This is a genomic window from Collimonas arenae, assembly GCF_001584165.1.
Lineage (GTDB): Bacteria > Pseudomonadota > Gammaproteobacteria > Burkholderiales > Burkholderiaceae_D > Collimonas > Collimonas arenae.
Window position 1 is genome coordinate 3,277,381 of record NZ_CP013233.1, and the last position, 57,671, is coordinate 3,335,051.

Sequence of the window (57,671 nt, forward strand, 5' to 3'; positions counted from 1 at the left end):
AACGTCGAACGCCGCGCTTTCAAGCAGGCCGCTTACGCTGTCCGCAAGGACGAATCTGCCCTGGATATAGTTCAGGACGCCATGATCAAGCTGGCAGAAAAATACGGCGACAAACCTGCGGCAGAACTGCCGATGCTGTTCCAGCGCATCCTGCAGAACACCATCCACGACTATTTCCGCCGAGAAAAAGTTCGAAATACCTGGGTCAGCCTGTTCTCCAGCATGGGGCGCAACAACGCCAGCGATGAGGACTATGACGTACTGGAAACCTTCGAGTCGGAAGAGGATTCGCAAGCTACCGAATCCAGCGCAAACAAGCTGGAACGTGAGCAAATTCTCAACATGATCGATCAGGAAATACAGAAGCTGCCGGCACGTCAACGAGAAGCCTTCCTTATGCGTTATTGGGAGGACATGGATGTTGCCGAGACCGCGGCCGCAATGGGATGCTCGGAAGGCAGCGTTAAAACGCACTGCTCTCGCGCAACGCACACTCTGGCTCAGTCGCTCAAGGCCAAAGGAATCAGTTTATGAACAGCAAAGAAATCAATTACGCTTTCAAAGTGCGGCATGCACTCAATGAAAACCTCGACAATTTGCCCGCCCCGACCGTCGATCGCCTGGCTGCAGCGCGAAAGGCTGCCTTGGCACGCAAGAAAAAAGACGCCCCAACCCGGGTTCTCGCACGCCAAGGCGTGCTGGCAGGGCATGCCGGCAATTTCTTCAGCGATCCGCTATCCTGGCTGATGCGTGTCGGCGTTGCCGCGCCGATCCTGGCCGGCATGGTGCTGCTGTCCGGGCTGTATCAATATGAACAACAGCATCGGATTGCCGCTGCCGCCGACATTGACGCCGCAGTGCTCTCGGACGAGCTGCCGCCTTCTGCCTATCTGGATCGCGGCTTTAGCGCTTACCTCGCTCAGCAGCAAGACCAATGACGTCGACCTCGCCATCCAATCAAAGTGACCGGCAGGCGCTCAGTAGGCGCACCAAACGCCTGATCGGCGCGGCCTTTGCCCTGCTCGTCACGGGTGCAGCGCTGGCGGTGCTGGGCCCGGTGATTCCGACTCACGCTGCAGGCAGGCCGGTCGCCGCCGACATCGCATCGCCAGTCGTCGCCACGCCACCCAAGATGACCAAGGTGGTAAGCAATGCGACTCCGACCTGGAAGGAATTGAGCGCGGTCCAGCAACACATATTGGCGCCGCTTGCTCCCGATTGGGACAAACTGAAGCCGACTACCCGCAGGAAATGGCTGGAAATCAGCGGCCGCTACGCCAGCATGACACCCGCCGAGCAGGAAAGATTGCAAGCCAGGATGCGCGGCTGGGTGACACTGACGCCAGAACAGCGCGGCATTGCGCGTGAAAATTATGCGCGCGCCAACAAACTGGATACGGAACAGCGGGCGCTACGCTGGCAGCAGTACCAGCAGTTGTCGGAACAGCAAAAGAAGGAGTTGGCCGAACAGGCGACGCCACGCCACAAGCGGGTAACGACAATGCCGCCGGCGACACTCAACAAAAACAAACCGGCGATACCAGCCCAGTTGGCGCCGCCAGCACAGGTCCCGGCATCGGCGCCTGCAGAACAGGCCACCGCTGCCACAGTTCCGCCATCAACACCTGTACCGGCGCCGAGCATCGTTCCGGCAGTTAAATAATCACCTTGGATCGCTCCGCGCCATCCCCCGCCAGCCAGGCAATGACCGAGCCGCAGACGCCTTCATTAAAACGTCGCTTCGGCAGCATCTTGTATGAGTCGATGCTGCTGTTCGGCATCTTGTTCATTTCCGGCTGGATCTTCTCCACCCTGCTGCAACAGCGTAACGCGCTCTATCTGCGGCATGCCCAGCAAGTGTGGCTCTTCATCGTACTGACGCTGTATTTCGTCTGGTGCTGGAGCCACGGTGGACAGACGCTGGCCATGAAAACCTGGCGCATCCAACTGGTCAACCGGGACGGCAGTCCAGTCAACGCGGTCCGCGCTACCGTTCGCTTCCTGTTGAGCTGGTGTTGGTTCCTACCCGGATTGGCACTGGCTTGGGCACTCGATGCACACACCTGGATGCTGATATTGATCCCGGCAGCAAATTTCATTCTCTGGGCCTTTGCCATATACCTCGATCCGCAGAGGCAGTTCCTGCACGACCGCATCGCAGGCACCAAACTGGTCGACATGGCGGAAATCGCCAAGCCGGTAGGCAAGCGGAAGTGGTATCACTAAGCTTCCCCCAAGCACCCTTCTGAGGGGGCTTTTCATGTGCGCACTACATCTGTTGCAGCAACGCCTGCAATTCCTGTTCGGAAAACCCGGCCGCCTTCTCGCCACCAGATTGAACGGACCGCGCAGCACCGGCGCCCGATGCTGCGCGGCCAGTGTGGCGAACGTCTCCAACGGCTCCAGCTGGCGCGCCCGGCACAACCAACCGTACCAGCGATTGCCAATTGCCACGTGGCCGATCTCGTCGCGCAGGATGATGTCTATGATGGCTGCGGCCTCGTGGTCGCCTGCCTGCGCCAGCTTGGCGCTGGTGCGTGGCGATGCATCCAGACCACGTGCCTCCATCATGCGCGGCACCAGCGCCATCCTGGCCAAAATGTCATGGCTGGTTTTTTCGGTCAATTCCCACAGGCTGTCATGGGCGGAAAAGTCACCGTATGCAAAACCCAGCGTCAGTAAATGCCTAGCGAGCAAACTGAAGTGATAAGCCTCTTCCTTAGCTACCCGCAGCCAGTCGACGTAGTATTCTTCGGGCATCCCACGAAAGCGCCAGATTGCATCTAGCGCCAGGTTGATTGCGTTGAATTCAATGTGCGCCAGCGCGTGAATCATGGCGGCGCGCCCCTCGACTGTAGCCATTGAGCGATGCTTCACCTCGCGCGGCGGCACCAGTTGCGGCCTGGCTGGGCGCCCAGGTATGCCCAAATTGGCAATTAGTGCGCGCCCGCTGTCCAGCGTCAGGCAGCGATCGCGCCAGGCAAGCGCCAGCGCCTCAACGCCAGCCACCTTGGCCGCAACATCGGCTTCACATAGCCAATGCAGGGTCGCCTCACGCAATTCCGTGGCGGGCGAAGGCGCCGGATTTGAAGAGACAAGGCAAGAATCGGCGAAATTGTTCATGGCGACAGCGGTAAAATGACGGCAAGGTTGAAAAACCCAATAATGGACGCAGATACAGGGATTGAATAATCTGCAGCCTACACGCCTCGAAACCAGCATTCTACGGAAACTTATGGCCATCTACCAATTGGGTGAACACGCCCCCGACATCGATCCATCTGCCTACATCGCTCCAACCGCCAACCTGATCGGCAAGGTCAAGGTAGAAGCCGATGCCAGCATCTGGTTCGGCGTCACGATTCGCGGCGACAATGAATTGATTACCATTGGGCAAGGCAGCAATGTGCAGGAAAGCAGTACGCTGCATACCGATATGGGATTTCCATTGACGCTGGGTAAAAACGTGACTGTTGGTCATCAGGCAATGTTGCATGGCTGCACAATCGGCGACGGCGCCCTGATCGGCATCCAGGCTGTCGTGCTGAATGGCGCAAAAATCGGCAAGAACTGCCTCGTCGGCGCTGGCGCACTGGTCACTGAAGGCAAGGAATTCCCGGACAACTCGCTCATCATCGGCTCACCGGCAAAGGTGGTCCGGACTCTCAGCGAACAAGACATTGCGGGACTCGCGGGCAATGCCCGGCACTATGTCGAGCGCGGTGCGGAATACAAGACCAGCTTAAAAATCATCAGCGAATAAATAAAGAAGTGGAAAAGAATATGGACGTAACGAAAATGACGGATATCGACAGCCAACATGGCGACTCCCTGCAGAAATTCATGGTGGAAAATGCTTCGGTGCGCGGCGAACTGGTAGAGCTGTCGACCACCTGGCAGCAGGTCCTGACCCACCATCATTATCCGCAACCAGTAACGACGCTGCTGGGCGAGATGATGGCAGCCGCGGCCTTGATGTCCGCCAACCTCAAATTCAATGGTGTCATCGTCATGCAGATTCACGGCGACGGCCCAGTGCGCCTGCTGGTCGCCGAGTGCGATTCGCAGCTGCACATGCGCGCCACCGCTAAGCTGGCGCCGGATGCCGTGATCGACGACGATGCGAGCATGTCGCAACTGGTCAACCTGAACGGCCAGGGACGCTTCGTTATTACGCTCGACCCACAAGACAAGATGCCTGGCCAAAAACCTTACCAGGGCATCGTCCCGCTAGACGGCGACAGCATCGCCACCGTCATCGAAAACTACATGCTGCGCTCGGAGCAACTCGATACCAAACTGTGGCTGGCTGCAGACGACAAGGTGGCGCGTGGCCTGCTACTGCAGAAATTGCCAAACCACGGCGGCATTGATGCACCAGTCAACGACGACCTGGAAACATGGAACCGCTTCATGGCGCTGGGCGGCACCCTGCAGCCGAAAGAGATGCTGACAACCGATATCCAGACCCTGATGCGGCGCTTGTTCTGGGAAGAAAATATCCGCGTGTTCGAGCCGCAGTTACCTAGTTTCCAGTGCAACTGTTCGCGCGAAAAAGTAGGCAACATGCTGAAAATGCTGGGCGAGCCTGAAATCGAAGAAGCCCTCGCGGATTTGGGCAAACTGGCGGTGGATTGCGACTTCTGCGGCCACCACTATGAATTCGACAAAGTAGACTGCGCCCACCTGTTCGCCACCGAAGCACCGGTCGAGACATTGCTGCCGACCGGCAGCAGCAAGCACTAAAATAAAACGGGTGCTGCACGATGGATCGTGCAGCACCCGAATGACAGGCAGCCCAAGCAAGCTACCTGCGGAAATTAGGAGTCAATCGTTTCGGTTCAAGGCCGCGGTTTTTTAGCCCGCTCATCCGGTACAGCCACCGCCACGGTCTTTTCTACCGCAGTCAATTCGGCATTAGGCGGCGCCGGCGCATCAGCCGGATTGCCGTTCGGATCGAGGATCTGCACAAAAATCTCGTCTTGCTTGATCATCCCGAGTTCACTGCGGGCCCGCTCTTCGACCGCACCAGTACCCTCTTTTAAATCATGCACTTCCGAATCCAGCTTGGCATTACGGGCTTTTAATTCGTCGATCTTGTCGTGCGCGGCATGCACCTGCTGATCCATATCCCAGACGCGCAACCAACCGCCCTTGCCTAGCCACAGTGGGTACTGGACCAGTATCAGCAGAGCAGTCAGGAAGATGGCAATCAGGCGCATGGAAAATAAACAGTCCTTAGTTGGCTCAAACTTCTCGCCTGGTCAGTTGGGGACAGAGTCGCACAGATCGTGTAACTCAACGCACGGCGGCGTCTTATCAACTCTGTCCCGCAATCACTATAATTACTTAAGATTATAAAACGCGCCACGACCAGGATAGCTGGCGATATCGCCCAGGTCTTCTTCAATACGCAGCAACTGATTGTACTTGGCCATGCGATCCGAACGCGACATCGAGCCGGTCTTGATCTGCAAGGCGTTCATGCCAACTGCGATATCTGCAATGGTCGAATCCTCAGTCTCGCCCGAACGATGCGAGATCACTGCGGTGTAGCCGGCGCGCTTGGCCATTTCGATCGCGGCGAAGGTTTCGGTCAGGGTACCGATCTGGTTGATCTTGATCAGGATCGAATTGGCGATGTCCTTGTCGATGCCTTCTTTCAGGATCTTGGTGTTGGTGACGAACAGGTCGTCGCCCACCAGCTGGATCTTCTTGCCGAGGGTTTCAGTCAGCAGCTTCCAGCCGTCCCAGTCGTTTTCCGCCATGCCGTCTTCGATGCTGATGATCGGGTATTTGTCGCACCACGATGCCAGCAGGCCGGTGAATTGCGCACCGGTCAAGGTCATGTTTTCGCCGGCCAGAACATAACTGCCGTCTTTGTAGAATTCACTTGCGGCGCAATCCAGGCCGAGCGCAATTTGCGTACCTGGCTCGTAGCCGGCGGCTTCAATTGCCTGAATAATCAGCTTCAGCGCTTCTTCGTGGCTGGACAGGTTCGGCGCAAAGCCACCTTCGTCACCAACGGAAGTCGACAAGCCCTTGTCGTGCAGGATTTTCTTCAGCGCGTGGAACACTTCTGCGCCGTAACGCAGCGCTTCGCGGAAGCTCGGTGCGCCGACCGGAATGATCATGAATTCCTGGATGTCCAGGTTGTTGTCGGCATGTTCGCCACCGTTGATGACGTTCATCATCGGCACCGGCATCTGCATCGCGCCGCTGCCGCCGAAATAGCGGTATAGCGGCAGGCCGGCTTCTTCAGCGGCAGCCTTGGCCACCGCCATCGATACCGCCAGCATGGCGTTAGCGCCAAGGCGACCCTTGTTTTCAGTGCCGTCGAGATCGATCAGGGTGCGATCCAGGAACGCTTGTTCGCTGGCGTCTAGGCCCATGATGGCTTCGGAAATTTCAGTATTGATATGCTCACAGGCTTTCAGGACGCCCTTGCCGCCGTAACGACTCTTGTCGCCGTCGCGCAGTTCGATCGCTTCGCGCGAACCGGTGGAGGCGCCAGACGGTACCGCTGCGCGGCCCATGACGCCGGATTCCAGCAGAACGTCGCACTCTACAGTCGGATTACCGCGCGAATCAATAATTTCGCGGCCAATGATGTCAACGATTGCACTCATGTATTTCCCTATCAAATAAAAATATTCGCGATATTAAAACCATTTGCGGGGACAAGGTTCAAGCTTCACCACTTACTTGTATAGCGGCTGCTATATAGTCCCTTATCATCCCCGCAAGCAATCAACCGAAATTGCTTTCGATAAAGCCATTCTTTTTGACGACCCGGTCCAGGTCTATCATGGTCGACAACAATTCTTTCATACGGCCCAGCGGCACCGCATTCGGGCCATCTGATTTAGCTTCCGCCGGATTCGGGTGGGTTTCCATGAATACGCCGGAAACGCCCACTGCTATCGCAGCACGCGCCAGCACCGGCACGAACTCGCGCTGGCCGCCGGAAGTGCTGCCCTGGCCGCCCGGCAACTGCACCGAGTGAGTGGCATCAAACACAACCGGGCAACCGGTTTCACGCATGATCGCCAGCGAGCGCATGTCGGACACCAGGTTGTTATAACCGAACGAAGCACCACGCTCACACGCCATGAAGTTATCTTCCGGCAGGCCGGCTTCGCGCGCTGCGGCGCGGGCTTTGGCGATCACATTGATCATGTCGTGCGGGGCCAGGAACTGGCCTTTCTTGATATTCACCGGCTTGCCGGATTGTGCGCAAGCGTTGATGAAATCAGTCTGGCGGCACAGGAAAGCCGGTGTCTGCAAGACATCTACCACAGCCGCCACCGGCTTGATCTCATCGATTTCGTGGATATCAGTCAGCACCGGCACGCCGATTTGCGCCTTGACTTCAGCCAGGATCTCCAGCCCTTTTTCCATGCCAAGGCCGCGGAACGACGATCCGGACGAGCGGTTTGCCTTGTCGAACGACGATTTGTAAATGAAGTTGATGCCCAGCGCGCTGGTAATCTCTTTCAATTGTCCGGCGGTATCGAGGGCCATCTGGCGCGACTCGATCACGCAAGGGCCGGCGATCAGGAAAAACGGCTGATCCAGGCCGATGTCAAAGCCACAAAGTTTCATGTCAATTCCTTATGCTGCGGTGTTGGCTTGCTTGTGCGCCAACGCAGCCTTGATGAACGAAATAAACAACGGATGGCCATCACGCGGAGTCGACTTGAATTCCGGGTGATACTGGACGCCGACATACCAAGGATGAGCGTTGTCGCCGGTACGTGGCAATTCCATGATTTCACACAGATCTTCAGTCGGCGTACGGGCCGACACCACCAAGCCGGCAGCTTCGATGCGGTCCAGGTAATGGTTGTTGGCTTCGTAGCGATGACGATGACGTTCGGTTACGGTCGGACCGTAGATTTCCGCGGCCAGGGTATTTGGCTTGACGTCGCAGGTCTGCGCGCCCAAGCGCATGGTGCCGCCCAGATCGGAATTGACGTCACGCAGTTCCACCTTGCCGTCGTGATTCTGCCATTCGGTGATCAGAGCCACCACCGGCTGGTCGGTTTGCGCATCGAATTCCGTCGAGTTGGCGTGCGACAAGCCAGCCTTGTTGCGTGCATATTCGAGCAGCGCGACTTGCATGCCGAGGCAAATGCCGAGGTAAGGAATCTTGTTTTCGCGAGCGAAACGCGCCGCGGCAATCTTGCCTTCGACACCACGCTTGCCGAAGCCGCCTGGCACCAGGATTGCATCGTACTTGGCCAGAGCGCCGGTGCCGTTGGCTTCAATTTCTTCCGAATCCAGGTATTCGATGTTGACCCGGCTGCCGGTATGGATGCCGGCGTGACGCAAGGCTTCCGTCAACGACTTGTACGATTCGGTCAGGTCGACATATTTACCGACCATGCCAATAGTGACTTCGTAGGTCGGATTTTCCAGCGCATGCACCAGCTTGGTCCAGACCGACAGGTCGGCCGGCTTCGGCGACAGGCCGAGCTTTTCGCAAACAATCGCGTCAAGGCCCTGATCGTGCAGCATTTGTGGAATCTTGTAGATGGTGTCGGCATCCCATACCGAGATCACGGCGTCGCCCTGGACGTTCGAGAACAGGGAAATCTTGGCGCGTTCGTCGTCGGGAATCGGACGGTCGGCACGGCACAGCAACGCATCCGGCGAAATACCGATTTCGCGCAATTTTTGCACACTGTGCTGGGTCGGCTTGGTTTTCAGTTCACCGGCGGAGACCAGATACGGCACCAATGTCAGATGAACAAAGGCGGCCGCTTTGCGGCCTGCGCGCAAGCTCAACTGACGTGCGGCTTCGAGGAAAGGCAGGGACTCGATATCGCCGACGGTGCCGCCGATTTCCACCAGCGCAACGTCGAAACCTTCGGCGCCGCGGTAGATGTAATCCTGGATTTCGTTGGTGATGTGCGGAATAACCTGCACCGTCTTGCCCAGATACTCGCCGCGGCGTTCCTTGCGGATAACCGATTCGTAAATCTGGCCGGTGGTGAAATTATTGACCTTCTTCATCTTCGCCGTAATGAAGCGCTCATAGTGACCGAGATCGAGATCGGTCTCTGCGCCATCATCGGTCACAAACACTTCGCCGTGCTGGAACGGGCTCATGGTGCCTGGATCGACGTTGATGTACGGATCGAGTTTAAGAAGGGTGACTTTAAGGCCGCGCGATTCCAAGATCGCTGCGAGAGAGGCTGCTGCAATCCCTTTACCAAGGGATGAGACAACGCCGCCGGTAACAAATACAAACTTAGTCATTACAGAAGGTGCCGAACGGCACATGCGGGAAATTCGAATTATACATCAAACAGCCGCTCCGACTGCCTCCAGTAATCCGAAAAATAGTATCGATTGTTGGATTGCCGTCGCAGCCGCCGGTCCATCCGCCTGCGGAAAATTGCGCTTCATGTAATAATTCCCGGCTTCCGCCCCGGCCCATCAACGCTTTCCCTATCATCCTCCTGAACGTGCCTATCTCGCCACTGCTCCGATCACGTGTTGCGCCAAAGCCGCAGTACTTCACAACCTGGTGCCTGGCTTCATGAGCCGGCTGTTCGGTGACCTCGAGGGCGATGACGGCCTGCCCGGAGCAGTCCGGCGGGTAGCGATTATTGTCATGATCCTTGGCACCAGCATGACCGTGCTGGACGGCTCCATCGTCAATGTTGCGCTGCCCATGATCGCGCGCAGCCTGAGTGTCGACCCCGCCGCAGCGGTCTGGATCGCCAATGCCTATATTCTTGCCGGCGCCATGACCATGGTAGCCTTCGCTTCGATCGGCGAAGTGTTTGGATTTCGGCGGCTATATATGTGTGGCATCCTGGTATTTACGCTGGCGTCACTGGGCTGCGCATTGTCGCCATCGCTGCCGGTCCTCAACGGCATGCGATTTTTGCAAGGCCTTGGCGGCGCCGCCGCCATGAGCATCGGGCCGGCGCTGTACCGCTATATTTTCCCGACCCGCCTGCTGGGCACGGCGCTCGGCATCAACGCGCTGGTGGTGGCCTCATCCACCGCCGCCGGGCCAGCAATCGGCGGCCTGATGTTGTCGGTGCTCAGCTGGCCATGGCTGTTCGCCGTCAACGTGCCGATCGGCATCGTAACCCTGCTGCTGGCGCGACGCGTGCTGCCGCGCAACCCTGGTCGCGGCGGCAAATTCGATGCTACCGGTGCCCTGCTGTCGGCGATCGCCCTGGGCAGCTTCGTCATGGCGGTAGACGGTCTGTCACGCCACGATAGCTGGACCCAGGAGTTACTGCTGGGCGGCGTCGCTCTGATCTCGACTGTTTTATTTATTATTCGACAACGAAAATATTCTGCGCCGCTACTACCTCTTGATATTTTTGCATCACAACGCTTTTCGATGGCGGTCGCAACCTCACTCTGCTCATTCGTCGGCCAGGGAATCGCCTTTATCGCGCTGCCATTCCTGTTCCAGGGCGCCTACGGCTTCAGTCCATTGCTGTCAGCCGCCCTGTTCACGCCTTGGCCGGTGGCGATTGCCCTCACCGCGCCGATTGCCGGCCGCCTGGCAGACCGTTATCCGGCGGCATTGCTATCGACCTGCGGCCTGCTGGTACTGACGCTTGGCCTGATACTGCTGGCCTGTCTCGGCGAACACGCTTCCGTAGCGGATATCCTGTGGCGCGCCTTCATCTGCGGCCTTGGCTTCGGCTTCTTCCAAAGCCCGAATAATCGCGAAATGCTGAGCAACGCACCACGCTCACGCAGTGGCACCGCCTCCGGCGTGCTGGCGATTGCCCGCACTTTCGGCCAATCCGTAGGCGCGGCGCTAGTTGCGGTGGTGCTCGCGGCCACCAGCGTTGCCCAAGCCAGCGCCAATACCGCCCAACTTGACGCCAGCGCAGTGCATTTATCGCTTTGGCTTGCCTCCAGTGCAACTTTGCTTGCCACTATCATCAGCGCGCTGCGTATCCGGCATGGACGCGCGCCTGAGCTGACCGCATAAGCCTCCTTCGCAATACGGCAAACGAAACTGACAGAATTGTCATATTAGCGACAGCGTCAGGTACCGCTGCAAGATTTAGAGTGTTCTCAAATAGTGTCCGAAACTGCGCGCGGTGCGAATGTTTATTCTCACCTGTGCTGTTCGGACATTTCCATACGATGTTCCGAACGTCAGCCCAACCAGACTCATGAATTTCTCCTCTCCTCCAAGACATCTTTCGACAACCGTTGTGGTTGCCGCGATTGCGCTAGCACTGGCCGGGTGTGCCGTCGGCCCCGACTATGTACGCCCTTCAATGGACGTTCCCGCCAGCTACAAAGAGAACGGCCCGTGGAAGCAGGCGGAACCGAAGCAAATCGACAGCAACCACAACTGGTGGCAAGTGTATGGCGACAGCACGCTGGACGCGCTGGTGCAGCAAGCCAACCAGGCCAATCAGAATATTGCCCAGGCGGAAGCCCAATATCGCGAGGCACGCGCAGCAGCCGATGCTGCACGCTCCGGCTTCTGGCCGACGGCCGGCATCGATGCAGGAGTCGGCCGCTCGCTAAGCACCAGCAATGGCATCCGGCTCGGCAACAACTACTCGGCCGGCGTCCAGGGCAGCTGGGAACCGGATGTCTGGGGCAGCGTGCGGCGTGCAGTGGAGGCTGGCGATGCCAGCACCCAAGCCAGCATCGCCAGCTTGGCAGCGGCCCGCCTCAGCATCCAAGCGACGCTGACGCAAGATTATCTGCAGTTGCGCATCACCGACCTGCTGATCGACCTGTATGCGCGCACCACTACCGCCTATGCCCGCTCGCTGAAGCTGACGCAGAGCCAATACGCAGTCGGCGTCGCCCTGCGTTCGGATGTAGCGCTGGCGGAAAGCCAGTTGAAAACTGCGGAGGCGCAAGCCATCGACCTGCAAGCGCAACGCAGCCAACTGGAACATGCCATCGCCATCCTGACCGGCAAGGCTCCTTCGCAATTCACGCTGACCGCACTGCCTGCCGATTCGCAGATGCTAGCAAAAATGCAAGCCAACTTGCCGCCGATCCCTTCCGGCCTGCCATCCGATCTACTTGAACGCCGCCCGATATCTCCACCGCTGAACGTAATGTCGCCGTTGCCAACGCCAATATCGGCGTTGCCAAGGCGGCATATTTCCCGGCGCTGACATTGAGCGCCAGCGGCGGCTTCAACGCCAGTAGCCTGGCACAGTGGTTTGATACGCCAAGCCGGGTCTGGTCGCTCGGCGCAGCATTGGCCGAAACAATATTCGATGGCGGGCTGCGGCGCGCACACACCGCGCAAGCGGTTGCTGTCTACGACGCCGCTGTCGCGCAGTACAAGCAAACCGTGCTTGGCGGCTTCCAGGAAGTGGAAGACAACCTGGCTACCCTGAACGTCCTCGACCGTGAAACGGTGGCCCAGAGTCAAGCAGTGAAGGCTTCGCAACTGGCGGAACAGCTGGCGCTAAGCCAATACCGCGCCGGCACCGCGACCTACCTGGCCGTGGTCACCGCACAAACGCTTTCATTGAGCAATGAACGCACCCTTGTGCAATTGCTAGGTCGCCAGCTGATTGCCAGCGTTGCGCTGATCAAGGCTGTCGGCGGCGGCTGGGACGCCTCCCAGTTGAACACTGCCGACGTCGCACAAGCAAAAAACAACAGTACTGCCAATTAATTCTGCGAGCCGATAACATGACCACCACACTCTCCAAACCACGTTCGACGCTGCTGATCACCGCCGCGATACTGGTCCTGATCGGCGCCGCCGGCTGGGCCCTGACCAATCACAAGGCCGGCGCTGCGGCACCGCCGAGCACCGTTGCCAATGCCGTCTCGGTAAGCACGACGACAGTCAAACAGGAAGATGTTCCGATGTATCTGTCGGGCGTTGGCACTGTCACCTCGAATGCCAGCGTCACGGTCAAAGCACGCATCGACGGCCAGCTCGACAAGGTCGGCTTTGTCGAAGGGCAGGATGTCAAAGCCGGGCAACTGCTGGCGCAACTCGATCCGCGTACCTTGCAGGCACAACTGCAGCAGGCCATCGCGCAAAAGGCAAAAGACGCTGCGCAACTAGCCAACGCCAAGCTCGACCTGCAACGCTATACCACGCTGGTGCAGCAAGATGCTGCGACCCAGCAAACGCTGGATGCGCAACGGGCGCAAGTCACCCAGTTGCAAGCTGCGGTGCAATCCGATGAGGCCCAGATCAATTACGCCAAGGTGCAGCTCAGCTTCACCAGCATCCTGGCGCCGATCAGCGGCCGCGTTGGCGCGCGCCTGGTCGACCCGGGCAATATCGTCCATGCCGCCGACACCAACGGCCTGGTGGTGATCAATCAGATCGATCCGATCGCCGTGGTGTTCACGCTGCCGGAAGAAAGCTTCCAGAGCATCAACACCGCCTTGCACAGCAGCCAGAAGCCACTCAGCGTGCACGCCTATGCGCGCAACAGCAGCACCATGCTGTCCCAGGGTAATCTGACTCTGCTGAACAACCAGATCGACACTACTTCCGGCACGGTGCAACTGAAGGGGATATTCCAGAATCCATCGCACGTGCTGTGGCCGGGCCAATACGTCAATGTCAGGCTGGTCCTGGGCGACCGCAAGCAGGCGCTGACAGTGCCGGCTGCAGTGGTGCAGCGCAGCCAGGACGGCACCTATGCTTACGTTGTCAACACCGACAGCACGGTACAGATCCAACCGATCCAAGTGGCCAATATCCAGGACGGCATCGCCGTCATCGATAAGGGTTTGAATCCGGGACAAAGAGTCGTGGTCGACGGCCAATACAAATTAAAACCTGGCATTAAAGTCGTGGAGGATGCGGCGGCGATCGGTACCGGCAACTCTTCCAGCGCAGCCGCCAAAGGAACAGCTGCGGGGGCAAGCAAGTGAGCATTTCCGCCGCATTCATCAAACGCCCTATCGGCACCACGCTGCTCGCCATCGCGATTTTCCTGGTGGGCGCTGCGGTGTGGCCCTTGCTACCAGTAGCACCGTTGCCGCAAGTGGATTTCCCCACCATCCAGGTTTCCGCCAACTTGCCTGGCGGTAGCCCGGAAACCATGGCGTCGAGCGTTGCGCAACCGCTGGAACGACAATTTTCACTGATTGCAGGTTTGTCGCAGATGACCTCAAGCAGTTCGCTCGGCTCTTCGCAAATTACGCTGCAGTTTGACCTCAATCGCAACATTGATGCCGCCGCGCTCGACGTCCAGGCTGCGATCACCGCTGCCAGCGGCCAGTTGCCGGCTAATTTGCCAAGCCCGCCGACCTTCCGCAAGGTCAATCCGGCCGACTCCCCCATCATGGTGATGTCGGTGCAATCGGATGCCTTGCCGCTGATCCAGGTAAATGATTTTGCCGATAATATTCTGGCCCAGCAGATTTCGCAGATTCCTGGTGTTGGCCTGGTCTTTATCGGTGGCGTGCAAAAGCCGGCGGTACGGATCCAGGTTGATCCGACCAAACTGACCGCGGTGGGCATGAGCCTTGAAGATATCCGTGGCGTCATCGCAAATACCACGGTCAACCAGCCAAAGGGAACCATCGACGGCCAAAAGCAAAGTTTCACTGTCTACACAAATGATCAACTGCTGAGCGCTGAACCATGGAACGATATGGTGCTGGCATACAAGAACGGCGCCCGATCCGCGTACGCGACATCGGTGTTGCAGTCGATGCGCCGGAGAACGTCAAGGTCGCCGGCTGGGCGTTTGCTGGTGCAGCAGCGCCGGCCGACAACACGATCATCAACGGCCGCTCGATCGTGCTGGCCATCACCAAGCAGCCTGGCGCCAATGTGATCGAAACCGTGGATCGCATCAAGGCCGCCTTGCCGCGACTGCAGGCAGCCATTCCGCCTACCGTACATATCAACACCCTGATCGACCGCACCCAGACCATCCGCGCTTCAGTGGCTGATGTCGAATTCACGCTGGTACTGACCATTGCTTTGGTGGTCCTGGTGATTTTCCTGTTCTTGCGTAATATCCCAGCCACCCTGATTCCAGCGTCACCGTGCCGCTGGCAATCCTCGGCACCGCCGGCGTCATGTACCTGCTGGGATTCAGCCTGGACAACCTGTCGCTGATGGCACTGACTATCGCGGTCGGCTTCGTGGTCGACGATGCGATCGTCATGCTGGAAAATATCTATCGCTATGTCGAAGAAGGCATGTCGCCGATGGAAGCGGCTTACAAGGGCGCCGGTGAAATCGGCTTTACGATCATCTCGATTTCGGTCTCGCTGGTCGCCGTGTTTATTCCGCTGCTGCTGATGGGTGGCATCGTTGGCCGCCTGTTCCGTGAATTTGCCATTACTGTCACGCTGACGATTGCCGTGTCGGTCGTGATTTCGTTGACGCTGACGCCGATGCTCTGCTCACGCTTCCTGAAACCACATTCGGCCGAATCACATGGCCGCATGTATCAGTTGTTTGAACGTGGCTTCGATGCAATGCTGAATGCCTACAAGCGTGGCCTGCATGTCGTGCTGCGCCATCAGTTCATCACCTTGATGGTGTTCTTCGCCACCATGGCAGCCACCGTCATCCTGTTCATGGTGATTCCGAAGGGCTTCTTCCCGCAGCAGGATACCGGCTTCGTTTTCGGCTTTGCCGAATCAGCGCAGGATTCCTCGTTCGCTTCGATGAACAAACGCATGCTGCAACTGGCAGATATCGTCCGCAAGGATCCGGATGTCACCGGCTTCGGCATGAGCGGCGGCCAGAACACCTTCAACACCGGCAATTTCTATATCAGCCTGAAGCCGAAGGATGAAGGACGCACCGCCAGCGCCGACGAAGTCATCACCCGCCTGCGGCCGCAATTGGCCAAGGTGCAAGGAGTTAACCTGTTCCTGCAGGCGGGCCAGGATATCAACGTCGGTGGTCGTCTATCACGCACCCAATACCAGTACACCCTGACCGACTCCAACCTGAATGAACTGAACGTGTGGGCGCCGAAACTGGTCAATCGTTTCCGCCAACTGCCGCAATTGACCGACGTCGCGTCCGATCAGCAGAACGCCGCGGCATCCGCCAACCTGACCATCGACCGCGCACGCGCCTCCAGCTTTGGCATTACGCCGGCACTGATCGATGCGACGATTTACGATGCGATCGGCCAGCGCCAGGTGACCCAGTATTTCACGCAGATCAACAGCTACCACGTGATCCTGGAAGTCACACCGAAGCTGCAGCAAGATCCGGACTTGTTTCAAAAGCTGTACGTAACATCTCCCGTCACCGGGCAACAAGTGCCGCTATCGACTTTCGTCAGTATCGACACCAGCCAGACGTCGTATTTGTCGATCAGCCATCAGGGCAATTTCCGGCGGTGACCATTTCGTTCAACCTGGCACCGAATGTCGCGCTTGGCCAAGCGGTCGACGCCATCCAGAAAGCACAACAAGAGATGGGGATCCCGCCAACCTTGACTGGCGCTTTCCAGGGCACCGCCAAGGCCTTTGGCGACTCTCTGTCGTCGCAGCCGTACCTGATTGCTGCCGCCCTGGTTGCCGTCTACATTGTGCTGGGCCTGCTGTATGAAAGCTATATCCATCCGCTGACTATCTTGTCGACCTTGCCGTCGGCCGGCGTCGGTGCGCTGCTGATCCTGATGGCCGGCGGTTATGACCTGACCGTGATCGCCCTGATCGGCATCATCCTGCTGATCGGCATCGTCAAGAAAAACGGCATCATGATGATCGACTTTGCGCTGACGGCGGAACGAGAGCATGGCATGAAACCGGAAGAAGCGATTTACCAGGCATGCCTGCTGCGCTTCCGCCCGATCATGATGACCACCATGTGCGCACTGTTGAGCGGCCTGCCGCTGATGTTGGGCCACGGCGCCGGTTCCGAGCTGCGCCGTCCACTGGGTTATGCGATGGTAGGCGGCCTGGTCCTGTCACAGGCGTTGACCTTGTTCACCACGCCGGTTGTGTATCTCTATCTGGACCGCGCCCACTATTGGTATATGCGCCGTAAGGAAGCGCGTCAGGCACGCAAGGCGGCGCGTAAAACAGGAACCGCCACCGCGACAGCAAAAACGACTGAAAACCCATCGCTCATGGTAGATTCGGAATAATAAAATTGGTCATTGCGCCGTCCTGCATGCCTGCGTATCGCTAGCATGCAGGACGGCACATTAGCTCAGGAGACAGGCAATACATGAAAATCCTGATCGTCGAAGATGAATTGAAGACGGCAGACTACCTTTGCAAAGGCTTGACCGAGCAAGGTTGCGTGGTCGATGTCGCGCATGACGGGATAGATGGCCAACACCTGGCGTTGCAGCACGATTACGATGTCATTGTGCTCGACGTCATGCTACCCGGCATGGATGGTTTTTCGGTCTTGCACGGACTGCGCGCAATCAAGCAAACCCCGGTCATCATGCTGACCGCGCGCGACCGCGTCGAAGATCGGATCAAGGGCTTGCAAGGCGGCGCCGACGATTACCTGGTCAAACCGTTTTCTTTCCTCGAATTGCTGGCACGCTTGCAGGCGCTGACGCGGCGTGGCCGTGCGATGGAGCCGGCTCAGTTGCGCATCGCCGATCTGCAGATCGACCTGATCAGCCGTAAGGCCTATCGCGCCAATGTCCGCATCGACCTGACCGCCAAGGAATTTTCACTATTGGCGGTGCTGGCCCGACGGCAAGGCGAAATCCTGTCGAAAACAGCGATCGCCGAACTGGTGTGGGACATGAATTTCGACAGTAATACCAACGTCGTTGAAGTTGCCATCAAACGCTTGCGCGCCAAAATCGACACACCGTTCAGCCCCAAGCTGCTGCATACGATCCGCGGTATGGGCTATGTGCTGGAACCGCGTAGCCTGGAGACGCACGAATGAAACGGTCGATCACGGTACGCCTGGTCGCCATGTTTGCGCTGGCGGCACTACTGATCTTTTCCCTGATCGGCAGTGCGCTGTATGGGGTGCTGCGACGAGAGCTGGCACGCCATCAGCAAGACGAGCTGAATACCCGCTTCCAGGACACCCAATACATGATCGGCCACAACGGCGACCCCAGCCGCTGGCCGCGCGTACAGGCCAAGCTGGATACCCTGAGTCCCGCCGACGGCAGCATCCGCTACTGGGTGCTGGGTGATGATCCACGCTTCCAGTACGGCAAGGGACTGGCCGAAATCGACCAACTGGACCGCAATCCGAACGGCATGAGCACCATGCAGCTGCGCGGCCGCGAATATCCACTGCATGCGATGACCGGCACCATTCCCCCATTTATGGATAGGCCAGCGGTGCGCTTGATTGTTGCCGTCGACGCCGCGCCATACATGCATACCATGCACGCTTTCCTGCTGGCGTTGGTCGGCCTGTCGCTGGTCGGCGTGCTGCTAGTGATGCTGCTGGGCTACTGGATCGCCCAGGTAGGCTTGCGGCCGCTCAAGCAACTGTCCAGTGAAGCGCAGGCGCTCGGTCCGCGCAACTTGTCACAACGCCTGAAGATTTCGCCATTGCCGGATGAGCTCTCGGACCTGACGATTGCCTTCAACGGCGCGCTGGAACGCATGGAAGGTGCATACAACCAGTTGGAGGCCTTTAATGCCGACGTCGCCCATGAATTGCGCACGCCGCTAGCCAACCTGATCGGCGAGACCCAGGTAGCACTGTCACGCCAGCGCACTGCCCCGCACTTCGAAGAAGTCCTGCAATCGAACCTGGAAGAATTGGAACGACTGCGCTCAATCATCAACGACATGCTGTTCCTGGCCCGGGCCGACCAGGGCGAAGCCGCCACCAGCCTGGTGCACGCGTCGATTGCGCAAGAGATCAACAAGACCGTGGAATTCTTTGAGTTTGTACTGGACGAGTCTAAAATGACGGTCAATGTCGACGGCGACATCGGTGCGGAAGCGTCGATTGAAACCTCGCTGTTCCGGCGCGCAATGAGCAACCTGTTGCACAACGCAATCCAGCATTCCAAGCCCGGCGCCGGCATCGTCGTGCGCATCACGCAGCAGCCGGCGGCAATCCAGATTGCCGTATCAAATCCCGGCCAGCCGATTGCAGGCACGCATCTGCCACGGCTATTCGATCGTTTTTATCGCGTCGACGCAGCCCGCAATGACCGTGACCCAAGCCAGTTGCATGGCCACGGACTTGGCTTGGCGATCGTCAAGGCGATTGCCAAGATGCACGGTGGTAGCGTGTTTGCGAATAGCGTCGCAGGACTGACGACAATAGGTTTCAGCATCCCTGCCGGCGACGATACGCTTCAACAAATAAACTGACAGACAGCAGAAAATATATTGCCGACAACCATTGCTGAGCATTAACAGCACGTCGGCAGGACTTCAAAATGATGGGATTTCGGCGTACGAAGAATATCGACACCAAGGAAAGAGGCGAGCCTTGTCTGCGGCACTTGCAGGAAATGGCTGTGGCTGCTTCGTTCCCGACCTGACCAGGTTGACCATGCCACAATGCGCAGGGGCCCGCCGGGGTGAATTGTACCGCATCGCGTCATAACTGGCAGCGCTTTTTTGCATGTGCGCCGCCATTTTCCCCAGAATTCCAGCTCCCGGCAGCGCCAGGAGCACGCTCAGACAGCTATAAGCCCAACTCTTGCCAGATCTGATCGACCCGCGCCTTGACATCGTCAGACATGCTGATGGTACGTCCCCATTCACGGCTGGTTTCACCCGGCCACTTGTTGGTCGCATCGATGCCCATCTTGCTCCCCAGGCCGCTGACCGGCGAAGCAAAATCAAGATAATCGATCGGCGTGTTGTCCACCAAGGTGGTGTCGCGGATCGGATCGACGCGCGTGGTGATCGCCCAGATCACTTCATTCCAGTCGCGAATGTTGACATCCTCATCGACCACGACGATGAACTTGGTATACATGAACTGACGCAGAAAGCTCCAGACTCCGAACATCACCCGCTTGGCATGCCCGGCGTATGCCTTCTTCATCTGCACCACCGCCATGCGATAGCTGCAGCCTTCCGGCGGCAGGTAAAAATCGGTGATTTCGGAAAACTGCTTTTGCAACAATGGGATGAACACCTCGTTCAGCGCCACGCCGAGCACAGCCGGTTCATCCGGCGGTTTACCTGTATACGTAGAGTGATAGATGGGCGACTCCCGCATCGTGATGCGGTCGATGGTGAACACCGGAAACCAGTCCTGCTCATTGTAATAGCCGGTGTGATCGCCGTATGGTCCTTCGAGTGCCATCTCATAGCCGGACGGATGCGACGGATCGGGATTGATATGCCCTTCCAAGACAATCTCGGCCGAAGCCGGCACCCGCAGTTCACTGCCGATAGCCTTGACCAGCTCGGTGCGGCTACCACGCAGCAGGCCTGCGAACTGATATTCCGACAAGCTGTCCGGCACCGGCGTCACCGCACCTAATATAGTAGCGGGATCGGCACCCAGCGCCACCGCCACCGGATAAGGCTTGCCGCCGGTCGCCAGCGCGTGTTCGCGGAAATCCAGCGCGCCGCCGCGATGCGCCAGCCAGCGCATGATCACCTTATTACGCCCCAATACCTGCTGCCGATAAATGCCAAGATTTTGGCGCTTCTTGTGCGGTCCCTTAGTAATTACCAAACCCCAGGTAATCAACGGTGCGACATCTCCCGGCCAGCAGTGCTGGATCGGCAGTTTAGCCAGGTCGACGTCATTGCCCTCCCATACGATGTCTTGACAAGGCGCCGAGCGATGCTCCTTCGGCGCCATGTCCCACAATGATTTCACCAACGTGCCAAGACCAAGAATGTCTTTAAATCCTTTTGGTGGTTCCGGTTCTTTCAGCATCGCCAGCACATGGCCGATGCGGCGCAATTCGCTGACGTCGTCGGCGCCCATGCCAAGCGCAACGCGACGCGGCGTCCCAAATAAATTCCCCAAGACAGGCATTGAATGGCCAACAGGATTTTCAAAAAGGAGCGCCGGGCCGCCCGCCCGCAAAGTGCGATCACAGACCTCCGTCATCTCCAAATAGGGTGAAATCGGTGTCGAAATGCGTTTTAGCTCGCCAATTCGTTCCAATTTGATAATAAAATCACGTAAATCTGAATATTTCATAGGTTTTACATTGTTTCTGAATGTGAAATCAAAATTTGAAGCTTTTGGGCGAAGTGCTTGATTTTATTGGCTTACAGCCCGGATAGACCAGAATCATTAGACACAAAAGTTATTGAATTTTGCTTCTATAGTATTGACTTGATATAAACAGCCCCCTACAATGCGCCCAGCTTGATGAAGTCGCATCGCCCACAAAGCGCATTTTAAGTCGACTCTCAATACTCACGGGATCGGGGTCCCACATGACATTTTAAGGAGTGTTTTCAAAAGGCGTCAGCCTTCTCCCCCGAACAAGTTGTTTGCCTCTGGCACGGCGCTATATACAGCAGCCGGTAGCAGCCATATAAGCGCAAACAACAACGACGTTTGGCATCACGCACATGCAACAGGCATGCGGTGCCGGACGATATTGATTACGGTGCACGCAGCTTAGTATTTTCGCTCCCGCTTTTTTCCTGGAGCCTGCATGCGCCGCGACGATTCAGGAGGTTCAATTGTTAGCAAGATCTACCAGAGCACTATCAAGCTTGGCTGTGCTCGACCGTATCAAGAGTTTCAGCAGTCCCGTCGCCAAAGGCGTAACTTATGCCCGCGACACCATCGGCGGCGTCATCGCCACCACACGCATCACAGTACTGTTTAGTGGCTTGCTGGCCGTTATCGCTGCAACCACCCTGATGATCAAGCCGGAACTGGCCTACACGATTCAAAGCCTGCCTTTGTTTGCCGACCAGTCGCAACAGAAAATTGCTCCGCAAGCAGCGCCGCAAATTGCAAGTCAGCCAAGTACCGATGTCAAGAGCACGACAAGCCTGACCGTACCGGCCCCAGTTGTGGCCAGCACCAATCATTTGGTGCATATGGACAGTCTGGTCAACAAATCGATCAAGCCGGTCGACAGTTCGCGCCAGCAGCAATGGGTGACTAATTGGTTATCCAAGCGCTATCGCGTGGCTGGCGACGCCACCAACATGTTTGTGACGACCGCCTACAAAACAGCGCGTGAAACCAAACTGGATCCGCTGCTGATCTTGGCGGTGATGGCGATCGAGTCCGGCCTGAATCCATTTGCCGAAAGCCCGGTCGGCGCACAAGGCCTGATGCAAGTCATGTCGAAAGTGCATGAAGACAAATTCGAGAGCCTGGGTGGCATCAAGGCAGCACTGAATCCAACCGCCAATATCAAGGTTGGTTCGATGATCCTGAGGGATTATGTAGTTCAAGGCGGCTCGGTTGAAGCTGGTCTGAAACGTTACGTCGGCGCAGCTGCGTTTGCCAATGATGGCGGCTACGGCTACAAGGTATTGGCTGAATATCGCCGCCTGCAGGACGTCGCTACCGGCAAGAACGTGCCTTCATCCGGCTCTTCGGCGCCAATCGCTACGCCCAAGCCGCGTCCGATTCAAGCTGTAGCCCCGGTTGACGCCAGTGCGACGCCGCCCGAGGCGGCACTGAGCGTACCTGATGCCATTGACCATTCGGTCCAGCAATCAAGCAACAAGCAATTCAACGCGCAACCAATGACCTGAATTGAATGACAGTAAAAGAAAAAAGAGCCGGTATGCCGGCTCTTTTTTTTCATCTGCCTTACGAACCAGCGGTTTCCGCGATAGTACAAGGCATCAACAAATGTTCTGCCGCAAAGAAGACGCGTCGGGTAGCCACCCAAGAAAGCTCGTCCTGACGTAACAACAGGAGCACAAGGCTCCTGTTCTGTTACAACGCTCAGACAATACCAGCTGCTGGCTACTCGCCCAAGTAAGCTGCCTTGACCTTCGGATCATTCAGCATGTCCTTGGCGTTACCGCTCATCGTCAACAGGCCGGAATCCATCACGTAGGCACGGTGCGCAGCTTCCAATGCCAGCTTGGCGTTCTGCTCGACCAGCAGGATCGTGATGCCCTGGGCCGATACACTACGGATTACCTCGAAGATCTTTTCCACCATGATCGGCGACAAGCCCATCGACGGCTCATCCAGCAACAGCAGCTTTGGATGGCTCATCAAGGCCCTGGCCATGGCCAACATCTGCTGTTCGCCACCGGACAGGGTGCCGGCCATTTGAGCGGCCCGTTCCTTCAGGCGTGGAAACACACCAAACCACTTGTCGACATCCGCCGCGATGCCGGCCTTGTCATTGCGTGTGTAGGCGCCCATCAGCAGGTTTTCCATGATGCTCATGCGCGTAAACACGCCGCGCCTTCCGGCACCATGGCCAGCTTTTGCTTGACCAGGCTGAACGAGGTGTGCCCCTTGGTGTGCTCCCCCATATAGTGCATCTCGCCTTCGACTTTGCATTGCGGCAAAGTACCGGTGATAGCTTTCAGCGTGGTGGTCTTGCCGGCGCCGTTGGCGCCGATCAACGTGACCAACTCGCCGTCATTGACTTCCAGGCTAACGCCCTTGACCGCCTGAATGCCGCCGTAAGCGACTTTCAGGTTGCTGATTTTCAGGATATTGGTTGCCATCAGTGACCACCTCCCAGATAGGCTTCAATCACAGCCGGATTCTTCTGGATTTCGGCAGGCAGCCCTTCCGCAATCGGCTTGCCATAATCAAGTACGGTCAGGCGATCGCACAAGCCCATCATCAGCTTGACATCGTGTTCGATCAGCAAAATGGTTTTTCCTTCATTCTTGATTTTGACCAACAGCTCGCGCAGGGCCAGTTTTTCGGTTGCGTTCATGCCAGCCGCAGGTTCGTCCAACGCCAGCAACTGCGGCTCGGTCGCCAGTGCACGGGCGATTTCCAGGCGCCGCTGATCACCGTATGACAGATGGCGCGCAGTGCGATCGCCAAAACGGCCAATGCCGACGAAATCCAGCAGCTCCTGGGAACGCCTGCGAATCGCTGCCTCTTCCGCGCGCGCCGCCTTATGGCGGAACACCGCGCCGAACACGCCCTGACGGGTACGCACGTGGCAACCGACCATGACGTTTTCCAGTACGGTCATCTCGCCGAACAGGCGGATGTTCTGGAATGTGCGAGCGATTCCCGCTTTCGCCACTTCATGCGGCGCCGAGGGCGAATACGGTTTACCGGCCAGTTCGAAAGTGCCAGTATCGGCCTGATACAGACCCGTGATTACGTTGAAAAAAGTCGTCTTGCCAGCCCCGTTCGGCCCGATCAGGCCGTAGATCTGCCCTTTCAGGATCTGGATGTTGACTTCCGACAGGGCCTGCAAGCCGCCAAATCGCTTATTGACGCCGGAGATGCTCAGAATTGTAGGTGCGCTCATGTGATCTCCTTATGCCTCTACCACGCCGGTTGCCAGCGCAGGTTTATCGATATCGGCATCCGGCCGATCCTCGTGCTTGGGCGCAGGCCACAAACCAGCAGGGCGAGTCAGCATGATGACCACCATCGCCAGGCCGTACAGCAACTGGCGCAACACTTCCGCATCGATCAGCACCTTGCCGAACATCGCCATCTGCATCGGCTCCACGGTATGGCGCAACACTTCCGGCAATGCCGCCAGCAGGATGCCGCCCAGCACGACGCCTGGGATATGCCCCATGCCGCCCAGCACCACCATCGCCAACACCGCGATCGATTCGGTCAGCGAAAACGATTCCGGCGACACAAAGCCCTGGAACGATGCAAACATCGCGCCGGCGATACCGCCGAACGAAGCGCCCATGGAAAACGCCAGCAACTTCATGTTGCGGGTATTGATGCCCATCGCCTTGGCAGCGATTTCATCTTCGCGGATCGCCACCCAGGCGCGGCCCAGTCGTGAATTCTGCAAGCGGATCGAGATGAAGATGATCGCTATGCACAGCACCAGGAACAGGAAGTAGTAGGCGTTCACCGAAGGCATGCCGAAGCCGCCGAAATACACGGTTGCATTGGAGCCGCGCTCACCGGCCAGCGAAACGCCGAAGATGCGGATCGGATCGATCAGGTTGATCCCTTGCGGACCGTTGGTGATATTCACCGGCGCGTTCAGGTTGTTCATGAAGATCCGGATGATTTCACCGAAGCCCAGGGTCACGATAGCCAGGTAGTCGCCGCGCAGCTTGAGCGTAGGAGCACCGAGGATGGCCCCGAACATGCCAGCTAACGCCGCACCCAGCGGTACGATGACCCACAATGACAAGTGGATGCCGTTCTGCACAATTTCCGGGCCACAGATCATGACAAGGAAATTACCGATAGCGGGATAAGTATTGACGAAAGATTCCAGCACTGAGGCAAACTGCGGCGATGCCAGCAAGCCAGTCATGTAGGCGCCGATTGCATAGAAAGCGATGTAGCCCAGATCCAGCAGGCCGGCGAAACCGACCACGATGTTGAGACCCAGCGCCAGCATGATATAGAGCAACGCGAAGTCCATGATGCGCACCCAGGAATTGCCGAAATTGGCGGCAATGAACGGGAAGATCATGAACAGGATCGTCAAGGCGACCAGGCTGGTGTAAGCCTTGGTCGGGTTCTTTTTGGTGTCGAAGAAATTAGCCATATGTCCTCCCCGATCAGGCGCGGTCAGCCACACGCTCGCCCATGATGCCGGACGGACGCAAGGTCAAGACGATAATCAGGACGATGAATGCAAAGATATCCTGATAGTTGCTGCCAAAGAAATTGCCGGTCAGGTCGCCGATATAGCCAGCGCCCAGGCTTTCAATCAGGCCGAGCAGGATACCGCCCAGCATGGCGCCGTAGATATTGCCGATACCGCCGAGAACCGCGGCCGAGAAGGCCTTCAGGCCGGGCACGAAGCCCATCGCAAACTGGGCCGACGAATAGTTGGCGCCCCACATTACCCCGGCGACTGCAGCCAACGCCGCGCCGATGGCGAAGGTCATCACGATGACGCGATTCGAATCGACGCCCATCAGGCCCGCAACGCGCGGATTCTCAGCAGTGGCGCGCATCGCACGCCCCATCTTGGTCTTTTCCACCAGCAGCACAAGGCCAAACATCGAGGCGGCAGCCAACACCAGCAGCATGATCTGGGTAGGTGAAATCAGGGCGCCGAAGATATGTACCGGATCAGAAGGCATGACCTGCGGGACCGGCAGCGGGCTGCGGCCCCAGATCATCATGGCAAAAGTCTGCAGCAAAATGGAAACGCCGATCGCAGTGATCAGCGGCGCCAGCCGCGGCGCATTGCGCAGGGGGCGATAAGCGACCCGCTCAATGATCAGGCTGACGATAACGCAGATTGGAATCGCGCCAATGATAGCGATGACGAGCTGGACAATCCCAGGCAGGCCGGGCGCAACATGCTGCAACAGCTTGAGGATCGACAGGCCAACCATCGCCCCGATCATCAAAATGTCGCCATGAGCGAAGTTAATCAGGTTCAGCACGCCATATACCATCGTATAACCGAGGGCAATCAACGCATACATGCTTCCCAGCACCAAGCCGTTGATAACTTGTTGGATAAAGATATCCATAATTTCCTTGTTCTATATGTGGTTCGGTTCAAATCGGTCAGAACACTATTGCGACCATATCAGAGGCAGCACAGCAAAAATCATTCCCGATACAAAAACGGCACCCTGGATAATGTCCTAGTGCCGTTGGGAGACGCCTCCCCGCTTAGCTGGAAAGGTAGTTTGGCAATGCGCGAATAGCCGGGATGAGAGGAATGAACTGGTTACACATATTTATTGTCTCCTATACGTCTTTCTGAAAAAACGTTTTTATCTTAAAGCACCTTGTCTCAAGGACAATGCACCATTACCGTGCAGATTATAGCTAGCGTTGAGCAATAAGTAACCCTGACGGCACTGCAATATTACCTCTCCGTTCAGGGTTCGCACAGAGTTTTACAATCAAACGACAGCGCCGCAATAATAGCTAGGAAAACAAAAAACTATCGATGGAAAAGTCGAGATTCTTCTAAATATAATTTCGCCCCAAGATGAAGCAGCACGCTGCCATCCTGACGAAATCCGACAGACAAGAAGTCACATCAATTAAGTGTTTGCTTATGGCAATCCGCCAGCCAATACCTAAACTACGGCATTGTCGGCAAATTGCCAGGCCATTCCACCATCCGGGAGATCAAGCGCGCGCCAAGCCTTTCGGCATCGGGAAAGTGACGTTTTCTTCAGCGCCGTCAAGAGTGCGTACGCTTTTGACGCCACACTCCTTCAAACGGTCGATGACAGCCTGCACCAGGATCTCCGGTGCAGAGGCGCCGGCGGTGACGCCGATGCGGGTTTTTCCTTGCAGCCAGGCAGGATCAATCTGCTCGGCATTGTCCACCATATGGGCTGCGGTGCCCATCTTTTCCGCCACTTCGCGCAGGCGATTGGAATTCGAACTGTTCGGACTGCCCACCACAATCACCATTTCGACCTGAGGCGCCATGAATTTGACTGCCTGCTGGCGATTAGTGGTGGCGTAGCAGATATCGCCCTTTTTGGGTTCCGTAATGGCCGGAAACTTACTCTTCAGCGCCGCAATCACGTCGGCCGTATCGTCGACCGACAAGGTGGTCTGCGATACATAGGACAGCAATTCAGGGTTGGCAACCTGCAGTTGTTCGACATCGTCGACCGTCTCAACCAGATGCATGCCACCCTCGGTCTGCCCCATGGTGCCCTCCACCTCAGGATGCCCTGATGGCCAATCATGACGATTTCGCGTCCCTCGCGGCGCATCTTGGCGACTTCCATGTGTACCTTGGTGACCAACGGGCAAGTTGCGTCGAACACTTTCAGGCCGCGCACCTCAGCTTCTTCCTGCACCGCCTTGGAGACGCCATGCGCCGAAAAAATGACGGTATTCCCAGCCGGAACGTCCGCCAATTCCTCGATGAAAATGGCGCCCTTGTTGCGCAAGTCAGCAACCACATAGGCGTTGTGGACGATTTCATGACGCACATAAATCGGAGCGCCGAACTGTTCCAGCGCACGCTCGACGATTTCAATTGCACGATCAACCCCGGCGCAAAAACCACGAGGCTGCGCCAGCAGAATCTCTTTTTCCATATCCGTATTCCTCATGCTGCGATCTAAGCCGCAAATTACAAAATGCCGATGATCTTTACTTCAAACTGCACCGGTTGGCCAGCCAGCGGATGATTAAAATCGAACAAGGCGCCTTGCTCATCAATCTCTCGCAGCACACCGGCAAACTGACCGCCGCCTGGCGCCGCAAATTCCACCAGGTCACCAACACGATACTCTTCTCCCAGTTGAGAATTCTGACGCAAGGTGGCACGTGATACGCGCTGGATCAATTCCGGATTGCGCGGACCGAAAGCCTGCTCTGGCGGTAGCTCGAAGGTGCGGTGCGTGCCTTCCGGCAGACCCAGCAAGCAGGCCTCCAGAAACGGCGCCAATTGCCCCATGCCGAACTGCAGTGTGGCCGGCGACTCTTTGAAGGTACTGACAATGTCTTCACCATCCTGCGATGCCAGGCGATAGTGCAAGGTTAAGTAAGATGCTTCGGTGACGACTGGAAGGGATGAATTAGGCATAAACACTATTGGCAAAAAATCAATTGTAGATCTGAAGGTGTTATTGTAAGCCACCTTCGCTCATATAACGCGATCGACAAGTCGACACGCTAGCAATCACACCATGGCAATTACCGATTGGCCCACAGATCAACGACCACGCGAACGCTTGCTCAAGCACGGCCCCCAAGCGCTTTCCGACGCAGAACTCCTCGCTGTGTTCCTGCGCGTGGGAGTGGCCGGCAAAAGCGCGGTAGACCTGGGGCGCGAAATGACCCTGCACTTCGGCTCGCTGAATGGCCTGTTTTCCGCTTCGCTCAGCGACTTCTCCGCCATCAACGGTCTCGGTCCGGCTAAATTTGCTCAACTGCAAGCTGTGCTTGAGCTGGGCAGGCGCTCGCTTGCGGAAGAGCTTGAAAACGGCAACAGCTTCAACTCGCCCGCTGCTGTGAAGCAATACTTGCAGCTCCAGCTGATGAACAAGGCGCATGAGTCTTTTCTTGTTTTGTTCCTGGATGTCAAGAATCGACTGATCTGCGCAGATGAATTGTTTCGCGGCACCCTGTCGCACACCAGTGTTTATCCGCGCGAAGTGGTCAAAGCCGCACTTTCGCACAACGCCGCCAGCGTGATGCTGGCCCACAACCACCCCTCCGGCACCATGGAGCCGAGCAGCGCCGACTTCAGCTTGACCCATACCCTGAAACAGGCGCTGGATCTGGTTGGCGTTCGTGTACTAGACCATTTCATCGTGGCAGGAACACGGGTTTATTCATTCGCAGAGCACGGCCAACTATGAAATACGCACACACCTCGAATTGTTAAATACAACAAAAATAAAAAGACACAATTGTTTTTCGCAAGTCATTGAAAAATCTCATTTTTTTATATATACTCTCCTTTTTTCCAGTTTCGGAAATCTTTTAGGAGTAAAAACATGGCACGTGTCTGCCAAGTCACCGGGAAGGGGCCGATGGTCGGCAACAACGTTTCCCATGCAAACAACAAGACGAAACGTCGCTTTTTGCCTAACTTGCAAAATCGCCGCATTTTCGTTGAGTCTGAAAATCGCTGGGTCTCCCTGCGCTTGTCCAACGCCGGTCTGCGTGTAATCGACAAAATCGGCATCGATGCCGTGTTGGCCGATTTGCGCGCTCGTGGCGAAAAAGTCTAACTAGCAGAATAAAGGAAGAATCATGGCGAAATCAGGCCGCGACAAAATCAAGCTGGAATCGACCGCAGGTACTGGTCATTTCTACACAACGACAAAGAACAAGCGTACGACGCCGGAAAAAATGTCGATCATGAAATTTGATCCGAAGGCACGTAAGCATGTTGAATACAAAGAGACCAAGATCAAGTAATTGATCTTTCTCTAAAAGGCCCCGCACGACAATCGTCCTGTGGGGCTTTTTTACGCCTACCGCTTCTGCTGCTCGCAAAAACGACCAGCAAGCAAACATCACGCGACACCTGCATATTCATTGATCACGACGTCACCTTCTGCCATGCCGCTCATGTAAGCCAATCACGCCAGCAGGAATTTATCTCAAGGCGAAAAAAAACGGCCTCGATATGATCGAAGGCCGTTTCATTGAAGAGCGAGCTCTATCAGGAATAACTACGCAAGCGCAGCGAGAAATCCTGCAACGACTTGATGCCGGACGCTTCGGCGCGTGCGCACCAGTCTTGCAATTGATGCAGCAACTGATCACGCGTGAAATGCGAACGCTCCCAGATTGCACCCAACTCAACCCGCATTTCATGCATGGTTTGCAGTGCCTTGCTGTGCAAGAACAGTTCTGTCAGCTGCTGTTTCTGCGGCGCTTCCAGTTTGGTCGGCTCACGTTGCAAGAGTTTCTTAGATGACTTCAGGAAACCGGCTCCCAGCTTGGCTTTGTCGGTCAGATGACCGCGCTCTTCCTGCCATGCACTCTTCAGCGATTTCGCATACTTGGCCATCACGTCATAACGATTCGCGATCACCGATTGCAGCGTGTCCAGATCCGGCACCAGTTTGGCGTGATTGAACTTGGGGGCCGGTGCAATTTTCTTGACCTTGGCCAGGCCACAGATTTCCAGAATACGAATATACATCCAGCCGATATCGAACTCATACCACTTCGACGACAATTTGGCCGAGGTGCCGAAAGTGTGGTGGTTGTTGTGCAATTCTTCACCGCCGATGATGATACCGAACGGAATGATGTTGGTCGCGGCGTCGTTACAATCGTAGTTGCGGTAGCCCCAATAATGACCGATACCATTGATGATGCCGGCGGCAGTGATCGGGATCCAAACCATTTGCACAGCCCAGACAGTAATGCCGATAACACCGAACAGCATGATATCGATAATCATCATCGCCACAATGCCCCAGGCGCTGTGTTTGGTGTAGAGATTTTTCTCGATCCAGTCGTCAGGCGTACCATGGCCGAATTTTTCCATGGTTTCCAGGTTTTTCGATTCTGCGCGATACAGCTCAGCGCCTTCCCAGAATACCTTCTTGATGCCGCGCGTGACCGGGCTATGCGGATCTTCCTCGGTGTCGCACTTGGCGTGGTGCTTACGATGGATGGATGCCCACTCCTTGGTCACCATACCGGTCGTCAGCCACAGCCAGAACCGGAAGAAATGGCTAGGAATCGGGTGCAGATCGAGGGCGCGATGCGCCTGGCAGCGATGCAGGTAAATAGTCACCGCAGCGATCGTGATGTGTGTCACGACCAGCGTGAACACCACGACCTGCCAAGCGCTAGCACCTGTTACGCCATTCGACAGAAAATCGAGAATTGCATTGAACACTAGTAGTACTCCATGTGTAGAGATTACGTCACTGCCTTATTTTGCAGTGCAATACGGGTAAGTTGACGGGTAGTTACCGAACATTTACCCGAATTTCGCCTGCAATTGTACCCTCTTTATTGACTGTTTTTGGAATTAGGCCGATCTTGCGGGCTATCTATATGCGAATCCTGTTGCGAATCGGCCCCAAAATTACCTTCGTGCAATACTTTAATATCCCGTTTTACCTGAGCAATCTTGATTTGTTTGTCTTGCAGCACCCGCCAGATGGCGCGGTTAACATCAGACAACACGTTGAGCCGGCCGTTCTCAGGATCGGTAATCCAGAAGCCTACTTCTAGCTCTAACCCGTCCGACCCAATCTTCAGCAGCAATGCCTGCGGCAATACCTCGTGCGAGACACGATTGACGGCAATCGTTGCTTGCTCCAGAAGCAACAAAATGCTTTCGATGTCATCCTGATAAATGATGGTCACCTGAGTCGATAGACGCAGGACGCGGTTGGTCAGCGAATAATTCTGGACCGAATTGATCATGAAGATTTCATTCGGTACAACCGTATCGATCCCATCCAGGCCTTGCAGCACTGTGTAGCGGCTATTGATCTGCGTCACTTTGCCGTAAAAAGTACCGACCGCGACCATGTCGCCGATGGCTAGGCTGCGTTCGAGCAGGATGACGAAGCCGGACACATAGCTGCTAGCGATCTTTTGCAAGCCCAAACCGATGGCCACACCTAGGGCGCCGCCAAATACCGACAACACAGTCAGGTCAATCCCGACCAGCGACAAGCTGAGCAAGATCGCAACCAGGATCAGGAATGCCCGCGCCATGCGCGCCACCACGGTCCGGATCGACGAATGCATGGTGTTCATGCGCATCAAGCGCTCTTCAATGGTCGCGCCTGCCCACAGCGCAATCACCAGGGTCACCAACACCGATACCAGCGCCTGCATGATCGCCAGCAGCGACACCTTGTAGCGGCCGATCGGCAGCACTGTGCCATCGAGGTAATCGACCAGATCTGGCCACAAGCCGCTGATATATAGCAGCAGGCCGATCCAGACCAGCACGCCGAAAGTCTTTTCAAACAGCAGCAGGAATGTGCCGACACCAGTATTACGCGCAAAAATCCGGCGCAGCACATAAAACACGAAGCGCATCAGCGCCAGCGACGCAACCAGCGGGATAACCAGGCGCAATAGATTGACCGGCTGGTGCAGCCTTTGCATCAGCAACTTGACGAGTATCAGCAGCAACAGGGTCAGAACTGGCGTCAGTACCTTGGCAAAACTGCCCAGCCCGATTTGCATTGCCGGCGGCTGCACCGCATTGACTGTAAACACGCGACGCAATACGCGGGCCAGCAACCAGCCAAGACAAATGCTGAGCAACAGCAAGCCGACCTGCTCAAGCAAGCCCGGCGCCCGCAAGTTACTGAGCAAACTGGCGACAAGGTCAGTAAAAATATCCGGCATCAATATCTCTATATGGCTAACGCAACTACTTTGGCGGCTAGCCAAAGTAGTTGCCGGTAAAGCCCATCACCGTGGAACCGCGTAGTACACATGCTCAGCGATAGATCGCGCAGGAGAGCAAGTCGTCTGTCGGCTCCCATATTCGAACCATCAGGAATATCCATACCGGTTCGGGAAAACTTGATCAATCGTTACTTGCGCACGAATACTGCGGCAAAGAAACCATCGGTTTGATGCTGATGCGGCAGCAGCTTCAGATAATCGCCCATTTCCAGGGGTATCTTTTGTTCAGCTAACACATCTTTCATCGGCACCAAGGAAAAGTCTTCATGGCTTGCCAGGAACTGCGCAGCAATCGCCTCGTTTTCTTCATCAAGCAAACTGCAAGTGCCGTACACCAGGCGGCCGCCGGATTTCACCAGACGCGCGGCGCTCGACAAGATCGCAATTTGCTTGACGTTCATCTCGGCAATTGCTTCCGGCGTCTGACGCCATTTGACGTCAGGATTGCGGCGCAGGGTTCCGAGACCGCTACAAGGCGCATCCACCAGCACGCGATCGATCTTGCCGGCCAGACGCTTTACCTTGCCGTCATTCTCATGTGCGATCAGCACCGGATGGATATTCGACAAACCGCTACGTGCCATGCGTGGCTTCAGTTTCGCCAGGCGCTTGTCGGACACGTCGAACGCATACAAACGACCTGTGTTGCGCATGGTGGCGCCCAGCGCCAATGTCTTGCCGCCGGCGCCGGCGCAGAAATCGACCACCATTTCGCCACGCTTGGCGCCGACGATTTGCGCCAGCAACTGGCTACCCTCGTCCTGCACTTCGATGGCGCCGCTCTTGAACAGTGGCAGGTTTTGCAATGCCGGCTTCTTGATCACGCGCAAACCCAGCGGCGCGTAAGGTGTTGGTTCACACAGGATCGGCGCTTCCGCCAATGTCGCCACGACTTCTTCACGATTGGCCTTGAGCGAATTGACGCGCAGATCCAGCGGCGCCGGCTGATTCATCGCGTCCGCCAATTGCAATGCGGCCGCTTCGCCATCGCGCGCAACCAGCTTATCGAACAGCCATTGCGGCAGGTTGGAGCGCATCAGCGCCGGCATCAGGCTGCGGTCGATTTCACCGACCCGCGTCAGCCATTCGGTTTCTTCATCGGACAGGCCGCCCAGCGACTCAACGCCGACTGCATCGGCTAGGCCCAGCAAGGTCATGCGGCGCATGGTTGGGCCGTTGCCGGATTCGGCAAAGCTAGTATAGATCGACTTGTTGCGCAACAAGCCGTAGACCGCTTCGGCAATCACGCCGCGCTCGCGCGAACCGAGCTTCGGATGGTCGCGGAAATAGCGCGACAAGGTGCCATCGGCGGGGCCGGTAAAACGTAAAATTTCGCGCAGGACTTCTTCGGTGTGACCGATGATCGCTGGAGGCAATCTCATGGTAGTTCTTTCATAAAAATCTGTTAGTGGGGCCATTGCCCGGGCGGCGGCCGCAGTAGCGGCCCTTCTTCAAACCTGTTCGAAATCTTGCTGCGAGGCCATGGCTGGGGTGCACATATGGCTCAAAAGATTCATATGCTGAATATGTTCCAATTCCAGCCTTGTCCGTTGCCTCGCTGATGCGTTCTGCCTGCGGCTTGCAGACAGCTTCTTGCCTCGCTGGACTCAGTCCTGGCGCCCGGCTTCGCTGTTGCGCACGCGCCCGTCTTCGATGCTGAGCCGGCCTTCGACAAACCAGCGTACCGCGCGCGGATATATCTGATGCTCTTCAACCAGCACGCGCTGCTCCAACGACTGCTCGGTATCGCCTTCCAGTACTGGCACCACGGCCTGCGCCACAATCGGGCCGTGATCCAGCGCGGCGGTGACGAAATGCACGGTCGCGCCATGCACCTTGACCCCGGCCATCAGCGCTTGCCGATGCGTTGCCATGCCTGGAAAACTCGGCAACAGCGACGGATGGATATTGAGCATACGACCAGCATAATGCTCGACAAAGGGGGCAGTCAGGATACGCATGAACCCGGCCAGCACGACCAGATCGGGAGCAAAGCCATCAATCACGACGCGCAGCGCAGCGTCGAACTGCTCACGATCGGGATAGTCTTTACTGGCCACCACAGCTGTTGCAATCCCCTGGCTGGCGGCAAATTTCAAGCCTTCAGCATCGGCCCGGTTGCTCACCACGGCGGCGATTCTGGCTGGCCATTGTTCGGTTTGGGCGGCGCGGACGATGGCTTCCATATTGCTGCCACGCCCGGAAATCAGGATAACAATGCTTCTCATGGCGCGCATTGTACCCGTTGCAACGCCATTTTTGAGTAAAACCGGCGGCAAAATATTGTGACAAGCATCGCCATCCCCCTGATTTGCAACAACAAATCAGGGCAATCAGATATCGAACGACACAAAAAATGCGGGTAAAAAGAGAGGAGGCTCAGTGTTGCGGTTCGCTCTGCCAGACCTGCCGACATTGCAGCATTGCTACTGAAATGAATAGAAAACGCGAAAAGCAACTTTTTTGCCGGCCCAGAAGTCGGCGCTGTCGCGGAACACATCAAGCAATATCTCGCGTGCTTCGCGGTCGAATTTGGGGGTGTTCGGCAATTGTTCGATGACCACGATGAAGCCCGGTTGCGGACCGGCCTTGTAGGCCAGGTCAGTCAGACAGTCTTTCAAGGCGTCAAAATTCTTGCCGAAATGCCTGGGGAAATGAAAAGCCTGGGCGATATTGGCCAACACCTGCTGTTTAGTCGTCGCTTCCGCACAGTATGCATACAGGAAGTGCTGCCCGAGATGGGCAGCTTCCGCCTGCAGGTCGGTCACACGGAAGGCGCGGATGGACTGCACTACATTTGGCGGTACGGTTTTAAACAAACTCATTTTTCCCTCAGCTAGAGCAATGATGGATTGCTGTTATTTTTAAGGACTAGCGCTAGCTCCGCCGGTTTAGCCTGCCCGCCGGCGAAATGCTACGTCAGTCCCGATATCTCAGTCACTCTTGAATGCGTCTGAAAGTTTGATAATGATTGTCAGTATAGTAATACTCGCCAGAAGTCTGAGGGTTTCCACCGGCAATGATCCGGCGCGCCCCGCGATTGCGCGCACGCGGGGTCTTGACCGTGAATTCGTGATAATACCCACGCCGCTGCCTAGGCAGCATTCCCTCGTAATTGCCGAATACCACGCCATCCTTGGCATACGGAAACGGCCCGCCTTGCTTGATAAGGCTTAAGGTATTTTGCGCTTCCTGTGGCAACTGATTGACGGGAACGACATCCTGCGGCAGGGATTCCCGGGCAAAAACCTGAAAAGAAAGCAGCAAACCAAGCAGAAGCAGCGCCCAGTTACGCATCATGGCGGCAATCAAATCCGGGTTTAGACCAAGGAACTGGCATTGGGTTGCGTGACTTTTCATTAATTTAATATTTTCCACATGTATCTGATCTGATACCGTAGGGTAACGTGTTGCTGAAAACGAATCAACCCGTATCATCCGGCGCTTTCCGGGTGTTGCAATATTTGACAATATTGCCAGAATAACCAACCGAAAAAACTACATTGCGGGACGATCTGCAAAGAAATGCACTACCTCGTCGCGACGCTCCAGCGTATCCCGCTGCCCCATACGAATCAACTCACGCGTATAGTCTGACTCGAACAGCAGGTAAGAGGCCAGACCACCGCCACGGCTTTCGGTCGCGCCCAGACCACCGAGCAAGGTGCGAATCGGCAACGGCAGGCTGGCAAAATGCTTGGTGGCGATGTCGTCGATTTGCTCTGACGGAGAAATGATCAGCATTTCAATCGGCTTCAGCGGCGTACGCTCGCGCTGCTCCTCGGTAAGGAACGACAGCGTGTGATTGATCCGCTCCAGGCGTTCGATATCCACCGCGAGGCCGTCCAGGAAAATACTGGATAGCGCGTGACTGGCGATTTGCGCCAGGCTTGGATAGCGGGCAAACACCGGCGCATCCGTTGGCGCTTCCTTGCGACGCCCTGCCCCGACCACCAGCACCTTGCTGGCGCCAAGGTGAATCGCCGGGGAAATTGGCGCCAGCTGGCGCATCGAGCCGTCGCCAAAAAATTCGCGGCGACCATCGCAATAAATCGGGATCGCCGGAAAGATGAAAGGAATCGCCGACGACGCCAGCAAATGTCCGACGCCGATCTGGTCGCGCACCGCGCGGCGCTGGCTGCGCGTCCAGCCCTGAATTTCGACGGCGCTCTGATAGAAGGTGATGTGCTGGCCACCGCTATACGATGACGCAGTGATCGCCAGCGCCTGCAGGGTGCCATTGGCCAGCGCCGCGTCCAGCCGTTCCAGATCAAGCAGCCGGTGCAGCAGCGTAATCAGCGGGGTATTGTCGAGCAGCGAGTTAGGCGGATGCGCATGCCACTTGCGCAACAGCCAGCCGAATGACAGCAACGATAGCCAGCGCGCACCGGAACGCAGCACGCCGAGCGAATCGGCGCGATACACCTGCTCAACCGTAAAATGTTCCCAGACGTCCATCAGTTTCTGTACGCCCAGACCAAAATTATCGACCCGGCAAGCCAGCGCCGTCGCATTGATGGCACCAGCCGAGGTGCCGCAGATGATGTCGAATGGATTGCGCTCCGGCGCCCAGCCCTGCTCGCGCAAGATCGACGCCACCGCATCCATCACGCCGACCTGATACGCTGCGCGCGCGCCGCCGCCGGTCAGGATAAGGCCGGTTTTTTGTGTTGTCTCCATGATGGGTTAGATTAACAGGGAGAACCGGAATTGTGGGAAACCGTGCATAAGAAAAGATAAAAGGGGCAAACCCCTGACGACATCATGCTGCCGCCGAAGCTCACCCCGTCCTGCTGATCCGCCTGGTGCTGCCTGTGTTTTCAGCGGATGCTCACCTCAACCCGGCGCGCTTCCGCGTTGTCGCCGCTGCCGGTAGTCACCTGCGGCTTTTCCAGTACGATGGCATCGTCGGCGACGCCGGCAATCAGCAGCACCGCTTTCACACTCTTGGCGCGCTCCTTGGAAATTTCGTCGTTCTTGGCCGAGTCGCCGGTGGAGTCGTGGAAACCACTCAAGACGATCTTCGCATCACCCTTGGCTTTAGCGGCAGCGATGATGTCCGCCAACTTGCTGGCGGTATCGGCCGGCGCATCCGCTTTGCCCGAATCAAAATAAATGACGACGGTCGGTGTGGCTGCCACTACGCTGGCGGCGGCACCTGCGCCATTGCTGTCAGCGGCGCTTGCAGCCGGCGCCACTGCGACCGGCACCGGCACCAGCACGACTTCCTTGCCGCCTGCAGCCGCCGGATTCAGGCCGGTTGCCGGCAGCAATGGCACCAGCAGCAGCGCCACGATATTGATGATCTTGATCAGCGGGTTAACGGCTGGGCCGGCGGTATCTTTGTAGGGATCGCCAACGGTGTCGCCGGTCACCGCCGCCTTGTGCGCTTCCGAGCTCTTGCCGCCGTAATGGCCGTCTTCAATATATTTCTTGGCATTGTCCCAGGCGCCACCGCCAGTGGTCATCGATATCGCGACGAACAAGCCGGTCACGATGGTCCCCATCAACAAACCGCCCAAAGCTGCCGGGCCAAGTATCAAGCCGACCAGGATCGGCACCACTACCGGCAACAACGACGGGATGATCATTTCCTTGATCGCCGACGAAGTCAGCATGTCGACCGCCTTGTCGTATTCCGGCTTGCCGCTGCCGTCCATGATGCCTTTGATGTCGCGGAATTGGCGTCGCACTTCGACCACTACGGCGCCTGCTGCACGGCCGACCGCTTCCATCGCCATCGCGCCGAACAGGTAGGGAATCAGCCGCCGATGAACAGGCCGACAATCACCAGCGGATTCGACAAATCAAACAATGTGCTCTTGCCAACCGAATCCAGCGCATGCGTGTAATCGGCAAACAGGACCAGCGCTGCCAGGCCGGCAGAGCCGATGGCATAGCCTTTGGTGACAGCCTTGGTGGTATTGCCAACTGCATCCAACGGATCAGTAATGGCGCGCACCGAATCAGGCAAACCGGACATCTCGGCGATACCGCCAGCATTATCGGTAATCGGACCGTAGGCATCCAGTGCCACGATAATTCCCGCCATCGACAGCATTGACGTCGCTGCAATCGCGATGCCGTACAAACCGCCTAGCCAATAGGACGCCAGGATCGACACGCAGACTGCCAACACAGGATACGCCGTCGACTTCATCGACACGCCTAGGCCGGCAATGATGTTGGTGCCGTGGCCGGTAGTTGAGGCTTGTGCAATATGACGCACCGGCTTGAAATCAGTACCGGTGTAGTACTCAGTGATATACACCATCAAGCCGGTCAGAATGATGCCGATCAGGGCCGAACCCATCATGGGCACCTGCATCGGGGCCGGCAGGATCAGCCAGGTCACCACCACAAAGCCGATCAGGCTCAGGATCGCCGCCCACCACAAACCGGTGTAAAGCGCCGACATGATTTTCTTGCCGGTCTTGGCCTTCACCATCGTGCAGCCAATGATCGACGCCAGGATCGACACGCCACCGAGCGCCAGCGGATACAGCACCGCCTGCATTTCAGCACCGCGGATCAGCAGCGAGCCGAGCAGCATGGTGGCGATCAGCGTCACCACATAGGTTTCGAACAAATCGGCCGCCATGCCGGCGCAGTCGCCGACGTTGTCGCCGACGTTATCGGCGATCACTGCCGGATTGCGCGGGTCATCCTCTGGAATCCCTGCTTCTACCTTACCCACCAGATCGGCGCCGACATCCGCGCCTTTGGTGAAGATACCGCCGCCGAGACGGGCAAAAATTGAGATCAGCGAGGCGCCGAAGGCCAGCCCGATTAGCGGCCGAATGATGTCATGCAGTGACATGCCCAAAGGCGCAGCGAACGATACCAGCCACAGGAAGAACAGCGTCACGCCCAGCAACCCCAGCCCAACCACCAGCATGCCGGTGATGGCGCCGCCGCGAAACGCAACATCGAGCGCCGGGCCCATTCCCTTGGTGGCAGCCTGCGCGGTGCGTACATTGGCGCGTACCGAGACATTCATGCCGATAAAGCCACAGGCGCCAGACAGCAGCGCGCCAATCAGGAAACCGATTGCCGTCACCAGGCCAAGACCAGGAATCACCGCAATGACGATGAACAACACCACGCCGACAATCGCGATGGTGCGGTATTGGCGCGCCAGGTAAGCCGCGGCTCCTTGCTGGATCGCCGCAGCGATCTCCTGCATGCGCGGGTTTCCGGGATCCTGCTTCAATATCCAACTGCGCGAAACCAGTCCGTAAATGACCGCAACAATACCGCAAGCAACGGCAAACCATAGACTTGATGCCATGTTGACTCCTCCTGTTTTGGAACGACTATCACGACAAAGTAAGACAAGCACACAACTTCACTGGCTGCCGACGCCAATTGGACGTCGACCTTTCTTGCCAATACTGCGTAATGCAAAACTTTTCGTCGCCCTTTTATTGTCGGAGACTTGCCTGGGCTGGCGCTGATGGCTGACGTACTGCCGCCGCATCGACTGACTACGCGGCTATTGCGTATTTCAAGTTTGTGACCTGAATACTGGAAAAAAGCCTTGATAAATTCTGTCGCAGAAACAAAAAAAGGACAATAAAAAAGCGGACCTGGGTCCGCTCTTTCTTATGCTTCCAACGCCGCAAATGCGCTGTCGCGTATTTGCTCGACCGGACCGACACCGGCAATCTTGCGATATTTCGGTGCGCCGGGCCGACCCGACTTGGCCCAATCGCCATAGTAGTTGACCAACACTTCCGTCTGCTCATGATAGACCGACAGGCGCTTCTTGACGGTTTCTTCCTTGTCATCGTCGCGCTGGATCAGGTCTTCACCAGTCACGTCGTCCTTGCCTGCTACTTTCGGCGGATTGTATTTGGCATGATAGGTACGACCGGACGACAAATGCACGCGACGGCCGCTCATGCGTTCGATGATGGCGGTATCCGGCACATCGATTTCCAACACATAGTCGATCATCACGCCGGCATCCTTCATGGCATCTGCTTGCGGAATGGTGCGCGGAAAACCGTCGAACAGATAGCCGTTGGCGCAATCCGCCTGTTTCAGACGATCCTTGACCAGACCGATAATAATGTCGTCCGATACCAGGCCGCCGGCGTCCATCACCTTCTTCGCTTCGATGCCAAGCGGGGTTCCAGCCTTGACTGCTGCGCGCAACATGTCGCCGGTGGAAATCTGCGGAATGTTGAATTTCTCTTTAATGAAAGTCGCTTGCGTGCCTTTACCGGCACCAGGCGCTCCTAAAAGGATGAGGCGCATGTTAAGTCCTAAGGTGAGTTTGTGAAATTGGTTGTGGCGACGGCGCGCTACATGGTGTGCGCAGCGACGTCTCCCGATATGCTTTTATTTATATCACGCTATCTTTGCATGAAACTTACCATACAATTTTACCAAACAGCCAGTTCGCAACACTATTTCTGTTTTCATATCGACTATGAACAACGCGAATTGCCGTCCTGCAGCCGCGCTCAAACAGCGCTCGGCGCAGCGCCAAATGCAAGCCGGACCCGCTCCAGATCCTCTGGTGTATCAACGCCGACAGCGGGAGTCGAAGCCGCGATATGGACCGCAATCGCGTAACCGTGCCACAGCACCCGCAACTGTTCCAGCGCTTCAATCTGTTCCAGCGGCGATACCGCCAACGTCGGATAAGTTTGCAAAAAACCATTGCTGTAGGCGTACAGGCCAATGTGCCGCAATGGCTGATAAGCCGCAGGCAAGCTCTGTTGCGTCTGCGCAAAACCATCCCGGTGCCATGGAATAGTTGCCCGCGAAAAATACAGGGCGCGTCCAGCCTGGTTCAATACTACCTTGACCACATTCGGGTTAAAAGCGTCAGAAGCCGCATCGATTGTGTGCGCAGCTGTCGCCATCGGCACTTCGGCGCTGATCAATGCCGCCGTTGCCGCGATCAGTGCCGGATCGATCATCGGTTCGTCGCCCTGTACGTTGACTACCACCGCATCAGCCGCCAATCCCAGCGCCGCCGCCACTTCCGCAATGCGGTCGGTGCCGGACGGATGATCGGCACGGGTCAGGCGCGCAGCAATTCCGTGCTCCGCGCACACAGCCAGGATTTCGGCATGATCTGTGGCGACGATGACTTGCTCGGCACCGGAGAGCGCAGCGCGTTCAGCGGTACGAACAATCATCGGCTTGCCGCCGATATCGGCCAGCGGCTTGTTCGGAAGGCGGGTAGACGCCAGGCGTGCGGGAATGATAACGGTGAACGGCATTGACGATTTCACAATATCGATGACTCAGAGCGGAGTGGCTGGTGCAGCCGGTTCCGGCGGCGCATTCATGTCGCGTGCCTGATCCGCCCACATGATAGGAATGCCGTCGCGGATCGGATAAGCCAGCTTATCCGCGTTGCAAATCAGTTCCAGGGCTTTCTTGTCGTATTGCAGCGGGCCTTTGCAGATCGGGCAAACCAGGATGTCAAGCAGTCGGGTGTCCACGGAGTTTCTCCAGAATTTGATGTATTTGATGTGACAGCGCCGGATCGATCCGCGCCGTCACTGGCACAACCCAGATACGCGGGTCGCGCATGATTGTTTCTATTTGCCGACATTTTACTGCATCCTTTTCCGTGATCAGGATCAGATCCGCCGTCAGCGCGGCAAAAGGATTATCGGAAAAATCATAGTGATCCGGCAACGCGAGCGCTTCAAACGCCAATCCGGAAGCGCTCAACATCGAGAAAAAGCGTTGCGGATTGCCGATGCCGGCGGCGGCCGCCAGGCGTAATGCCGGATCGCGCAGATCGGAAAGCAAGCGTACCTGGGCCGGATCGGCCAACTGCACGACATGTTCACCCGCCAGTTGCATGCGAATCGACGAAGCCGGCATCGATGACGAGATCGACGCTGCATTCACTACGGTGAAATCGCGGCGACGCGACGCCGGTTCGCGCAATGGACCAGCCGGCAACAACCAGCCATTGCCGACACCGCGTGAATCGAACAGCATGATTTCAATATCGCGTTGCAGGCGGTAATGTTGCAAGCCGTCGTCGGACAAGATCAGATTAACTTCAGGGTGCCCCTGCAGCAGCGCCTCGGCGGCGGCAACCCGGTCACGACCGACCACTACCGGGCACTGCCCGTGCATCGCAATCAGCAACGGTTCGTCGCCGACATCAGCGGCCAGCGAAGTGTCGGCGACATGCTGCACCGATGGTTTCCCATCCGTCGACTGCGAGGCATAGCCGCGCGAAATCACGCCCGGCACATAACCGGCCTGACGCAACATCTGCACAAGCCAGATTGTCAACGGCGTCTTGCCGGTACCACCGACAAAAATATTGCCGACCACGATCACCGGCACCGGCAGACGCGTACTGCGCAGCCAGCCCACCGCATACAAACCGCGGCGCAAAGCGCCGACAAAGCGGAACAGTAACGACAACGGCCACAGCAGGCAAGCCAGTAACCCGCGCCGCTGCCAGGCAGCGCCCAGGATCGATTCGGTAGAGTTGCGGACCGTTGACTTACTTGTGGCCACTGGTCTGGGCGGCAAACGTGATCTTGTCGAAACCGGCCAGACGCGCCGCTTCCAACACATTGATCACGGTCTGGTGCGTAGCCATCGCATCGGCATTGATGATCACGACCGGATCGGCTTTACCCGAAGCCGACTGGGTATCACCCTGAGCTGCGCTCTTCAGGTCGAGCGCCAGCGCCGCGGCATCCCTGGACGAGACCTGGACGTTGTTGATCGCGTACTGACCCTGCGGATTGACCGCCACATTGATCTCGAACGGCTGCTGCATTGCCTTGTCGGCGTCGGCCGTCGGCAAGGTGATCTGCAACGCTGTGAATTTGCTGTAGCTGGTGGTGACCATCAAGAAGATCACGATCACCAACAGTACGTCGATGAACGGGATCAGGTTGATTTCGGGGTCGTCGCGGCCCTTGCCTTTACGGAAATTCATATTATTTACGCGCGCCGTGAACGGTATCGACAAACTTCACCGCCTGCTGTTCCATATCGACGATGAAGCCATCCACCAGTGCGCGGAAATGGCGATAGAAAATCAGCGCAGGCATGGCGATCGCCAGGCCAAAGCCGGTGTTGTACAGCGCCACCGAAATGCCGTGGCCGAGTTGCGCCGGATCGGCGCCAGCGCCATTGGTTGCCCCGAAAATTTCGATCATCCCGACCACCGTGCCGAACAGGCCCATCAGCGGCGCCAACGAGGCAATCGTACCGAGCGTGGTCAGGAAACGCTCCAGTTCATGCGCTGTGGCCTGCCCTGCTTCTTCGATCGACTCTTTCATGATTTCGCGCGGCACGTCCACATTGCGCAAACCGGCAGCCAGCACCTTGCCAAGCGGCGAATTGGTTTCCAGGTTGGTCAGGACTTCGGCGTTGATCTTGCCGTTGTGATAAACCCGAATCACTTCCTGCAGCAGTTGCGGCGGCAAAATACGCGTCCGACGAAGATAGACGAGGCGTTCAATAATCAATGCGGTAGCAATGATGGAGGCAATGAGCAACAACCAGATCGGCCAGCCCGCTGCTTGAATAATGGCAAACAAAAGAAACTCCTTAGTGAAGTCGAGATCGATAGCAACTGAAGCAAATGAGGGGTTCACTTGCATGGATGCAGAATGTAACTTGTTGGGGCGTTGCGAGCAAGCATGAGCAGCATCGAAACGCGTGAATTTTCAAGGATATTTCGCAGCAGCTGCACAACACCGCAAGTTTCACACACATTATGTGAGCAAGGTTGTGGATAAGTGCCGCAATCAATACTGAAGCCCATGATTTAAAAGGATTTTTTTGCACTGCTCGAAAAACGGGCAAAATTTTCCGACGCTGTACGATAAAAGTTCTCCACAGATTTTGGGGATAACTTTGTGAACAAGCGCACTGGATTCACACGAAGTCCTTGATTGGAAAGAAGTTTTCACCCGTGTGACGGATCGAGTCAAATGCGCGTCAAACCGCAGTTTATAGGTGATTGAGAGTCCCTTAGGCATCTCTTCATGGTTGTTTTGGCATGCCGAGATTTACGGATATCCACAGCGCCGCACAAATCCACAGTTACCCACAGATTATGTGGATAAGCTTGTGTGCAAGCGCACTGCAATCGGGACAAGCCTTTGATTTGCATCACTTTTCCATCGATGTGCAGCGACTGTGCTTTACAATGTCAGCGCTCCTGACTACTCAGCAAATTGAAAGCTCGCATGAATCTCCCCAGCACCACCGACAACCGCTCCAGCGGACCGCCAGTGTTAACCGTTTCAGCCCTGAACCAGGCGGTTTCACGGATGCTGGAACGCAGCTTTCCGCTGGCCTGGGTCTCTGGCGAAGTATCGAATTTCAAAAGCTACGCCTCCGGGCACTGGTACTTCACGCTGAAAGACGACGCAGCCCAGGTGCGTGCCGTGATGTTCAAGGGCCGCGCCCAACACGTCGGCTTTGTTCCGCGCGACGGCGACAAGATCGAAGTGCGGGCGCTGGTTACCTTGTATGCGCCGCGCGGCGACTATCAACTGAACGTTGAAGCGATCCGGCGCGCCGGCATCGGCAACCTGTACGAAGCATTCCTGCGCCTGAAGGAAAAACTGAACGCCGAAGGCTTGTTCGATCCGGCCCGCAAACGGCCGCTGCCGCCCTTTGCCAGATGCATCGGGATAGTCACCAGCCCGCAGGCTGCAGCGCTGCGCGACATCCTGACCGCGCTGGCGCGGCGTGCGCCGCATGTACGCGTCATCCTGTATCCGACACCGGTGCAAGGCGACGGCGCTGCGGAAAAAATCGCGCGCGCCGTCAATACTGCGGCAGCCCGCGCCGAATGCGATCTGCTGTTGGTATGCCGCGGCGGCGGCAGCATCGAGGACTTGTGGTCATTTAACGATGAAGCCGTGGCGCGCGCGATTGTCGCCGCACCAATGCCGGTGATTTCCGGCGTCGGCCACGAAACCGATTTCACCATTGCCGACTTCGCCGCCGACCTGCGCGCCGCCACCCCAACCGCCGCCGCCGAACTGGCTACCGTATCGCGTGCTGACTGGCTGGCGACACTGAAAGCACATGCCGACGACCTGACCCGCGCGATGCAGCGCCGGCTCAGTGAGGCCAGCCAGACTCTCGATTGGCTAAGCCGGCGCCTGGCCAGCCCCGCCACCACCATCGCCCACGAACGCCTGAAGCTGCAAAGCCTGCAAGCCAGATTGCTGCACGCCACCCGCATCCCGCTGACGCAATCGCGCTATGCGCTGCTCAACCTGCGCACCCGCTTGTCTGCCCAAATACCTGATAGCGCCGCGCCACGTAACAGGCTGCTCGAACAAAGCCGTCGTCTGAACAGCGCCTGCCTGGCGCACAGCCGACTCGGCCGGCAAACGCTGGCAGCGCTCAACGCCCAGCTGGAATTACTCAATCCGCAACGCACGCTGGAGCGCGGCTACGCCATCGTCTCCGACACCAAGGGCCACGTGATCCGCACCCCGCTGGCATTACAACCTCGGCATTTCGTTACTGTGCAATTGGCGGAAGGCAGCGCCAAGGTCGGCATCGACAGCGTGCAGCCTGCTTTAGATTAGATAGAAATTAGTAAAAACAATAGAAATCGTAAGGTCGCTGCATGGAATGGATAAAGGGCTTTACAATAGCTCTCCCGGAAGCTGTTCTCATGAAGCAAGTAGCAACACGACAGATTCTTGTACTCCCAATAAAACTATAGGAAGGACGCACACCATGGCACACACTCTCCCGCCTCTGCCGTACGGTCTGGATGAACTGGCACCGCACATCTCCAAGGAAACCCTGGAATTTCACTACGGTAAGCACCACCAAACCTATGTGACCAACCTGAACAACCTGATCCCAGGTACCGAATTCGAAAACGCCGCCCTGGAAGATATCGTCAAGAAATCGTCCGGCGGCATTTTCAACAATGCAGCGCAAATCTGGAACCACACTTTCTACTGGCACAGCCTGGCGCCGCAAAGCAAAGGTGGCGGCAGCGCACCAACCGGCGCATTGGCAGATGCGATCAACGCCAAGTGGGGTTCGTTCGACAAGTTCAAGGAAGAACTGACCAAGACTGCGGTCGGCACTTTCGGTTCCGGCTGGGCCTGGCTGGTGAAAAACGCCGACGGTTCGCTCGGTCTGGTATCGACATCCAACGCCGCCACGCCACTGACTACCGACGCTAAGCCACTGATCACTGTCGACGTCTGGGAACACGCTTACTACATCGACTACCGCAATGCCCGTCCAAAATACCTGGAAGCATTCTGGGCATTGGCTAACTGGGAATTTGCTTCGAAGAATTTCGCATAAGACAACTCTTCCGCAGCACAAATGAAAATAGCGCTAGCTTTACCGCCAGCGCTATTTTTTTACCCTCACGCAAATCGCCTATGCCTGCTCGGGCCTGGCAATCGCCCGCCACAACATCTTGAACAACGCATTCGACTGCAGCGCCAGCGCCTCTGGTTCGCCGCGCATGGTGTGCATGTGGACAAGCCTTTCCAGGATCCCGATGAAATAATCCAACAGAATTTTTTCATCCACCTCATCTGTCAGGACGCCTTGCGCCCTACCGTCGCTCAAGGTTTTCATTAGCACTTCCATCATCTCTGGCTGGCGAAAAGTACGGTCACGTCCCCATGCACTGATCTGCAGTGAATTCATGATGAGCAGGCTGACTTTCGGATTGCGATCAAAGAAATCCAGCACCACCCAAAACACCTTGCGCAGCTTGTCCTGACAGCTTTCGATTCCCTGCAGGTGATCGAGCATGCGCGATGCCAACGTGCCAAGCCAGGTTTCAAGACAGGCAAACAGCAACGCATCCTTGCTGCCGTAGTATTTATAAATTGTCTGCAACGATACGTTGGCGGCGCTGGCTATTTCGCCGAACCCGACGCTGCGGAACTCGCGTTCCGAAAATAAATCGAGCACCGCTTCCTCGATCCGCTGTCGGATCAAGGGCTTGAGCAAGGAGCGATCCAATACGCTTTTCTGTTTTTCCGACGACATGAATTTGTTGTTTGTGTAATTAATATTACCATCTGTCGACAGGCACTACGCGACGGGTTTAGAGTGAGTTATCAATTGACGCTACCTGTTGCATTCACTACAGTGGGTATTCAGCATAAATCAAACATGAACGTAAGTGTAATTTTCATTACGCAAACATACAAGCCGGAGACGCTATGACTGATGCCTATATTTTCGATTCCGTACGTACGCCGCGCGGCAAGGGCAAGAAGGACGGCAGCCTGCACCAGGTGGCGCCGATCAATCTGCTGGCTCAGTTGCTGCAGGCGCTTCAACAACGCAACCGCCTTGACACCTCCCTTGTCGACGATGTTGTACTGGGTTGTGTAACGCCGGTCGGCGAGCAAGGCGCGGATATTGCGCGAAGCGCGGTACTGTACGCCGGCTGGGATCAATCGGTGGCTGGGGTGACGCAATCGCGCTTCTGTGCCTCTGGGCTGGAGTCGATCAACCTGGCGGCGATGAAGGTCATGTCCGGCCAGGAGCAACTGGTAGTTGCCGGCGGCGTCGAAAGCATGTCGCGCTGGCCGATGGGATCGGATGGCGGTGCCTGGTTCATGGATCCGCGCGTCAACCAGAGCACCGGCTTCGCACCGCAAGGCATCGGCGCCGACCTCATCGCGACGCTGGAAAATTTCTCTCGCGCCGATGTCGACAACTTTGCACTGCAGTCGCAACAAAAAGCGGCACTGGCCCGTGCTGAGGGTCGCTTCAACAAATCGCTGATTCCGGTGAAAGACTTGAACGGCATGATGATCCTGGATCATGACGAATACATCCGCGCACAAACCACACTGGAAAATCTGGCGGCATTGAAACCGGCGTTCGAGCAGATGGGGCAAATGGGCTTCGACGCCACTGCGCTACGCAAATACACGACCGTCGAAAAAATCAACCATGTGCACCATGCCGGCAACTCCTCGGGAATCGTCGACGGCGCAGCATTGGCGCTGGTCGGCAGCAAGGAAATGGGCGAGAAATTGGGGCTCAGGCCACGGGCGCGGGTCGTCTCGGTCGCCGTCACCGGTTCAGAGCCGACCATCATGCTGACCGGCATTGCGCCGGCGGCGCGCAAGGCGCTGGCCAAGGCCGGCATGAACGCCAAGGATATCGACCTGTTTGAAATCAACGAGGCGTTTGCTGCAGTCGTGATGCGCGCCGTCCGCGACCTCGACATCGACCCGCAACGCGTCAACGTCAACGGCGGCTCAATCGCCATGGGACATCCGCTGGGCGCTACCGGCGCCATCATCCTCGGCACCGCGCTCGACGAACTGGAGCGCAGCGGAAAGTCCACCGCATTGATCTCGCTTTGCGTCGGCGGCGGCATGGGTATCGCCACCATCATCGAACGAACTTAAGTATTGCGGGACAGGGTTTAGGAGCCATCGTAGCGTGGCGAATTACTCTGTCCTCAACTAATCAAGGGAAAAGGTCGAATTGCGAAGAAACGCAAAAAACCAGTAGACACCTCTGAGTGACGCAGTGCTATAAGCAAACAGCTTTACTCCAACATCTCAGGAAGCCATATCATGAGCATAACCATACAAAGAGACTCGGACAATATCGTCACCCTGCTGCTCGACATGCCGGGGCGTTCGATGAACGTACTGAACGAAGCGTTGACCGCACCATTCGTGGCGGCAATTGCTGACATCGAAGCCGACCCAAGCATTGCCGGCGTCATCATCACATCGGGAAAGGCCGATTTCGTCGCCGGCGCCGATATCGAAAAGCTGTTCCAGATCACCGAGGCGCAGCCCGCATTCGACCTGGTGCAAGAGTTCAAGGGTTTCCTGCGTCGCCTGGAACAATGCGGCCGACCGGTAGTGGCGGCACTCAACGGCACCGCGCTAGGCGGTGGACTGGAGTTGGCGCTGGCCTGCCATCATCGGATTGCCATCAACAATCCGAAAGCCAAGTTTGGCCTGCCGGAAGTCAAGTTGGCCTGCTGCCTGGCGGTGGCGGCACGCAACGCCTACCGCGCCTGATCGGCATCCAGAATGCCTTGCCGCTGATGTTGGAAGGTAAGGAATTGCGCGCAGAAGAAGCCTTGCAGCAAGGGATCATCCAGGAATTGGCGAATGACAGAGAAGACTTGCTGGCGAAGGCCAAGGCGTGGTGCCTGGCGCATCCCAAGGCTGCACAGCCTTGGGACGACAAGAAATTCCGCTGGCCCGGCGGCGATTCGAAGACACCCGCCAATGCCCAGTTGTGGTCGATCGCACCATCGATGGCGAGCGCCAAGACGCATGGCAATTATCCGGCGGTCATCAATATCCTGAGTTGCGTGTTTGAGGGCGGTATCGTCGACTTCGACACCGGCTGCGAAATCGAATCTCGCTACTTCGTCAACTGCGCGCTATCGCCGGTCGCCAAGAACATGATCGGTACGCTATGGTTCCAGTTGAATGCAATCAACAAAGGCAAGTCGCGCCCTGAGGGCTTTGCTCCGTCACGTGTCAACAAGGTTGGCATACTGGGCGCCGGCATGATGGGCGCAGGCATTGCCTATGCATCGGCAAAGGCCGGCATCGGCGTGGTGCTGCTGGATAGCAGCATCGACGCTGCCGAGAACGGCAAGAATTACTCCGCCAAACTGCTCGATAAGGCACTGAAGCGCGGCCAGCAAACAGTGGCTGGCAAGGAGTCGCTGCTGGCCCTGATAAAGCCGACCGTTGATTTCGACGACCTAGGCGGCTGCGACCTGATCATCGAAGCCGTATTCGAAGATCGCCAGGTCAAAGCAGATGTCACCAGAAAGGCGGAAGTAGTCATCGGCGCGGACGCTGTCTTTGCTTCCAACACCTCCACTTTGCCGATCTCTGGCCTGGCCCAGGCCAGTTCGCGTCCGGCCAATTTCATCGGCCTGCATTTCTTTTCCCCGGTCGACAAGATGCCTTTGGTGGAAATCATCATCGGCGAACACACCAGCCCGCAGACACTAGCGCGTGGCTTCGACTACGTGCAGCAAATCAAAAAGACCCCGATCGTCGTCAACGACTCACGCGGCTTCTACACTTCGCGCGTGTTTGGCACTTACGTGATGGAAGGCTTGAAACTGCTGATGGAAGGCCAGCATCCGCGCGCCATTGAGATGGCCGGATTGCAAGCCGGCATGCCGGTCGGACCACTGGCGTTGCATGACGAAATCAGCCTGTCGCTGTCATGGCACATCTTGCAGCAAACCCGTAAGGATTTTGCAGCCGCCGGCAAGCCGTTCGCTGGTCATCCGGCCGATGCCGGCCTGGAAAAAATGGCGAAAGAGCTGGACCGCAACGGCAAGAAGGCTGGCAAGGGGTTCTATGATTATCCGGAAAATGCACCCAAGCATCTATGGCCCGGCTTGCAGCAGGCATTCCCGCTTGCATCGCAGCAACTGCCGCAAAAGGACATGATCGAACGGATGATGTTCGTGCAAGCCAACGAGGCTGCCAAATGTTATGAAGAAAAAGTGATGCTGAGCGTGGCCGACGCCAACATCGGCAGCATTTTCGGCTGGGGCTTCGCGCCATTCCAGGGCGGTGCGCTGCAGTACATCAACGCCTACGGCGTCGCCAATTTCGTCAAACGCGCCAATCAACTGGCAGAACAGTTCGACGGCTATTTTGCGCCGGCAAAGATACTTGTGCAAATGGCGGAACAGGGGAAAAAATTCGAATAGCACCTTCCTCGCTCTTTACGCCGCTCTTCGTCGACTGCCGTTGAAGAGCGGTTGCTCTGCTGTGCAGCTTCTCCCTGATCCGCTTTTAATCTTTACGCGGCAGGAAACTTACTGGCGTCGAACAGTGACGGAATCCGCTGCGCCAGCATCATGTCCCCCTTCAACTTCAACTTGCCGCTCATGAACGCCATAGCGCCGTTGAGCTCGCCCTTCAGCAATGCCTTCAGATCATCGTCGGCCATCGTCAGCGCCACATCGGGTGCATCGGCGACACCGTCATGCGCGCTGCATGTTCCATCTTCGATACGCAAGTACATCGGGCTCGAAATATCGAACTGAATGGTGTTTTTCATATTTACCGCAGCGTCGGCCTTCAGGCACGCCGGCATGAGTTTGATGATGTCGTTGACTGTCATGTTTTTTCCTCTGGTTGTAATAAAAATCTGCTGTGCCACCAAGGCCTGTCACTCCCAACCTACCGCATTGCGCACCTGCAGTTCCTGCTCGATCAGCGCACCATAGCGTTTTTCAACTTCACCTCGCTTGACCTTCATGGTCGGCGTCATCAAGCCGTTATCGATGCTCCAGGCATCCTTAAGCACGACGCACTTGGCAATTTTCTCGTGCGGCTCCAGCTTAGCGTTGACCGTTTCCATATCGGCGATCAACTGCTGCTCCACCTCGGCACGTGGCTTGCTGCGGGCGGCGGCGGTCAACGTGACAGCCATCACCGGCTGCTTCAGGCCGGAACCGATGAACAGCAGGTTTTCGATATCGGTGTTGCGCGCCAGCGAACATTCGATCGGCGCCGGCGCCACATATTTCCCCTTAGCGGTCTTGAAGATATCTTTGACGCGACCGGTAATATACAGAAAACCGTCTTCGTCCACCCGTCCTTTATCGCCGGTGCGCAGATAGCCATCCTCGGTAAATGCCGCGCGGGTACTCTCGGGATCCTTGTAATAGCCGAGCATCAATCCAGGGTGCTTGAACAGAATTTCACCGTCGTCGGACAATTTAAAGCCGGCATTCTGCGGCGGTCTGCCAACTGCAGCCGACCCGGTTTTGATCGTGCAGGCAAGCACTCGAATAGACCGAGGCTTCTGTCGGCGCGCAGCCTTGCAAAATTTCCAGGCCTACATTCCGCTTGAACCATTCAACCAACGCAACCGGAATCGGTGCCGCACCGGACAGACAAAACCGTGTGTTCTGCAGCCCGATCGCTTTGCGAATCTTCCTCCTTATCACACTACGCAGTAGAGGAACCGCCATCAGCCGACCCAGCTTCTGCTGGGGCATCTTGTTCAGGATTGCCGTCTGTAGCCGTCCATATACCAGCGGCACGCCAAAGAAACGGGTCGGCGCCACTTGCGCCAGTTGCTCACCCATCTTGTCGATATTTTCCATGAAGTGGACTTCACCGCCGTTATAGCAACTGGCGATCGAAATCGCGAACCGTTCGAATGCATGCGCCAGCGGCATATAGGAAAAATAACGTTCCTGGCCGAGCGCCGGCACCAGGTTGATAATGCTGTAGGCGGCAAACATGACGTTGCCGTAGCTGAGCATCACACCTTTCGGATTGCCGGTAGTTCCCGAGGTATAGATCAACGTCATCATCTGATCTGGCGGCGGCGCCTGATAATCCTCCAGCGGTACGCTGGCGGCGACCATTTCGTCCCATGGCGCCTGGCCTGTCGGCGCATCCTGATAGGGAAAGGAAATGGTCATGACCGATGGCGGAATGGCACTCATGAAATCGTCGACATCCGGCATCGGCCCAAGGAATACCGCCTTGGCTTCGCTGTGTTCGAATATGTAGCGGGTGGTGCCTACTGCCTGCTTCGGATACATGCCGACACTGACGTGGCCAGCCATCGCAATCGCCAGGTCTGCCATCAACCAATGCGCGGTGTTACGTCCAGAAATGCAGATACGGCTGCCGGGTTCCCAGTTCATCGCCTTCAAGGCTGCCGCCATGCGCCGAACTTGCTCACAGCCTTGCATCCTGCTGATTACTTTCCATTGACCCAGAACCGGTTGAAACAGCCAGGGCATATTCGGCTTGGTAGCCGCCCAATGCAACATCATTTGAACCGGGTTCTTTTGCATCTCCATAGCCTCTCCTCACACGATGTTCAGGGATGTTGCCTGTCGTTTTTTTTCTGCTTCCTTGCGTCCAAAAGTCCCGATTCAAATTGCCGATGCCGCAGACAAGGCTGCCAGTTCTGTTTCATCAATGCCTGCGGCAGCCAACACGGCGATCGTATCCGCCCCCAATCGCGGGCAATCGCCGCCGGCATTTTCGGCATTGCTGAACTTGATCGGTAAATCCAGCAACGGCTTACCGTCTTCGCTGCGGATCAGGCCGCGCGCTTTGACTTGCGGATTGTCGAGTGCTTCCTGTGGGCTGTAGATGCCCGACACGCAACAGTCCCGATCAGCCAGCAACAACTCCCATTCGTCGCGCGAACGGGTCTTGAACAAAGTTTCGAGTGCACTGCGCAATGCGGCGCCATCCGGCCCCGGGCTCAGCGGCAATCCGGCTAATTCCGGCTTGCCGACAGCCTGGCAGAAATTGAAAAAAAACTTGGGTTCGAGGGCCGCCATGGCGACATGTTTGCCGTCGGCACAGGCATAAATATTGTAGTTGGCTAGGCCTCCACTTAGCATGTCGCTGCCGCGCTTCGCGCTCCGGCCCATGGTACGGATAGTGGCCAGCGACAGTGCCTGCAAGGCTAGCGTGCCATCAAGCATGCCGACATCGACAAGGGTGCCTTGCCCTGAAGTGCGCGCACCAATTACGGCAGCGAGTATGCCCAGCGCGCAGGTCAGCGCACCGCCAGCCAGGTCTGCGCTTTGAAAGTTCGATAGTACCGGCGGCCCGTCGACGGCGCCAGTTTGTTCCAGCAAGCCCGCATATGCGCAGTAGTTCATGTCGTGCCCGGCGCGATCCTTATAAGGGCCGGTTTGACCATAGCCGGTGAGCGCAGCGTATACCAAACGCGGGTTGATCAGTTTCAACTGCTGGTAGCCGCAACCGAGCTTGTCCATCACGCCCGGCCGGAACGATTCGATCACGACATCAGCATCCTCAACCAGTTTGTGGAAGGCGGCCACCGCTTGCGGTTGGCGCAGATCAAGCGTCACCGATTTCTTACCGCGATTGACCAGCATGAACAATTCCGGCGCCAGCATGCGAGCGTAATCTCCCCCCTGGGGCTCCTCCAGTTTGATTACCTCAGCTCCCAATTGCGCCAGGTAAAAGCTGCAAAATGGGCCAGGCAACAGGCGTGTCAGATCCAGCACACGTATCCCGGACAGGAGGGGGTTGCTCATGGCATTGGCCGATTTTGCTGATGCCGACGGTCAGTTCTTGCCTTGTCCGAACGGCGAAGCCACGCCCTGCAAGATTGACATCAGTGATTCGCCGATGCTCTTGGGATAAGTGGCATCATTGAAGTCGCCGATCTCCGCCCATTTTTCCGCCACATCTTCAGGGCCGAACGACTTGCCCTGAAAATGGTGACCCACGGTACGCTCCCAGCGCAACTTGGCATGGAAGCCGGCGCCGACTTCGAACAAACTTCCGCTTTCCTCGCAACTCTCATGGGACAGATACGCCGCCAGCGGCGCCACATACTCCGGCTTCAACGCTTCCAGCATCTGCGGTGGCATCACCGTCTCGGAAATACGTGAGCCGGCCAGCGGCGCGATCGTGTTGACGCGGATGTTCTTCGAAGCACCTTCGATGGCCAGCGTGTTGGCCATGCCGATCAGGCCCATCTTGGCCATGCTGTAGTTGGTCTGGCCGAAGTTGCCGTAGATGCCAGCCGCCGAGGTGGTCATGACGATCCGGCCATAGCCCTTGTTGCGCATGTGCGGCCATGCTGCGTGGGTGACGCGGAAAGCGCCAAGCACGTGGACGCGATAGATCAGATCCCAATCGTCAGCGCTCATTTTGGCGAAACTGCTGTCGCGCAGGATGCCAGCGTTATTTATGACGATGTCGACTCCGCCAAAATGATCGAGCGCGGTCTGCACGATACTGCCGCCATCCTCTACCGAGTCGTAGTTGGCGACTGCGTTGCCTCCTGCCGCCTTGATCTCCGCCACCACCTGGTCCGCTGCTGCACTGGACTTGCCGCCGCCGTGGACATCGCCGCCGAGATCATTGACCACCACGCTGGCGCCACGCGCGCCCAGCAATAGTGCATGGGCGCGCCCCAATCCATTTCCAGCGCCAGTAACAATCGCCACCCTGCCGTCATAACGCAATTCATCTCCCATGATTTAAATCTTTATATGTTGAAAACGAGTTAAAAATTTGCCGTTGAAATCCGGCCGACATCAAATATTCCGCGAAATGATTTCTTTCATGATCTCATTGGTGCCGCCATAGATCCGCTGGGCACGAGCATCAATGAAGGCGCGCGCAATCGGGTATTCCTGCATGAAGCCGTAGCCGCCGTGCAGTTGCAGGCACTGATCCAGCACCTTTCCCTGCAGATCGGAACACCAATATTTAGCTGCCGCGGCTGCATCTACCTGCAGCTCGCCCTTGACCTCCAGCTCGACGCAACGGTCGACAAACACGCGCGCGATCTGCAACTCAGTCTTCATCTCCGCCAGCTTGAAACGGGTATTCTGGAACGATGATACCGTGCGGCCAAACGCTTGACGGTCACGGGTATAGGCAATCGTCGTGTCGAGCATGGCTTCGGCGTTGGCCACCGAAGTAATCGCAATGAGCAGGCGCTCCCAGGCCAGTTCCTGCATCAGCATGGAGAATCCAGCGCCGACCTGGCCGACGATATTGGTTTTGGGGACGCGCACATTCTCGAAGAACAACTCACAGGTATCCTGCGCCTTCATGCCGATCTTCTTGAGCGGCTTGCCCTTGCTGAAGCCAGGCCGATCGGCTTCAATCACCAGCAGCGACACGTTCTTGGCGCCGCGTGCCTTGGCGCCGACCTTGAGCGCCACGACCACCATGTCGCTGTTGTAACCGTTGGTAATGAAAATCTTGGAGCCGTTGACGATGTAGTCGTCACCATCCTCGACGGCATTGGTCTTGATCGATTGCAGGTCCGACCCGGTTCCCGGCTCCGACATGGCAATCGCGGTAATCGCCTGGCCGGCGGCCATTTTCGGCAGCCAGGCCTGCTTCAGCTCCTCGCTGCCGTAGCGCAGTAGATAGGGCGCCACGATATCCGAATGCAACGGCCAGCCGATGCCGGAGGCATTGGCCCTCGCCAGTTCTTCCAGCACGATGGTGCTGAATTTGCGATCGACACCGGAGCCGCCGTAATTCTCCGGCATGTTAGTACAAAGAAACCCCAACGCACCGGCACGCTGCCAGATATCGCGATCGACAAATCCCTGCTCTTCCCAACCGGCGTGACGCGGCATGACCTCGGTTTCGACGAAACGGCGAAAACTCTGACGAAACTCTTCGTGATCGGCATCGAATAACTGGCGAGGAATCATGCGCAGCCCCCGGAAACGGAGTTGAATTCGATGCTGGACTCACACAAGGTACGTTCGATGAACATGTGGCGCATTAAGTCTCCTGATATTTTTATAATGTAATTTAAATTACACTTATATCGTTTGAATGCTACAAAATCGTCCGATCGATGGTAGGGAAGGAATCTTTGTTTGTCAACATTGGAGCCTAGAATTCCCATTCAGCATAACAGTAATTTTAATTACACTTGGTTCTACCTCACCCTGTGCCAAGAGCCACTTCCGACGACCCGTCGTCGCCACTCTTAATATCGCATGCATGACAAGTACGTAAAACAAACATTGCGCCAGCCATAAACTCGCCTATAGAATCCGGCTTTACAGAAGCTTCCTCGTGCCGCAACTGTCACGCGGTCGTCACATCGATTCGCTATATTCAAAAATTTTACGGAGGCCCTGATGAAATCGAAATTCAAAGCACTAGCCATCGCCTGCGCGCTTGCGACCATGTCCGTTTCGGCCCATGCCGTCACCGAAATATCCTGGTGGCACTCGATGGCCGGCGCCCTCGGCGACCGCGTCAATGGCCTCGCCGACGAATTCAACAAGAGCCAGTCTGAATACAAGGTGACCCCGGTTTACAAAGGCGCCTACGATGAAGCCATGGCCGCCGCTGTCGCCGCTTATCGCGCCGGCAAT

At 56.8% G+C, this 57,671-nt stretch carries 48 protein-coding genes, 1 other RNA gene and 7 pseudogenes (2 of these 56 only partly in view); 21 read left to right on the forward strand and 35 right to left on the reverse strand.

The genetic code is table 11. The annotated features are described in order from the left end of the window. The 4 genes in view from CAter10_RS15025 to CAter10_RS15040 are tightly spaced (at most 41 nt apart) and all read left to right on the forward strand, a layout consistent with a single transcriptional unit that may run on beyond the window. Positions 1-534: the 3' portion of an RNA polymerase sigma factor gene (locus tag CAter10_RS15025; protein ID WP_061534040.1), read on the forward strand. The gene continues 36 nt to the left of window position 1, outside the view; only the last 534 of its 570 coding nucleotides appear in the window; its start codon lies off the left edge, out of view; its stop codon occupies positions 532-534. Next, a complete protein-coding gene (locus tag CAter10_RS15030) occupies positions 531-938 on the forward strand; it encodes a DUF3619 family protein (RefSeq protein ID WP_061534041.1) in 408 nt (135 codons plus the stop codon). Before CAter10_RS15025 ends, CAter10_RS15030 begins: the two co-directional genes overlap by 4 nt. After that, positions 935-1,663, forward strand: a complete 729-nt coding sequence (locus CAter10_RS15035; protein ID WP_061534042.1) for a DUF3106 domain-containing protein — start codon at positions 935-937, stop codon at positions 1,661-1,663. Before CAter10_RS15030 ends, CAter10_RS15035 begins: the two co-directional genes overlap by 4 nt. A gap of 41 nt (positions 1,664-1,704) precedes the next feature. Continuing rightward, positions 1,705-2,226, forward strand: a complete 522-nt coding sequence (locus CAter10_RS15040) for an RDD family protein (RefSeq protein ID WP_061534043.1) — start codon at positions 1,705-1,707, stop codon at positions 2,224-2,226. A 132-nt stretch (positions 2,227-2,358) separates the two neighbouring features. Here the strand turns inward: CAter10_RS15040 and CAter10_RS22045 are convergent. Then, positions 2,359-3,243 (reverse strand): annotated as a pseudogene (locus tag CAter10_RS22045) (ferritin-like domain-containing protein); the annotation flags it as partial. Here CAter10_RS22045 and CAter10_RS15055 point away from each other — a divergent pair. Continuing rightward, positions 3,236-3,763 carry a gamma carbonic anhydrase family protein gene (locus CAter10_RS15055; RefSeq protein WP_061534046.1) on the forward strand — a complete coding sequence of 176 codons (528 nt, stop codon included), beginning with the start codon at positions 3,236-3,238 and terminating at the stop codon, positions 3,761-3,763. The pseudogene CAter10_RS22045 and the gene CAter10_RS15055 sit on opposite strands and share 8 nt — an antisense overlap. A 20-nt stretch (positions 3,764-3,783) precedes the next feature. Then, positions 3,784-4,746: an Hsp33 family molecular chaperone HslO gene (gene hslO, locus CAter10_RS15060; RefSeq protein ID WP_082797938.1), complete on the forward strand. Its 963-nt coding sequence runs from the start codon at positions 3,784-3,786 to the stop codon at positions 4,744-4,746. A 95-nt stretch (positions 4,747-4,841) separates the two neighbouring features. Here the strand turns inward: hslO and ftsB are convergent, their stop codons facing one another. From ftsB to CAter10_RS15080, 4 genes are all read right to left on the reverse strand, one after another. Continuing rightward, positions 4,842-5,222 (reverse strand): cell division protein FtsB, encoded by a 381-nt coding sequence (gene ftsB / locus CAter10_RS15065; RefSeq protein ID WP_061534047.1) that lies wholly within the window; start codon positions 5,220-5,222, stop codon positions 4,842-4,844. A gap of 123 nt (positions 5,223-5,345) precedes the next feature. Next, complete coding sequence (gene eno, locus CAter10_RS15070) at positions 5,346-6,629, reverse strand: phosphopyruvate hydratase (RefSeq protein WP_061534048.1); 1,284 nt, start codon at positions 6,627-6,629, stop codon at positions 5,346-5,348. A gap of 121 nt (positions 6,630-6,750) precedes the next feature. Beyond that, the gene (kdsA, locus tag CAter10_RS15075) at positions 6,751-7,605 is read right to left on the reverse strand and encodes a 3-deoxy-8-phosphooctulonate synthase (RefSeq protein ID WP_061534049.1); all 855 of its coding nucleotides are present in this window, start codon (positions 7,603-7,605) and stop codon (positions 6,751-6,753) included. A 9-nt stretch (positions 7,606-7,614) separates the two neighbouring features. Next, positions 7,615-9,264: a CTP synthase gene (locus tag CAter10_RS15080; protein ID WP_061534050.1), complete on the reverse strand. Its 1,650-nt coding sequence runs from the start codon at positions 9,262-9,264 to the stop codon at positions 7,615-7,617. Between the two features lie 283 nt (positions 9,265-9,547). Between CAter10_RS15080 and CAter10_RS15085 the strand changes: the two genes are divergently transcribed. The 6 genes and pseudogenes from CAter10_RS15085 (at position 9,548) to CAter10_RS15110 (ending at position 19,242) form a co-directional block, all read left to right on the forward strand. Beyond that, positions 9,548-10,975, forward strand: a complete 1,428-nt coding sequence (locus tag CAter10_RS15085) for an MFS transporter (protein WP_061534051.1) — start codon at positions 9,548-9,550, stop codon at positions 10,973-10,975. A 187-nt stretch (positions 10,976-11,162) separates the two neighbouring features. Next, positions 11,163-12,646, forward strand: a pseudogene (locus tag CAter10_RS15090) (efflux transporter outer membrane subunit). Between the two features lie 17 nt (positions 12,647-12,663). Then, a complete protein-coding gene (locus CAter10_RS15095) occupies positions 12,664-13,872 on the forward strand; it encodes an efflux RND transporter periplasmic adaptor subunit (RefSeq protein ID WP_061534052.1) in 1,209 nt (402 codons plus the stop codon). Next, positions 13,869-17,069 (forward strand): annotated as a pseudogene (locus CAter10_RS15100) (efflux RND transporter permease subunit). Before CAter10_RS15095 ends, CAter10_RS15100 begins: the two are co-directional and overlap by 4 nt. 83 nt (positions 17,070-17,152) lie before the next feature. After that, positions 17,153-17,839 carry a heavy metal response regulator transcription factor gene (locus tag CAter10_RS15105; protein WP_061534053.1) on the forward strand — a complete coding sequence of 229 codons (687 nt, stop codon included), beginning with the start codon at positions 17,153-17,155 and terminating at the stop codon, positions 17,837-17,839. Beyond that, positions 17,836-19,242, forward strand: a complete 1,407-nt coding sequence (locus CAter10_RS15110) for a heavy metal sensor histidine kinase (protein ID WP_061534054.1) — start codon at positions 17,836-17,838, stop codon at positions 19,240-19,242. Before CAter10_RS15105 ends, CAter10_RS15110 begins: the two co-directional genes overlap by 4 nt. A gap of 110 nt (positions 19,243-19,352) precedes the next feature. Here the strand turns inward: CAter10_RS15110 and ffs are convergent. Continuing rightward, positions 19,353-19,451: signal recognition particle sRNA small type (gene ffs, locus CAter10_RS15115), an RNA gene on the reverse strand. A 110-nt stretch (positions 19,452-19,561) separates the two neighbouring features. Next, positions 19,562-21,046 (reverse strand): 4-hydroxy-3-polyprenylbenzoate decarboxylase, encoded by a 1,485-nt coding sequence (ubiD, locus tag CAter10_RS15120; protein ID WP_061534055.1) that lies wholly within the window; start codon positions 21,044-21,046, stop codon positions 19,562-19,564. Positions 21,047-21,540: 494 nt separating this feature from the next. On the opposite strand from ubiD, the gene CAter10_RS22050 reads away from it, so the two are divergent. Beyond that, the gene (locus tag CAter10_RS22050) at positions 21,541-22,575 is read left to right on the forward strand and encodes a transglycosylase SLT domain-containing protein (protein WP_231878994.1); all 1,035 of its coding nucleotides are present in this window, start codon (positions 21,541-21,543) and stop codon (positions 22,573-22,575) included. A gap of 217 nt (positions 22,576-22,792) precedes the next feature. Here the strand turns inward: CAter10_RS22050 and CAter10_RS15130 are convergent. The 6 genes and pseudogenes from CAter10_RS15130 to CAter10_RS15155 all read right to left on the reverse strand — a co-directional run bounded on the left by CAter10_RS15130 (position 22,793) and on the right by CAter10_RS15155 (position 28,487). Next, positions 22,793-23,514: pseudogene (locus tag CAter10_RS15130) on the reverse strand (ABC transporter ATP-binding protein). Next, positions 23,514-24,284 carry an ABC transporter ATP-binding protein gene (locus CAter10_RS15135; protein WP_061534056.1) on the reverse strand — a complete coding sequence of 257 codons (771 nt, stop codon included), beginning with the start codon at positions 24,282-24,284 and terminating at the stop codon, positions 23,514-23,516. Before CAter10_RS15135 ends, CAter10_RS15130 begins: the two are co-directional and overlap by 1 nt. A gap of 9 nt (positions 24,285-24,293) precedes the next feature. Beyond that, positions 24,294-25,508: an ABC transporter permease subunit gene (locus tag CAter10_RS15140; protein ID WP_061534057.1), complete on the reverse strand. Its 1,215-nt coding sequence runs from the start codon at positions 25,506-25,508 to the stop codon at positions 24,294-24,296. Between the two features lie 13 nt (positions 25,509-25,521). Further along, a complete protein-coding gene (locus tag CAter10_RS15145) occupies positions 25,522-26,451 on the reverse strand; it encodes a branched-chain amino acid ABC transporter permease (protein ID WP_061534058.1) in 930 nt (309 codons plus the stop codon). A 613-nt stretch (positions 26,452-27,064) separates the two neighbouring features. Beyond that, positions 27,065-27,996: pseudogene (gene ispH, locus CAter10_RS15150) on the reverse strand (4-hydroxy-3-methylbut-2-enyl diphosphate reductase). A 35-nt stretch (positions 27,997-28,031) separates the two neighbouring features. After that, complete coding sequence (locus CAter10_RS15155; protein WP_061534059.1) at positions 28,032-28,487, reverse strand: FKBP-type peptidyl-prolyl cis-trans isomerase; 456 nt, start codon at positions 28,485-28,487, stop codon at positions 28,032-28,034. A gap of 103 nt (positions 28,488-28,590) precedes the next feature. Between CAter10_RS15155 and radC the strand changes: the two genes are divergently transcribed. The 3 genes from radC (at position 28,591) to rpmG (ending at position 29,830) form a co-directional block, all read left to right on the forward strand. Further along, complete coding sequence (gene radC, locus CAter10_RS15160; RefSeq protein ID WP_061534060.1) at positions 28,591-29,265, forward strand: RadC family protein; 675 nt, start codon at positions 28,591-28,593, stop codon at positions 29,263-29,265. Between the two features lie 138 nt (positions 29,266-29,403). After that, positions 29,404-29,640: a 50S ribosomal protein L28 gene (gene rpmB, locus CAter10_RS15165; protein WP_006463730.1), complete on the forward strand. Its 237-nt coding sequence runs from the start codon at positions 29,404-29,406 to the stop codon at positions 29,638-29,640. 22 nt (positions 29,641-29,662) lie between these two features. After that, a complete protein-coding gene (rpmG, locus tag CAter10_RS15170; RefSeq protein ID WP_014005218.1) occupies positions 29,663-29,830 on the forward strand; it encodes a 50S ribosomal protein L33 in 168 nt (55 codons plus the stop codon). Positions 29,831-30,077: 247 nt separating this feature from the next. Here rpmG and CAter10_RS15175 read toward each other — a convergent pair whose 3' ends face one another. The 15 genes and pseudogenes from CAter10_RS15175 to CAter10_RS15240 all read right to left on the reverse strand — a co-directional run bounded on the left by CAter10_RS15175 (position 30,078) and on the right by CAter10_RS15240 (position 44,358). Next, the gene (locus CAter10_RS15175; protein WP_061534061.1) at positions 30,078-31,271 is read right to left on the reverse strand and encodes a DesA family fatty acid desaturase; all 1,194 of its coding nucleotides are present in this window, start codon (positions 31,269-31,271) and stop codon (positions 30,078-30,080) included. Positions 31,272-31,387: 116 nt separating this feature from the next. Next, positions 31,388-32,749 carry a mechanosensitive ion channel family protein gene (locus CAter10_RS15180; protein WP_061534062.1) on the reverse strand — a complete coding sequence of 454 codons (1,362 nt, stop codon included), beginning with the start codon at positions 32,747-32,749 and terminating at the stop codon, positions 31,388-31,390. Between the two features lie 191 nt (positions 32,750-32,940). Next, entirely contained in the window at positions 32,941-34,194 is a 1,254-nt protein-coding gene (locus CAter10_RS15185) for an RsmB/NOP family class I SAM-dependent RNA methyltransferase (RefSeq protein ID WP_061534063.1), read from the reverse strand. Between the two features lie 225 nt (positions 34,195-34,419). Further along, on the reverse strand, positions 34,420-35,049 hold the full coding sequence (purN, locus tag CAter10_RS15190; protein ID WP_061534064.1) for a phosphoribosylglycinamide formyltransferase: 630 nt from the start codon (positions 35,047-35,049) through the stop codon (positions 34,420-34,422). 189 nt (positions 35,050-35,238) lie between these two features. After that, positions 35,239-35,637 (reverse strand): barstar family protein, encoded by a 399-nt coding sequence (locus tag CAter10_RS15195; RefSeq protein WP_061534065.1) that lies wholly within the window; start codon positions 35,635-35,637, stop codon positions 35,239-35,241. 112 nt (positions 35,638-35,749) lie between these two features. Next, positions 35,750-36,112 (reverse strand): guanyl-specific ribonuclease, encoded by a 363-nt coding sequence (locus CAter10_RS15200; protein ID WP_061535385.1) that lies wholly within the window; start codon positions 36,110-36,112, stop codon positions 35,750-35,752. 198 nt (positions 36,113-36,310) lie between these two features. Next, on the reverse strand, positions 36,311-37,492 hold the full coding sequence (locus CAter10_RS15205; protein WP_061534066.1) for a patatin-like phospholipase family protein: 1,182 nt from the start codon (positions 37,490-37,492) through the stop codon (positions 36,311-36,313). A 140-nt stretch (positions 37,493-37,632) separates the two neighbouring features. Next, positions 37,633-38,091 carry an OmpA family protein gene (locus tag CAter10_RS24590; protein WP_417924726.1) on the reverse strand — a complete coding sequence of 153 codons (459 nt, stop codon included), beginning with the start codon at positions 38,089-38,091 and terminating at the stop codon, positions 37,633-37,635. Beyond that, a pseudogene (locus CAter10_RS15210) lies at positions 38,071-40,103 on the reverse strand (sodium-translocating pyrophosphatase); the annotation flags it as partial. The gene CAter10_RS24590 and the pseudogene CAter10_RS15210, both read right to left, overlap by 21 nt. Positions 40,104-40,417: 314 nt before the next feature. Continuing rightward, positions 40,418-41,074, reverse strand: coding sequence for an adenylate kinase (adk, locus tag CAter10_RS15215; protein ID WP_061534067.1), 657 nt, complete (start codon positions 41,072-41,074; stop codon positions 40,418-40,420). 209 nt (positions 41,075-41,283) lie between these two features. Beyond that, positions 41,284-42,051 (reverse strand): 3-deoxy-manno-octulosonate cytidylyltransferase, encoded by a 768-nt coding sequence (gene kdsB, locus CAter10_RS15220; RefSeq protein WP_061534068.1) that lies wholly within the window; start codon positions 42,049-42,051, stop codon positions 41,284-41,286. Positions 42,052-42,075: 24 nt separating this feature from the next. Next, positions 42,076-42,276, reverse strand: coding sequence for a Trm112 family protein (locus tag CAter10_RS15225; protein WP_061534069.1), 201 nt, complete (start codon positions 42,274-42,276; stop codon positions 42,076-42,078). Next, positions 42,257-43,381, reverse strand: a complete 1,125-nt coding sequence (lpxK, locus tag CAter10_RS15230; RefSeq protein ID WP_082797940.1) for a tetraacyldisaccharide 4'-kinase — start codon at positions 43,379-43,381, stop codon at positions 42,257-42,259. The genes CAter10_RS15225 and lpxK overlap by 20 nt, the downstream gene beginning before the upstream one ends. Continuing rightward, entirely contained in the window at positions 43,308-43,751 is a 444-nt protein-coding gene (locus CAter10_RS15235; RefSeq protein WP_061534071.1) for an ExbD/TolR family protein, read from the reverse strand. The genes lpxK and CAter10_RS15235 overlap by 74 nt, the downstream gene beginning before the upstream one ends. A 1-nt stretch (position 43,752) precedes the next feature. Further along, a complete protein-coding gene (locus tag CAter10_RS15240) occupies positions 43,753-44,358 on the reverse strand; it encodes a MotA/TolQ/ExbB proton channel family protein (protein ID WP_061534072.1) in 606 nt (201 codons plus the stop codon). Positions 44,359-45,012: 654 nt separating this feature from the next. Here CAter10_RS15240 and xseA point away from each other — a divergent pair. Together xseA and CAter10_RS15250 are read left to right on the forward strand one after the other, a co-directional pair. Then, complete coding sequence (gene xseA / locus CAter10_RS15245) at positions 45,013-46,374, forward strand: exodeoxyribonuclease VII large subunit (RefSeq protein WP_061534073.1); 1,362 nt, start codon at positions 45,013-45,015, stop codon at positions 46,372-46,374. 154 nt (positions 46,375-46,528) lie between these two features. After that, entirely contained in the window at positions 46,529-47,116 is a 588-nt protein-coding gene (locus CAter10_RS15250; protein ID WP_061534074.1) for a superoxide dismutase, read from the forward strand. Between the two features lie 78 nt (positions 47,117-47,194). Here CAter10_RS15250 and CAter10_RS15255 read toward each other — a convergent pair whose 3' ends face one another. Continuing rightward, positions 47,195-47,818 (reverse strand): TetR/AcrR family transcriptional regulator, encoded by a 624-nt coding sequence (locus CAter10_RS15255; RefSeq protein ID WP_061534075.1) that lies wholly within the window; start codon positions 47,816-47,818, stop codon positions 47,195-47,197. Between the two features lie 176 nt (positions 47,819-47,994). Here CAter10_RS15255 and CAter10_RS15260 point away from each other — a divergent pair, with 176 nt between their 5' ends. Continuing rightward, positions 47,995-49,200: an acetyl-CoA C-acetyltransferase gene (locus tag CAter10_RS15260; protein WP_061534076.1), complete on the forward strand. Its 1,206-nt coding sequence runs from the start codon at positions 47,995-47,997 to the stop codon at positions 49,198-49,200. A 171-nt stretch (positions 49,201-49,371) separates the two neighbouring features. Next, positions 49,372-51,503 (forward strand): annotated as a pseudogene (locus CAter10_RS15265) (3-hydroxyacyl-CoA dehydrogenase NAD-binding domain-containing protein). A 92-nt stretch (positions 51,504-51,595) separates the two neighbouring features. On the opposite strand, the gene CAter10_RS15270 reads toward CAter10_RS15265, so the two are convergent. From CAter10_RS15270 to CAter10_RS15295, 6 genes are all read right to left on the reverse strand, one after another. Beyond that, complete coding sequence (locus tag CAter10_RS15270; protein WP_061534077.1) at positions 51,596-51,919, reverse strand: SCP2 sterol-binding domain-containing protein; 324 nt, start codon at positions 51,917-51,919, stop codon at positions 51,596-51,598. Positions 51,920-51,967: 48 nt separating this feature from the next. Beyond that, positions 51,968-52,519: an acyl-CoA synthetase family protein gene (locus tag CAter10_RS23980; protein ID WP_061534078.1), complete on the reverse strand. Its 552-nt coding sequence runs from the start codon at positions 52,517-52,519 to the stop codon at positions 51,968-51,970. A gap of 1 nt (position 52,520) precedes the next feature. Then, the gene (locus CAter10_RS23985) at positions 52,521-53,621 is read right to left on the reverse strand and encodes an AMP-binding protein (RefSeq protein ID WP_061534079.1); all 1,101 of its coding nucleotides are present in this window, start codon (positions 53,619-53,621) and stop codon (positions 52,521-52,523) included. Between the two features lie 75 nt (positions 53,622-53,696). Beyond that, complete coding sequence (locus CAter10_RS15285; protein ID WP_061534080.1) at positions 53,697-54,842, reverse strand: CaiB/BaiF CoA transferase family protein; 1,146 nt, start codon at positions 54,840-54,842, stop codon at positions 53,697-53,699. Between the two features lie 30 nt (positions 54,843-54,872). Beyond that, positions 54,873-55,793: an SDR family oxidoreductase gene (locus tag CAter10_RS15290; protein ID WP_061534081.1), complete on the reverse strand. Its 921-nt coding sequence runs from the start codon at positions 55,791-55,793 to the stop codon at positions 54,873-54,875. A 60-nt stretch (positions 55,794-55,853) separates the two neighbouring features. After that, entirely contained in the window at positions 55,854-56,993 is a 1,140-nt protein-coding gene (locus tag CAter10_RS15295; protein ID WP_061534082.1) for an acyl-CoA dehydrogenase family protein, read from the reverse strand. 438 nt (positions 56,994-57,431) lie between these two features. Between CAter10_RS15295 and ugpB the strand changes: the two genes are divergently transcribed. Further along, positions 57,432-57,671, forward strand: partial view of a sn-glycerol-3-phosphate ABC transporter substrate-binding protein UgpB gene (gene ugpB, locus CAter10_RS15300; protein ID WP_061534083.1) — the 5' end (the start) only. It continues 1,074 nt past the right edge of the window; only the first 240 of its 1,314 coding nucleotides appear in the window; the start codon lies at positions 57,432-57,434; its stop codon lies beyond the right edge, outside the window.

Coding starts and splice junctions, on each gene's coding strand:
- CAter10_RS15030 (WP_061534041.1), top strand. CDS start 531: ATGAACAGCAAAGAAATCAATTACGCTTTCAAAGTGCGGCATGCACTC.
- CAter10_RS15035 (WP_061534042.1), top strand. CDS start 935: ATGACGTCGACCTCGCCATCCAATCAAAGTGACCGGCAGGCGCTCAGT.
- CAter10_RS15040 (WP_061534043.1), top strand. CDS start 1,705: ATGACCGAGCCGCAGACGCCTTCATTAAAACGTCGCTTCGGCAGCATC.
- CAter10_RS15055 (WP_061534046.1), top strand. CDS start 3,236: ATGGCCATCTACCAATTGGGTGAACACGCCCCCGACATCGATCCATCT.
- hslO (WP_082797938.1), top strand. CDS start 3,784: ATGGACGTAACGAAAATGACGGATATCGACAGCCAACATGGCGACTCC.
- ftsB (WP_061534047.1), bottom strand. CDS start 5,222: ATGCGCCTGATTGCCATCTTCCTGACTGCTCTGCTGATACTGGTCCAG.
- eno (WP_061534048.1), bottom strand. CDS start 6,629: ATGAGTGCAATCGTTGACATCATTGGCCGCGAAATTATTGATTCGCGC.
- kdsA (WP_061534049.1), bottom strand. CDS start 7,605: ATGAAACTTTGTGGCTTTGACATCGGCCTGGATCAGCCGTTTTTCCTG.
- CAter10_RS15080 (WP_061534050.1), bottom strand. CDS start 9,264: ATGACTAAGTTTGTATTTGTTACCGGCGGCGTTGTCTCATCCCTTGGT.
- CAter10_RS15085 (WP_061534051.1), top strand. CDS start 9,548: ATGAGCCGGCTGTTCGGTGACCTCGAGGGCGATGACGGCCTGCCCGGA.
- CAter10_RS15095 (WP_061534052.1), top strand. CDS start 12,664: ATGACCACCACACTCTCCAAACCACGTTCGACGCTGCTGATCACCGCC.
- CAter10_RS15105 (WP_061534053.1), top strand. CDS start 17,153: ATGAAAATCCTGATCGTCGAAGATGAATTGAAGACGGCAGACTACCTT.
- CAter10_RS15110 (WP_061534054.1), top strand. CDS start 17,836: ATGAAACGGTCGATCACGGTACGCCTGGTCGCCATGTTTGCGCTGGCG.
- ubiD (WP_061534055.1), bottom strand. CDS start 21,046: ATGAAATATTCAGATTTACGTGATTTTATTATCAAATTGGAACGAATT.
- CAter10_RS15135 (WP_061534056.1), bottom strand. CDS start 24,284: ATGAGCGCACCTACAATTCTGAGCATCTCCGGCGTCAATAAGCGATTT.
- CAter10_RS15140 (WP_061534057.1), bottom strand. CDS start 25,508: ATGGCTAATTTCTTCGACACCAAAAAGAACCCGACCAAGGCTTACACC.
- CAter10_RS15145 (WP_061534058.1), bottom strand. CDS start 26,451: ATGGATATCTTTATCCAACAAGTTATCAACGGCTTGGTGCTGGGAAGC.
- CAter10_RS15155 (WP_061534059.1), bottom strand. CDS start 28,487: ATGCCTAATTCATCCCTTCCAGTCGTCACCGAAGCATCTTACTTAACC.
- radC (WP_061534060.1), top strand. CDS start 28,591: ATGGCAATTACCGATTGGCCCACAGATCAACGACCACGCGAACGCTTG.
- rpmB (WP_006463730.1), top strand. CDS start 29,404: ATGGCACGTGTCTGCCAAGTCACCGGGAAGGGGCCGATGGTCGGCAAC.
- rpmG (WP_014005218.1), top strand. CDS start 29,663: ATGGCGAAATCAGGCCGCGACAAAATCAAGCTGGAATCGACCGCAGGT.
- CAter10_RS15180 (WP_061534062.1), bottom strand. CDS start 32,749: ATGCCGGATATTTTTACTGACCTTGTCGCCAGTTTGCTCAGTAACTTG.
- CAter10_RS15185 (WP_061534063.1), bottom strand. CDS start 34,194: ATGAGATTGCCTCCAGCGATCATCGGTCACACCGAAGAAGTCCTGCGC.
- purN (WP_061534064.1), bottom strand. CDS start 35,049: ATGCGCGCCATGAGAAGCATTGTTATCCTGATTTCCGGGCGTGGCAGC.
- CAter10_RS15195 (WP_061534065.1), bottom strand. CDS start 35,637: ATGAGTTTGTTTAAAACCGTACCGCCAAATGTAGTGCAGTCCATCCGC.
- CAter10_RS15200 (WP_061535385.1), bottom strand. CDS start 36,112: ATGATGCGTAACTGGGCGCTGCTTCTGCTTGGTTTGCTGCTTTCTTTT.
- CAter10_RS15205 (WP_061534066.1), bottom strand. CDS start 37,492: ATGGAGACAACACAAAAAACCGGCCTTATCCTGACCGGCGGCGGCGCG.
- adk (WP_061534067.1), bottom strand. CDS start 41,074: ATGCGCCTCATCCTTTTAGGAGCGCCTGGTGCCGGTAAAGGCACGCAA.
- kdsB (WP_061534068.1), bottom strand. CDS start 42,051: ATGCCGTTCACCGTTATCATTCCCGCACGCCTGGCGTCTACCCGCCTT.
- lpxK (WP_082797940.1), bottom strand. CDS start 43,381: ATGTGTTGGAAGCGGCGCGTCTGGCCGGTTTCGACAAGATCACGTTTG.
- CAter10_RS15235 (WP_061534071.1), bottom strand. CDS start 43,751: ATGAATTTCCGTAAAGGCAAGGGCCGCGACGACCCCGAAATCAACCTG.
- xseA (WP_061534073.1), top strand. CDS start 45,013: ATGAATCTCCCCAGCACCACCGACAACCGCTCCAGCGGACCGCCAGTG.
- CAter10_RS15250 (WP_061534074.1), top strand. CDS start 46,529: ATGGCACACACTCTCCCGCCTCTGCCGTACGGTCTGGATGAACTGGCA.
- CAter10_RS15255 (WP_061534075.1), bottom strand. CDS start 47,818: ATGTCGTCGGAAAAACAGAAAAGCGTATTGGATCGCTCCTTGCTCAAG.
- CAter10_RS15260 (WP_061534076.1), top strand. CDS start 47,995: ATGACTGATGCCTATATTTTCGATTCCGTACGTACGCCGCGCGGCAAG.
- CAter10_RS15270 (WP_061534077.1), bottom strand. CDS start 51,919: ATGACAGTCAACGACATCATCAAACTCATGCCGGCGTGCCTGAAGGCC.
- CAter10_RS23985 (WP_061534079.1), bottom strand. CDS start 53,621: ATGGAGATGCAAAAGAACCCGGTTCAAATGATGTTGCATTGGGCGGCT.
- CAter10_RS15285 (WP_061534080.1), bottom strand. CDS start 54,842: ATGAGCAACCCCCTCCTGTCCGGGATACGTGTGCTGGATCTGACACGC.
- CAter10_RS15290 (WP_061534081.1), bottom strand. CDS start 55,793: ATGGGAGATGAATTGCGTTATGACGGCAGGGTGGCGATTGTTACTGGC.
- CAter10_RS15295 (WP_061534082.1), bottom strand. CDS start 56,993: ATGATTCCTCGCCAGTTATTCGATGCCGATCACGAAGAGTTTCGTCAG.